Genomic DNA, 57,014 nt, shown 5'->3' with positions numbered 1-57,014 from the left:
CGCAAGGCCTGGTAGCGCAGCCCGATGTGCTGTTGCTCGACGAGCCGACCAACCACCTTGATGTGGCGTCGATCCGCTGGCTGGAGGATCTACTGATCGGTTTTCGCGGCAGCCTGCTGTTCATCACGCACGACCGGGCCTTCCTGGATCGCGTGGCGACGCGCATCATCGAGCTCGATCGCGGACGGCTGCTGAGCTTTCCGGGCAACTTCTCCGCCTATCAGGCTCGCAAGGCTGAGTTGCTGGCGAACGAGCAGGTCGAGCAGGCGAAGTTCGACAAGCTGCTGGCTCAGGAAGAAGTCTGGATCCGCAAGGGTGTGGAAGCCCGCCGCACGCGCAGCGTGGCCCGCATCCAGCGGCTCGAGTCGATGCGCCTGGAGCGCGCAGCACGCCGGGAAGTGCAGGGTAATGTGCGGCTGGAAGTGGCCGTGGCAGAACGCTCTGGCAAGATTGTCGCGGAACTGGAGAATGTCTCCAAGGCCTATGGCGAACGCGTGGTGGTACGCGACTTCTCCGCGACGCTGCTGCGCGGCGACAAGGTCGGGCTGATCGGTTCCAATGGCGTCGGCAAGACGACCCTGCTGCGGCTGATCCTCGGCGAGTTGCCGCCCGACAGCGGCACGGTACGCAACGGCAGCAACCTGCAGGTGGCGTACTTCGACCAGATGCGCGCCCAGCTCGATCTGGACCGCTCGCTGGCCGATACCATCAGTCCGGGCAGCGACTGGGTGGAGGTGAATGGGCAGCGCAAGCATGTGATGAGCTACCTTGGCGACTTCCTGTTCGCGCCCGAGCGCGCCCGCTCACCGGTCCGCTCGCTGTCCGGCGGCGAACGCAACCGCCTGTTGCTGGCGCGTCTGTTTGCGCGGCCAGCCAATGTCCTTGTGCTCGACGAACCGACCAACGATCTCGATATCGAAACCCTCGAACTGCTCGAAGAGCTGTTGCAGGATTTTGGCGGCACGGTCTTCCTGGTGTCGCACGACCGGGCATTCCTCGACAATGTCGTCACTTCGACGATTGCAGCGGAGGGGAACGGCGTGTGGCGGGAGTATGTCGGCGGCTACAGCGACTGGCAGCAGCAGTCGGCGCGCGCGGCGGAACTGGCGGCAGACCGCCAGGCGCGCAAGCCGGCTATGGTGTCGGCACCGGTTCAGCCCAAGGCCGAGGCCGTGGCACCGGCTGTAACACGCCCGGTTAAGCTGAGCTACAAGGAGCAGCGCGAGTTGGATGCGCTGCCCGCGCAGATGGAAGCACTCGAAGCGGAGCAGAAGAGCATTTCAGCCTTGCTCGAGGATGGCTCGCTGTATGTCAGCGAGCCAGAGCGTGCGGCCGGCCTGGCGAGCCGTTTCGAGCAGATCGAGGAAGAGTTGCTCGAGGCGCTGGAACGGCAGGACGCGCTCGAGCGCAAGATGCGCGGCGAGGCCTGAGTCCGTCCGTGCCGCAGTGATCCCGGCCGGGAGCCAGTAACTCCACGCCGCCCGGGTCAGCCGCACCAGACCAGGATCTGGTTGGTCACGTCGAACAGGAACGACGGCCGCAGGTAGAGGGCGAACGTTAGCGCCAGCGCCACCGCGACGGCGCTCCACACGAGGATGCGAGGCCAGCGGCGCGCCTGTGTCATGCCTGACCGGACGGGCTTTGTACTGGCAGTGGCGCACGCCGCACCGCCGTCTCGCGGATCGGCAGGTTGGCCAGCGCGGCCACCACGCCGAGGGCGATGGCAATCAGCCATACCGTCGTATAGCCGCCGGTGCGGTCATACAGGTAGCCGCCCAGCCACGCGCCCAGGAAGCTGCCGAACTGGTGCATCAGAAACACAAAGCCCGACAGCATCGACAGGTACTGCACGCCGAACACATTGGCGATCACGCCGTTGGTCAGCGGAATCGTCGACAGCCACAGCAGGCCCATCAGCGACGCAAAGATCCACGTCGAAAGCGGCGTGAGCGGCAGCAGCAGGTAGAAAGCGATAACCACCGAACGGGCAAAGTAGATGAATGCCAGCAGGTGGGGTTTGCTCATGCGCTGGCCCAGCGCGCCGGCGGTATAGGTGCCGAAGACGTTGAACAGGCCGACCAGCGCCAGCGCCACGGTGGCCACGCTCGCATCGGTCAATCCGCTGTCCTTGAGATAGGGCGCGAGGTGCACGGCAATGAACACCACCTGGAAACCGCACACGAAATAACCGAGCGAAAGCAGCTGGAAGCCGCGATGGGAGAAAGCCTCGCGCACCGCCTGCCACATGGTCTGCTGGTGCGCGGTGGCATGCGGGACGAAATCGCGCTCGCGCAGGGCGACAGCCAGTGGGAACATGGCGGCGGCGCATACGGCCAGGAGCAATAGCGCGTCCTGCCAGCCCAGATGCGTAATCAGGCTCTGCTCCAGCGGAATCATCAGGAACTGGCCGAACGACCCGGCTGCCGCCGCGATGCCCATGGCCCAGACACGCTTGTCGGGCGAGGCGGTGCGGCCGATTACGCCATAGACCACGCTATAGGTCGTGCCGGCCTGGGCAATACCGATGATCACTCCGGCGCCCGAGGCAAACGCTGTGCCGGTCGTGGCCAGCGCCATGATTACGAGGCCGCCGACATACAGGGCTGCACCGAGCAACATCACGCGGTAAGCGCCAAAACGGTCCGACAGCGCGCCGGCCAGCGGCTGTGTAAAGCCCCAGACGAGATTCTGCAGCGCCAGCGCAAAGGCAAACGTCTCACGGCTCCAGCCGTGCGCCTGGGTGATGGGCAGGTTGAACAGGCCGAAGCCGTGCCGGATGCCCATGGACATGGTGACGAGCAGGCCACCGCAGATCAGGACGGTAGTGAGGGAGAGCGGGCGGCGTTGCATGATGGCTGGGCGAAAGGCAAGCGGTGGGCGCGGGCGGCCATCCGGAGCGGCGGGCCGCAAGTCGCGCGGGCGTGACGCAGTGTACTCCCGGCGGGCGAAATCTGCTGGCAGCGCCCGGCCTCGCGACTGTACCCTGCCGGACCTCGCTGGGGCACGCCACCGGGGGGTGAGGCATTGGCTGGCAAGCGATGTTTCGCCGACATGCGGCCGGACGACCGTTTTCCCCTGGCACGGGTAGGGCCGGGCGCCGGTCGAGCCATCCCGCACGGACCCGGGCCCCAATCCATTACAATGCGGTCTGTTTCCCGCTGGCAGACCGCCACGGGCCGACGACCATCCTTGCACATCCATGGCGAGCAAACCGAGTCAATACAGCGAATCCTCCATCCGTGTCCTGAAAGGGCTGGAACCTGTCAAGCAGCGTCCCGGCATGTACACACGGACCGACAATCCCCTGCACATCGTGCAGGAGGTCATCGACAATGCATCGGACGAGGCGCTGGGCGGGTTTGGCAACGAGATCGTCGTCACCCTCCATACCGATGGCAGCATCAGCGTCGAGGATGACGGACGGGGCATCCCGGTCGGCATGCATCCCGAGGAAGGCGTGCCGGTGGTCGAGATCGTTTTTACCCGCCTGCATGCCGGTGGCAAGTTCGACAAAGGCAAGGGCGGCGCCTACGCGTTTTCGGGCGGCCTGCATGGCGTGGGCGTGTCGGTCACCAATGCGCTTGCCAAGCGGCTCGAAGTTATGGTCTGGCGTGACGGGCAGGCATCTTCCATCGTCTTTTCGGGCGGCGACGTTATTGAGCCGCTGACCACGCGCAAGCCCGAGCGAGGCGAGAAAAAGCGCGGGACACGGGTGCGCGTCTGGCCTGACGCCAAGTATTTCGATTCCGCCGCCATTCCGCTGGCCGAGCTGCAGCGCCTGTTGCGCAGCAAGGCTGTGCTGCTGCCGGGCGTGAAGGTCACGCTGGTGACGGAAAAGACCGGCGATAGCCTGGTCTGGCAATACGACCAGGGCCTGCGCGGCTACCTGGTCGAATCGCTGGCGCAGACGAGTGGCGCCGAACCTGTCATTCCGATGTTCGAAGGCGAGCATTTCGCCGACCCCGATGCCAATCCGGCCGAAGAGGGTTTTGCCGAAGGCGAGGGCGCGTCCTGGGTCGTAGCCTGGACCGAAGAAGGCGCGCCGGTCCGCGAATCCTACGTCAACCTGATTCCCACGCCGGCCGGCGGCACGCATGAGTCAGGGTTGCGTGAAGGATTGTTTCAGGCTGTTAAGAGTTTTATCGAATTGCATGCGCTTCAGCCCAAGGGCGTGAAGCTGATGCCCGAGGATGTGTTCGCCCGCGTGTCCTTCGTGCTCTCCGCCAAGGTGCTCGATCCGCAGTTCCAGGGCCAGATCAAGGAGCGCCTGAACAGCCGCGATGCCGTCAAGCTGGTGGGCAGCTTCAGCCGGCCGGCGCTGGAACTCTGGCTCAACCAGCATGTCGAGTATGGCAAGAAGCTGGCCGAGCTGGTGATCCGCCAGGCACAGGCGCGCACGCGCGCCGCGCAGAAGGTGGAAAAGCGCAAGGGCTCCGGCGTGGCGGTGCTGCCGGGCAAGCTGACCGATTGCGAATCGACCGATACCACACGCAACGAACTGTTCCTGGTGGAAGGGGATTCCGCCGGCGGCTCGGCCAAGATGGGCCGCGACAAGGAATACCAGGCGATCCTGCCGCTGCGCGGCAAGGTGCTCAATACCTGGGAAACCGAACGCGACCGGCTGTTTGCCAACAACGAGGTGCACGACATCGCGGTGGCCATTGGTGTCGATCCGCACGGGGTTGATGATGAGCCCGATCTGAGCAATCTGCGTTATGGCAAGATCTGTATCCTGTCGGACGCCGACGTGGACGGGGCGCACATCCAGGTATTGCTGCTGACGCTGTTCTTCCGGCACTTCCCGAAGCTGATCGACCTCGGGCATGTGTATGTGGCGCGGCCGCCGCTGTTCCGCGTGGATGCGCCGGCGCGTGGCAAGAAGCCGGCGCAGAAACTGTACGCCCTCGACGAAGGTGAGCTGACCGCGATCGAGGACAAGCTGCGCAAGGATGGCGTACGCGATGGCGCATGGCAGATCTCGCGCTTCAAGGGTCTTGGCGAGATGAGCGCCGAGCAGTTGTGGGAAACCACCATGAATCCCGATACGCGCCGCCTGTTGCCCGTGGCACTGGGCCACTTCGATCTGCCGCAGACCGTGGGCGTGATGAACATGCTGATGGGCAAGGGCGAAGCCGCATCGCGCAAAGCCTGGCTGGAAGAGCGTGGTAACGAGGTGGTGGCCGATATCTGATGACGGTCAAAATGGGATCCAAAACGGAATAATCCGGAGCAAGAGCGTGAGAACACACTGCCTGCGAACGATGGTGCTATGCCTTGGACTGGCCGGGGCAGGGCTCGCGCATGCCGATCTCTATGGCTACATCGACGAGCAGGGCGTGGCGCATTTTGCCAACGAGCAGATCGACGAACGGTATGTGCTCTTCATGAAGGACAGCGCCGCCGGTGAGAGCGCTGCGCCGGCCGCTACGGTCCAGAGACTGCGGCCGGTGGCCGAGACCGCCGACAGCAAGCGGCTCTACGGTTACCTGGTCAACCACCCGAACCTGCCGAAGATGCAGCCGCTCATTCATAGTGCGGCGAATCGTTATGGCGTGGATCCGGCGCTGGTCAAGGCGGTGATGGCAGTGGAATCCGGCTTCAATCCGCAGGCGGTGTCGCCCAAGGGTGCCATCGGCCTGATGCAGGTGATTCCCGACACCGGCGCGCGGTTCGGCGTGGTGGCGGATGCCAAGCGCACGGTGCAGCAGAAACTGCACGATCCGGCCGTTAATATTCCCACCGGCGTGCGTTACCTGAGCCAGCTCACCCGCATGTTCCCGGGCCGCGTCGATCTGGTGCTGGCTGCCTACAACGCGGGAGAGGGCGCGGTGCAGAAGTATCGCAACCAGATTCCGCCGTATCCGGAAACACAGAATTACGTGAAGACCGTGCTGCAGTTCTACCAGTTCTACAATCCCGCCGCTGCACTGCAAACCGCCCAGGCGGGTGCGCCCGCTGCACGCGGCGAACGCGTGAAGGTCGTGCTTGGCGCACGGCGCGCCATGCAGATCATCGAGTGATGCCGAGCGCCTGCAAACCGGTCCTTGCCGTATGGGCGCATGCCGTGCCCGTATCGCCTTTCGCATCCTCCCACTATTTCCTCCTCGTCTGAAACCCGATGGATCAACAAGACATTGCTTTCGCCCCGCAGGAATCGCCCGATTCTCTGACGTTGGCGGACTACGCCGAACGCGCCTATCTCGACTACGCCATCAGCGTGGTCAAGGGGCGCGCGTTGCCCGAGGTGGCGGACGGGCAGAAGCCCGTGCAGCGGCGCATTCTTTACGCCATGCACGAGATGGGGCTGCGTGCCGACAGCAAGCCGGTGAAGTCGGCACGCGTGGTCGGCGACGTGCTCGGCAAGTTCCACCCGCATGGTGACCAGTCGGCCTATGATGCGCTGGTGCGGCTGGCCCAGGATTTCTCGTTGCGCTATCCGCTGATCGATGGGCAGGGCAATTTCGGTTCGCGCGACGGCGATGGCGCGGCGGCGATGCGCTACACCGAGGCGCGCCTCACGCCGATCGCACGCCTGCTGCTCGAAGAACTTGACCAGGGCACCGCGGATTTCATTCCCAACTATGACGGGTCGATGGAAGAGCCGCAGTTGCTGCCGGCACGCTTGCCATTTGTGCTGCTCAATGGTGCGTCTGGTATCGCGGTCGGTATGGCTACGGAAATTCCGCCGCACAACCTCCGCGAAGTTGCTGCCGCGACCGTGGCGCTGATCCGCAATCCGCGTCTGTCCCTGGCCGAGTTGCTGGAAATCATGCCCGGCCCCGACTACCCGGGCGGCGGACAGATCATTTCGTCGGCAACGGATATCGCCCAGATCTACGAAAGTGGTCGCGGCAGCCTCAAGGTGCGCGCCCGCTGGACCATCGAGGAGATGGCGCGCGGCCAGTGGCAGCTGGTGGTCAATGAACTGCCGCCGGGCACCTCGGCGCAGAAGGTACTCGAGGAAATCGAGGAGTTGACCAATCCCAAGGTCAAGACCGGCAAGAAGGCACTCACCTCCGACCAGTTGCAACTCAAGCAAAGCCTGCTGGCGGTGCTCGACACGGTACGCGACGAGTCTGGCAAGGATGCGCCAGTGCGTCTGGTGTTCGAGCCGAAGAGCAAGAACATCGAGCAGCAGGAATTCATTAATACGCTGCTCGCGCATACCAGCCTCGAATCGGGCGCCGCCATCAACCTCGTGATGATCGGCATGGATGGCCGTCCGCGCCAGAAGGCGCTGCCCGAGATCCTGCAGGAATGGATCAGCTTCCGCTTTGCCACGGTCACACGCCGCACGCAGTACCGCCTCGGCAAGGTCGACGACCGCATCCATATCCTCGAAGGACGCATGCTCGTCCTGCTGAACATCGACGAGGTGATCCGCATCATCCGCGAGAGCGACGAGCCCAAGGCCGCACTGATCGAAGCCTTCAAGCTGTCCGACCGGCAGGCCGAGGACATCCTCGAGATCCGCCTGCGCCAGCTGGCGCGGCTGGAGGCGATCCGTATCGAGCAGGAACTGAAGAACCTGCGTGAAGAAAAGCAGGAGCTGGAAAACCTGCTCGGCTCCGAAAGCCTGATGAAGCGCCGCATCATCAAGGAAATCGAGACCGATGCCAAGCAGTACGGGGACGAACGCCGCACGCTGATCCAGGAAGAGCGCCGGGCTGCCGCTGAGATCCGCATCGTGGACGAGCCGCTGACCGTCGTGCTGTCCGAGAAGGGCTGGGTACGGACGCGCCAGGGCCATGGCCACGACGCGCAGCAATTTACCTTCAAGGCGGGCGACAGCCTGTACGGGACGTTCGAGTGCCGCTCCGTCGATACGCTGCTGGTCTTCGGCAGCAACGGCCGCGTGTACTCCGTGCCGGTAGCCGGATTGCCGGGTGGGCGCGGTGATGGCGTGCCGGTCAACTCGCTGATCGAACTGCAGCCCGGTTCGCGCATTGCCCAGTTCTTTGCCGGCGCGGCCAGCCAGCGGCTGGTACTATCGGTGGCATCGGGCAATGGTTTCATGGCTTCGATTGGCGATATGACGAGCCGGCAAAAGGGCGGCAAGTCGTTCATCACCATGGATGATGGCGATACCGTGAATAAGCCCGCACCAGTCCCCGAGGATGCTGCCCACATTGCCTGTATGTCTGCACAGGGCCGCCTGCTCGTGTTCCCGATAGGCGAGATGAAAACCCTGGCTAGCGGCGGACGTGGCGTGATCCTGATGGAAGTCGATGCCAAGGACACGCTGGCTGCCGTCGCCGCTGTCGGCGCGCAGGGCGTGATGGTCAGCGGCAACGGCCGTGGCAACCGAGAGGCCTCCTACCTGCTCGACGGCAAGGCACTGGCGTCATATATCGGCAAGCGGGCCCGCAAGGGGCACCTGTTCGAGCCCAAACTGAAGGCGGCGCAGTTGTCGTTGCCGCTCACCGATTCCGACGCGTGACCGACGACCGATGAACTCCCCCCGCGAGCCATTTCCGCCGCCGGCGGGGCGGCTCTTTACCGAGTTTTCCCGCATGGGCCTGTCTGGCTTTGGTGGGGTCATGCCATTCGTGCGGCGCGCCATCGTCGAGCGCAATCGCTGGATGGACGACCGCGAGTTCGCCGAGCTGTTCAGCATCGCCCAGGTCTTGCCAGGGCCGAATGTCGTCAATATTTCGCTGATGCTCGGTTACCGCTATGCCGGCCTGCGCGGAGCGGTTTGCGCATTCTCGGGGCTCGTGCTGGTGCCGATGGTGCTGATCCTCGTGATTGCCAGCATCTACGCCCATTACAGCAATCTCGCTTTCGTGCGGCACATGCTGCAAGGCATGATGGCAGTATCCGCCGGCCTGGTGCTCGCCACCGGCATCCGCATGGCGCTCGCGCAACCGCGGACGGTGCGGGCGGCCATCATGGGCGGTGGCGCATTGTTGGCCATCGGCATCCTGCGCCTGCCGCTCGTGTCGGTCATGGCCGTGATGATCCCGACCGGTATTGCCATGGAAGCATGGGCCATGCGCCGGGCAGCGCGTACCCCGCTGGGCGTGGCCGTGCCGCCATCAGCGGTCCGGCAAGATGCGGCGGCGGCAGAGCTCGAGCCGCAGACCGAAGATGGAACCGTGCCCGATGCCATGCGCTCGCCGAAGGATTCCGCATGACACCGCTGGACGTCCTGCTGAGCCTCGGTTGGTATTTCGCTTCTGTCTCGCTGCTGGCCATCGGTGGCGCCAGTTCGGTGCTGCCCGACATGCACCGCTTCCTCGTGGAAACCAACGCCTGGATGACGAACGAACAATTCGCCGCCCTGTACGCCATCTCCCAGGCTGCACCCGGTCCCAACGTGTTGTTCGTCGCGCTGTTCGGCTGGCACGTGGCCGGCGTACTGGGCGCCTGGGTCACGATGCTCGCCATCAGCGCCCCCTCGGCCATCGCCGCTGTCGCCTTCGAGATTTTCGCCGGCCGCAATCCGCAAGCGCGCTGGCCCGGCCTGCTGCGCCGCGGGCTGGCGCCGCTGACCATTGGCCTGCTGCTCTCCACTGGCGTGATCCTCGCGCGCGGTGTGGATCATTCGGTCGTTGCACTCTGTTTCACGGCGGTGGCCTTGCTGGTCACGCTGCTGACGCGGGTGTCGCCGCTGTGGCTGATCGTGGCAGGGGCGGTGCTGGGTGTCGCCTTGCAACTCTGATGCTTTCCCTGGAAGCGTCCTCATCGGGTGAGGGACCTTGGCTTACACATTTGTGCACAGCCCCATGCCGGATTACTGTTCCTTGTAGATAACAGGATGAAGTGCAATTGCCCTGCCATTGTCAATGCAGAAGGCCGGCCGATTCAGGCTGAATGTGTGCTCGACAAGCTCTTCCTTGAATAGGCCATGGATCGCAGCGTTGACCTTGTCTATCGATATTCCTTGTAAGTCTGCGTGAAAATAAACGAGCGACACAGGAAGAATTGCCTGCAACTTGACTCGAGGGGCTAGTTTTTTGTCCTGCCCAAGCTTGGAGATGATTCTGCAAATCGCCGTGAACTCCACTCTATCCAGCTCAGCCCCCGAAGTCGCCTCCAATCTTACACGTGCAACCTCATAAGCGGCGTCGAGGGCGGCTGGCAGTGCCTGCCAGGCCGATCGCATATAGGCTTTCTTATCGACGATTACTGCCTTTCCAGACGATTTGATACGGATGCCATCAAACGGCTTATCGTCGATATTGGCGTGCTCTTGCCGCGAAACATATTCGTGGCCCCCATTGCTGAATTTTTCCTGATGCTTTTCGCTCTTGTGCTTGGATTGGGATGCTGGCTCGCTGTGGAACAAGCGGCTCAAGCGTTGAACGAACGATGGTTGGGTATCACGACGCGACCGTGCCATGAGGGCAGATGACGGTGCTAGCGTACTGGTTGTGGTCGTCGTGGATGTGACGGAGGTTACCACTGTGGCGTTCTGTGCCGGAGCGATTGGTATCGCAGGAGGCTCTTGAATATGACCAAGAGGCAACGCTGCCAAAGGCAGTCTTGCATGGAGGGCATTGCCTGAAGCGAATGTGCTGGCTGTTTGGGAGGCGTATGTGTTCGCGTTGTTTGTTGCATGGCGCGAAGCCCGATCTTGTGGCGCGATGGTAGTCGTGGTCTGCGATGTACTCGCAGTAGTTGGCACCGGAACCGTGATAGGTGCGGGGGTGATGGCTCTTGCAGGGTACTGGCTGGTGATCGACGCAGACTCCATGAATACTCCTTGATGTGCTGGTTTGGGCTTGGCTCTGTTTCTCATGCAGCCGAGACAACGCTTGGCGCCAAGTCGTGGTGACAGGAAATCGAGCTGTATGCTCGCGTAGGTACCTGGTCGACGACGGGGTAGCACAGTGTTTTCTCGCGAGCATGCATGCACATTCTAGGAATGCAGAGACGCGATGCCAGACGTCGTTTTACAAAAATTCACGTGATCTGAAGATATGCCACCATCTCACCTCCTTTCCGTAGGATTGCCAGCCGCTGCAAGATGTCAGGGAACACTCTGCCCGATAGCTTCCTCGGGTATGACGGTCGGCCGTGTTAACCGATGGGCTTCCTGTTTCGCATTCTTTCCATATTGCAAATAATTCGTGAATTATTGTGAGGTCGCCTTGCCGGTGGGGACATATGTTGCAGTTGGATGCATGCGCGGCAATGGAGGAGAACGAGAATTTTTCTGAGCTGCCGCTACCCTCAACGATGCGCCATCCCCCTAATGTCGTACCTGCTCGATACATTGCCTGGCCTTAATCCCGTAGCGGTAGGCTTCATCTGTCAGCTTGAATCCGCATCGATTTCCACGCACGGTCTTTGCTGTCGATATGCGACTGCTTGTCGACGATAGTGCATCAGTTGCAATAGCTATAGCCAAAGCATCTCCTGTGTGCATCCGATGAAGCAGAGATGGTTCTGCTCGACCAATAAAAAACGGCTCCCGCAGGAGCCGTTCCGGATATCAGGTTGTGTCTCTGGCTGTTACTGGACGCCAGCCTCAGTGCACCACCAACCTCGTAAACGGATCCACATACGCCTGCAGCGTCACCAGCCCGCCCACCAGCAGCGCGAGCACCAGCGAGTGGAAGAACACATAGCGCAGGATCGTGCCTTCGTGCCCGTACCATTTGGTCGCCGTCGAAGCTACCACGATGGACTGCGCATCGATCATCTTGCCCATCACGCCGCCCGAGCTGTTGGCGGAGGCCATGAGAATCGGCGACAGGCCCAGCTGCTCGGCGGTGGTTTTCTGCAGACCGCCGAACAGCACGTTGGAGGCGGTGTCGGAACCTGTCAACGCCACACCCAGCCAGCCGAGCATGGTGCCGAACAGCGGGTAGAACACGCCGGTATGCGCAAAGGCCAGGCCGAGCGTCGCGTCGAGCCCGGAGTAGCGCGTGAGATAGCCGACGCCGAACATGGCGCAGATGGTCAGCAGCGAGTACTTCACCAGCTTGATGGTGTTCCAGTACTCCTTGAACAGACGCGGAATGGAGTAGCCCATCAGCAGGCCGCCCACGAGCGCGGAAACGAGAATGCCTGTGCCTGCCATCGAGAGCAGGTTGAAGTTGAACACTGCCGCCTCCGGGTGCGCAGCGGGCACCACCGGCGGCATCTTCACGACCATCTGGTCGAGCCCCGGGATAGCGAACTTGAACGCCCATAACGCGTCCACGAGTTTCTTGAATTGCGGAATGCCCCACAGGAAGACGAATACCGTGAGGATGATCCACGGCAGCCAGGCACGCGCCACCGAGATATTGGCGGCGCCGCTGCGCAGTTCGGCGGCGGCCGCTTCCGGATCTTCCGCCTTGGAGTCGTCATTGCGGCCGGCCAGCTTGGTCGTGCGCCAGATTTCCTTGGGTTGCCACACGCGCAGGAATAGCGTCAGGCATCCCATCGAAACCAGCGAGGCGATCACGTCGACGAGCCAGGGGCCATGGAAGTTGGAGACCAGGAACTGCGGCACCGCAAAACTGACGCCGGTGACGAGAATTGCCGGCCAGATGGCCAGCATGCCGCGAAAACCGGCGAAGGCCCAGATCAGCCAGAACGGCACGAGTACCGAGAAGAAGGGCAGTTGCCGGCCGATCATGGCCGACAGCTGGAGCAGGTCAAGACCGGTGACCGCAGCCAGGCCGATAACCGGTGCACCGAGCGCGCCGTAAGCCACCGGCGCGGTGTTGGCGATGAGCGCCAGCCCGGAGGCTGCCAGCGGCGAGAATCCCAGACCGATGAGGATGGCGCCGGTAACCGCGACCGGCGTGCCGAAACCGGCGGCGCCCTCGAAGAACGCGCCGAAGGCAAAGGCCACGAGCAGCAATTGCAGGCGCCGGTCCTCGGTGATGCCGGATATCGAGTTCTGCAGCACCTTGAAGGAGCCATTCAGCGTGGTGAGGCGATGCAGGAAGATGATGTTGAGCACGATCCAGCCAATGGGGAACAGGCCCGAGGCAATACCGAGTCCGGCTGCCTTGCTGGCCATTTCCACCGGCATGCCGAAGGCAAAGGCTGCGACGATAATGCCGGTGATGAGGGCGAGCGCCGCGGCAATGTGCGCCTGGATATGGAAAAACGCGATGCCCGCAAGCAGGACGACGATCGGGATGCCGGCGACGAGCGTGGATAACGCCATATTGCTGAACGGATCGTAAATCTGACTCCACATGATGGATATTCTCCCTGGCTATTGATGTGCGGCCGGACTGTGCGCCGCAGGACACATCGGTGCTCTGCGCATGACTCTCGGACAAGACGCCACGCCTTGCAAGAAAAAACTGTAGGGACTGTTGCTGCGGCGCAGCGGCCTCAGCCAGGGTTTGTCAGCAAGCGCGAAGCAGCCTGTTCAGTTTGCAATCGTTTACTTGGAGTCAACGTGCGTTATCCATAGCCTCGGGGACTTGCTGCGCTTTGAACGGCGCGGCGCGGTGTGTCGATTGTCAGATACGGGAGGAAGACTATGTTTTCGTCAAACTGCTCGTACCCGTGGTCCGCAACACGCGCCTCATCCCCGGATGGACATCCGATGCCGAAGGATTCGCCCGGGCAGGTACAGGCATGGCGTGCAGCCGAGCAGATGGTGGATATGCTGATCAGCCATGCCATGATCCATCCGCGTAACGTGACTGCATTTGTCCGGCTGTTCCTGGGCCAGGCGCCGCCGCCCTTGGCTTGTACGCGCCACGACTATGCCGCCAGTCCTCCTGCGGTGCTGGCGGCAGATTCTGCGCGCACGCCGCGCGAAGCGCTCGAAGTCGTGCGGCAGCATTTGCAAGCAGCTTGCGCTCATCCATCCCCCGCTCCGCATGGTCAGATCGCAGCGCATGCCGTCGCGTTGGTGATGCGTCTGTTCGTAGCGGAGCATGGCGCAAACGCATTCGATGCGCGAAGGATTTTCTGCACCACGCGTTTTCTGGCGTACCTCGCCAGTCATGGCATTGCATTCAGTGCAGGGCCGCCCGCGTCGTTGATGCACGCCATCGCCAGCCGGTGCTGGGCGTTCGATGCCGCCCGGTCAACCAGCGATGCTGTCGCGGTCGGCTGGCGCGCTGCAGGGGAACAAATTCCTCTCATGCCGGAGTGGCGGCAAGAAAAGAAGTTCATGCCATACCAGTCCATACGTGCGCACGGTGTGTTGCCGCCCGTGATGTCTCCTGCAATCGCTGCGCTGCCGCGAACGCAGCTTGCCATGTGGTGGGCGGCGCGGTTTCTCGGTGCGGATCCGGTTGCTTCGGGGAATGCCACGGTGCAGGATGTCGCCGATCGTGGCCATGCGCTGGAGGCTGGCTTCCGGAACTTGCTGCAGCAGGGGCGGCGTACCCTGTTGCCCCACGCCGAGTGGGGCAATTACCTGTGCGAGGCGTTTACGGAGACGGTGCGCAGTGGCAAGTCCCGTGCCGTGCGCGTCCTGCTGGCGGCGCGCCATCCGCTGGTGCTGGGGCTGCAGATCAAGACATCCGAAGCAGGCGATAGGCGTTTTGTCACGACGCTGTTCGATACCCGTCATCCGGCTCGGCATGTGCGCACTGTTAGCCGCGGCGACGCGGCCAAGTGTGCCGTGCTGATGGCAGATGACTTCCTGGGCGCACGTGAGCGCATGGCCTATTACACGGCGCCCGTCAGCCTCGTGCTGGATGACCGCCCACGGACATCCACGGATATCACGATCGTGCCGGGCAGCATGACGCTCGACATCCTCCATCATCTTTTCGATACCGGCAGTACCGACGCCTTGCAGGCTGCATGCGCGGAGTCCTTGCGCGCGTTGCCCGAGCAGGCGCGGCATGCGTTGCTGACGGCATGGTTCGACGTGCGTTGCGACCGACCTGACTGGCGTGGTCATAGCATCGGCGATGCGTTGCGGGAGGGTGACAGGCAGCGGATCGAAGCTGTGCAGCGGCTCCTCGAGGCTGCCGAACTATCGCCCGCCATGCAGTTCAACCTGTTCCAGAAGCGCTCCGACGACAGCCCGGGGCTGTTCTGGCGCAGCCTGGGGCACGCATGCGCCCGGCACAATATCGGCCGGCTCCTTGCGCCAGGCACCGGATGCAGCCTTGCGCCCGAGCAGGTGCTCGATCTGCTGACCGAATGCAGCCGGGATCGTGATAGCTGGCTTTGTATACTGCTGGCCCGTGGCGATGGAGTGGATGTCGCCGCGGCGGTTGCGCACATTGCCGACCGGTTCGGCCTGTCGTCGTCCTATCGCATGCTGCTCGCGCGCAAGGTGCTGCAACATGCTTGTCGCGCCCCGATACATGCACGGCGGGTGGACGCGGTATCGACGGCGTTGCGTCAGAACTGCATGGCGTTCCTGCAGCGGATTGGCCTGCAGCCCGCCCAGCAGGTTGTATTGCTCACCGAGCGGCACGATCTGCCATATCCGCTTTTCCATGCTGCATGGATGCCAGGCAGTGGCGAGCGGCATACCTGGTTGCCCAATGCCATGCGGCAGTTGCAGCTGCCAGCCGTGGAACTCACCCAAGTGCTCTGTACGCACGATGCCACCGGAAGGTCGCTACTCGCAGTTCTGCTGGACAAACGTCTGCCAGTCGAGCCGCTTTGCCGCTGGCTTGCTACGCTGCCGCTCTCCATGGCACAGCGGGAGGCGGTCTATAGAGCGGACGATCGCGATGGCATGCCGTGCATCGTTGCGCTCCTGCGGGCGCGCAGAGGGCTGAATGCCTACGCGTGTCTGCTAAGGATGTCGGGGCTGCCGGCCAGCCAGCAGTATCGTCTCTGGCGTGGGGGAGACGCGCGCGGACGCGCCGCGTGCGAGGATGCACTGCGGGCCAGCGATAGCTACGCGGAGCGTTATCGTCGCCGGCGCGCCGAATTTCGTGACGCGCGCAATGCCATGCAGGTGGTAGACGTACAGCGGGGTGCGCCCTGGTCTCTAGTGCTCGCCGCCATGTCGGAGGCGAAGTAGCGGGCCAGCCCCGTGGCCGGCCCGGCTGGATCACGCCATGGCGGCAGCCGGCTTGCGCGCGGCCAGGGCAGCCTGCACGACTTCGCCCAGGATCGCCACGCCGCGCTGGATCTGCTCCGGCGGCACCGTCACGAAAGCCAGGCGGAACGTGTTGGTACACGGGTTGTTTGCATAGAACGGCGCACCCGGTACGTATGCCACATTCCACGCAATGGCTGCCTCGAGAATGGTCAGGCTGTCCATGCCCTCGGGCAGCGTTACCCAGATGAACATGCCGCCTTCAGGACGGGTCCACGTCACGCCTTCCGGCATGTGCGCGGCCAGGGCGTCGAGCATGGTCTGGCACTGCGCACCGTACAGCGCGCGGATTGCCGGGATATGCTGGTCGAGCAAGCCCGTATGGACGGCTTCCCACGCCAGGCGCTGGGTAAAGCTCGGCGTATGCAGGTCGGCGGCCTGCTTGGCCTGCACCAGCTTGAACAGGATATCCTCAGGCGCGATGATGTAGCCCAGCCGCAAGCCCGGTGCGAGGATCTTGGAGAAAGACCCGAGATAGATCACGCCATCCGGATTCATCGACAGTAGCGACGGCAGCTGGTCGCCACCGTAGCTGAGTTCACCATACGGGTCATCTTCCACCAGCAGCAGGTTTTGCGCGCGGGCGCGCTCCACGAGCGCCTGGCGGCGTGCCAGCGGCAGGCGGCGGCCGGTAGGGTTCTGGAAATTCGGCAGCGCGTACAGGAAGCGGGCGCCTGCCGTGAGTTCAGGGGTGAGTGCTTCCGGTTGCAGGCCGGATTCGTCCGATGGCACGGAAACGAAATTCGGCTCGAACAGCGAGAAGGCTTGCAGGGCGCCGAGGTAGGTCGGCGTTTCCACCAGGACCGGGCTGCCAGCATCGATCATGATCTTGCCGATCAGGTCGAGCGCCTGCTGCGAGCCGGTGGTCAGCAGCACGCGGCTGGGTGCCACGCCATGACGCTTCCCGATCCACTCGCGCAGCGGCCCGTAACCTTCCGACGGACCATACTGCAACGCCGCGTGCGGATTGTCCGCAAAGATCCTGGCACAGGCCGCCTGCAGCGCCTCGACCGGAAAGGTCGCCGGCGAAGGCAGGCCACCGGCGAACGAGATGATCTCGGGGCGCTCGGTGATCTTGAGGATTTCACGGATGGCCGAGCTGGTCAGTGCAGCAGCACGGCGGGAGAAGGTCGGGCGTAGCGGAGCATCCATTGGAAGTCTCTTGTGGGGTCGGTCTAGGGTCGAACGTGGAGCAGGGTGGAAGCGGATCCGGGAGCGGACCCGCTTCGTCATACGTGTTCGGAATCAGGCCACTTCAGCGATCATGTCGATCTCGACGCAGGCGCCCAGCGGAATCTGCGGCACGCCGTAGGCGCAGCGTGCGTGCTTGCCGTTGTCGCCAAAAATCTCGCCGATGAGTTCCGAGGCGCCGTTGGTCACCAGATGATGTTCGGTGAACTCGGTGGTCGAATTGACCAGGCTGGTCAGCTTGAGAATGCGCGTCACGCGGTTCAGGTCGCCGGTATGGGCGTGCAGCGTAGCCAGCAGGTCGATGGCGATATTGCGCGCGGCTTCTTTGCCTTCTTCGGTCGTCATGGTCTGGCCGAGCTTGCCGACCAGCGGCTTGCCATCGCGGCGGGCGATATGGCCCGACAGGTAAACTGTATTTCCCGACTGCGTTGCCATCACGTAGGCGGCAGCGGGTGCCGATACGGCCGGCAGCGTGATGTTCAGGCGGGCCAGGGTATCGTAAACAGAAACGCTCATTCTAATCTCCACTTCTTTGGTCGGTGATTCTTGTTTTAAGGATTTGATGTGGCAACGTGCGGCGCCGGCACCACCGGCGCACGCCGGCCGGCTGCTACCACGGCGATGACGGCAAGGGCGAACAGGATGGTCGTGACATCCATCGATTCGCCCAGCAGCAGCCACCCGCCAGCCAGTGTCATAAATGGCTGCAGCAATTGTATCTGACTGACACGCGCGATGCCCCCGAGCGCCAGCCCACGGTACCAGAACTGGAACCCGACGAACGACGAAAACACCGTCACATACCCCAGGCCGAGCCAGGCATGCGACGACGCACGTGCGAGGCTGTCGGCTTGCGTCCACGCCAGTCCGCCGATGACCGGTAGCAGCACTGGCAGCGAAATCACGAGCGCCCAGCTGATGGTTTCCGGCCCGCCCAGTTCGCGGGACAATTTGCCGCCCTCCGCGTAGCCGAAGGCACCGAAGAACACCGCGACGAACAGCATCCAGTCGGCCGGTCGCAATGCTCCGCCGCCATTCCACATCGCAAATGCAAGCACCATGGCACTGCCGGTGACTGCGCTCATCCAGAACGCAAGCGAGGGACGCTCGCGCGCCAGCAGCGCCCCGAAGGCCGCGGTACCCAGCGGCAGGAGGCCGACGACAATGCCGCCGTAGGCCGCCGGGACATCCCGCAGGGCCCATGAAGATGCCAGCGGAAAGCCGGCAACGACGCCCAGCGCCGTACCGATCAGCCGGTACCACTGCGTCCCGCGCGGAAGCCGTGCCGGCCGCAGTGCGCCGCGTGCCGCAAGCAGGCAGATCGCCAGCGGCGCAGCGAGCACCGCCCGGCCAAGCGCGACGAAAGTCGCATCCAGTTCCGCCACCGCCAGGCGCGTGAACGGGAATGTCATGCTGAAGATCGCCACGCCGGCAAATCCCAGCCAGAGGCCACGGTACTCGAGGGTGCGGGGATGGTTCATGAAAGCCGGCTTGCAGGGTTGCAATGTCATTGATGGTATGCAATAACGGCGGTACAGTACCTGTACAGTTTGTCAAAACATTATCTGTACAGTTGCCGCCACGTTCCGCAGGGCGCCGGGTTCATGTCGCAATTATTTTCATGCGACCTACCCAGGTTGTTCGCCCGATGCGCCGTGCCTTGCACCCGAGCAAGGACATCAAGGACATGCAAATGACTGATCTTCAATCCGCAGCCCGGACCGCATCTGCCGTGGAGGCGACCGCCCATATGCCCGATCTGGTGCCATCGGAGCAAATGACCCTGGTCGAGCAGGTGACCCAGTGGGCACGTCTGCGTATCGATGAGCGGGTGTTCCGCGTCGGCATGCGTATGCCATCCATCCGGCAACTGGCTGCCGACAAGGGCATTTCGCGTTTCACCGTGGTCGAGGCCTACGAGCGTCTGGTGGCACAAGGGTACCTGGAATCCCGGCGCGGTTCCGGCTTCTATGTCCGCGCGCGCTCGGCATTGCCGGCCGAGCACGCGCCGGTGGCCATGCCCGCCAGTTCCATCGATGTTGCCTGGTTGCTGCGCAGCATGTTCCATTCGGCGGAAAGCGCCAAGGCTCCCGGCATGGGATTCCTGCCCAACGACTGGCTCGACGGCGGCCTGATCACGCAGGCGCTGCGTGCGCTGGGCCGGCAGAATGGCAACCAGTTCCTGGTCAGCGGCACCCCGCAAGGCTTTCTGCCGTTGCGCCAGCAACTGCAACTGCATCTGTCGGAGCTGGAGATTGGCGCCGCACCGGAGCAGCTGGTGATGACTACGGGCATCACCCAGGCCCTCGATCTGATTGCACGTCTATATGTACGGCCCGGCGATACCGTACTGGTGACGGATCCGGCATGGTTCCTGATGTTCGGGCGCTTTGCCTCGCAGGGGGCTCAGGTTGTCGGCATACCGTTCCTGCCGGATGGTCCCGACCTGGAGGCGCTGGAGCGCACGGTCCAGCTCACGCGTCCGCGGCTGCTGGTGCTCAACTCGGTGCTGCACAATCCGACCGGCGTGTGCGTATCTCCCGCCAAGGCTTTCCAGTTGCTGAAGCTGGCCGAGCAATACGACTTCCTGCTGGTGGAGGACGACATCTACTGCGACCTGTGCCCGCCAGCCATGCCAGCCACGCGCCTGGCGAGCCTCGACCAGTTGCGCCGCGTGATCTATCTCGGCAGTTTTTCCAAGACGCTGGCCGCCAACCTGCGCGTCGGCTTTATCGCGTGCCATCCGGAAGTGGCCAAGGCATTGACCGATACCAAGCTGCTGGTCGGGCTGGCCACGCCGGAAGTCAACGAGCGGGTGCTATACAAGGTCCTGACCGAAGGCCATTACCGCAAGCATGTGGAGCGGATGCGCGGCCAGCTTGACCGGGCGCGCGACGACACGCGCCGGCGGCTGGAGCGCCTCGGCCTGCGCATGTTCTCCAGCCAGTCGGCCGGCATGTATCTCTGGGCCGATACCGGCAGTGACACGAACACCATCGCCGCAGCTGGACATGAGCATGGCTACCTGTTTGCCCCAGGCAGCCTGTTTTCTCCTGCACAGATGCCATCCGGATGGATGCGCTTCAATGTTGCCACTAGCAGCGATCCCGGCATGCTGCGGTTTCTGGCGGGGCAGCTGGAGCGGCTGGCATGAGAAGCCATGGCATGGGGGACGGAGGTATATTCCAAACAGAGCCATTGAATGGAATGCCTCGTCTCCGTCCAATATCGCGTGAGGAAATGAGCGGTTGAAAGGAGTTGTGGAGTGTCTTGATATTCAGGTGCGGCAGTCGGCCAGAAATAATACGGGCGAAAGACTGAGGCCTCTGCTGCTCTGTTACTTCGCTATTTTTTGCAATTCTGATATTTCTATTGCAAAAAACTGTCCTTCCGATTGTATCCATGAATGAATAGGGCTGTGCCTTCATTTCCAGGATGCCACAAGTTTCAATTCAGCAGCGTCTGAATAAAAAACCGGCCGTGGTGCGGGCCACGAGCCGGTTTCTGCGTGTTGAATGAGCGGTGTGATGCCCGTCGATTTACCACTGATAGCCGCCCCCAACCGCCGCACCAAACTGCCCGCGCGAGGTCGAGGTCACCGCCCCCTTCATCACCCAGCGGTTATCGGCCGTGACCCGCGAGAGGCCCAGCGCGACTGCGCTCTGGCCCTGGAACACGCTGGCGCCCATCGACACCATGTTCTTGTCCGGCTGCGTCGGCTGGGGCAGGCCGGCCACGGCCATGGCGGCTGCCGAGCCAGCACGAGCTTCGCGCCGGTCGCGCGCGGCTTCGCTGCGTACGTTGGCGATCTGCTCGTCGGTATAGGCGCGGCCCTGCGATACCACGCTGTTGTTGAGCGCATTCAGCGCGCTGCCGACGTCGCGGTAGGTGGCATTGGCCACGTTATAAGTCGGTGCAGTGTATGCGCCGGTCGTGGGATCGTAGGAAGCGCCGCCACCCAGGCTGGTCGCCGTATTCTGCGCCACCTGGTTGAGCTGCGACACGTTCACCGCATCCGTTGCGGCCTGGCCAGCGGCAACATTGGTGAGCGTGCGGGCTGCGCCGGCCGAGCCGAAGGAAACTTCGCCGGCGGAGCTTTGCGGCGCTGCCAGGCCGTAAGCCGTGTAGTTTGCTTGCGCGCCCACGGAGGTTGCGGAATTCGCGCCGAGCGCCAGCGAATTGGCGTGGTTGGCGCGGGCATTGGTGCCGAGGGCGATGCCGCTGGTGGCGCCGTTGGCGACAATGGCGGTATCGCCGAGCGCCAGTGAGCTGTCCGCCGTGGCTTGCGACTGGATGCCCAGCGCCGTCGAACGGACGCCGGAAGCGACCGAGAGATTGCCCACCGCAGTGGCGCCTACCTGACTTGCGGTTGCAAAGCCGCCCACGGCGGTCGTATCGTTGGCGAGGGCGAGCGCCCGGCGGCCCATGGCAACGCCAGATTCGCCCGTGACGACGGCATTGGAACCGACGGCGACTGCCTTGGTGCCGCTGGCGAGCGCATTCCATCCCAGGGCGACTGCGGCCTGCCCGCCGCCAGCGGCGGCATCTCGCCCAATGGCGATCGAGTACTGGGTATTAGCCTGCGTGGCACTCTGGCCGATGACAATGGCATCGCTCGCATTCGCGGCTGGCAGATTAGGGCTGTTGGTCGAGCCGCGGTTGCCGATCACGATGGAGCCAGGACCGGCGACCGGGTTAACAGTGCCGCCTGCAAAGGCGCCGCCAATCGTTGTGGTGAATTGAGCCATGGCGAGCGATGAAAACAGGACGGAGCCGCTCAAAATGGTCAGTTTGAGAATGCGGTGAGAGTGTTTCTTCGACATTTTCAATCTCCTTGTCGTGTTGAGAAAAACATTTTCTGCGGATGAGAAAATGTAAAAAATATTAAATTTCCGTGGCATGAGGATTCGCGTATGGGCCTCTGTTTTAGGGCTTCTTAAGAAATTCTTTCTTCTGGCTGAAGACTAGATTTTTTTAGCGAAGTGAGAAATAAGATAATTCTTATAATTTTGTGATTTAGGTTATTTTTGCTTTTGTTTGCAATTTATTAAGAATCGACTTATTTTTTTACGAAAATGCGTGAGTGTTGTTTGAGATATTGTTGTTTTGGGGTGGATTAAATGGTTTTTGAAAAATAATGTGAAATTGGAGGCGTTCCGGCTAATCCGATTCGGCAGCTGGTGTCGGGCAATGTGCCGCGAATATCCCGGATGGCTTGGCGCCCTCGACCGGTAGTACTGGTTGGGTGCGTACATTGAGCGGTCGGGTGCCCTGTACGGTCTCGAGGTAACCGGACGACGGAAGGACGAACAGCCCTGTCAGCAGGGGCTTGAAATTGGTGTCGCCGCCCCTATCTGGCGAGCAGAATTCTGTGGGTGCTGAAGACGGCGCCCGTCATGTCATTGACAAGCACGTGAGAGGAATAACGATGGTCGCATCACCGGAAACGATGAGTTTTCAAGCCGAAGTCAAGCAGCTTCTGCAACTGATGATCCATTCGCTGTACAGCAACAAGGAAATCTTCGTTCGCGAACTGGTTTCGAATGCGTCGGACGCCACGGACAAGCTGCGCTTCGAAGCGATTGCCGATCCGATCCTGCTGGAGGGCGACGGCGAACTGGCGATCAAGATTGCCCTCGACCCGGTAGCCCGTACGATTTCGATTACCGACAACGGTATCGGCATGAGCCGCGACGAGGCGATCCAGCATCTCGGCACCATTGCCAAGTCGGGCACCAAGGAGTTCTTCCAGAAGCTCTCCGGTGACCAGCAGAAGGACGCGACGCTCATCGGCCAGTTCGGCGTAGGGTTCTATTCCGCCTTTATTGTGGCTGACAAGGTCACGGTCGAATCGCGCCGTGCCGGCTTGCCGGTGACCGAGGGCGTGCGCTGGGAAAGCGCCGGCGACGGCGAGTTCAGCGTGGAGGCCATCGAGCGCCCCGAGCGCGGCACCACCATCACGCTGCACCTGCGCGAAGGCGAGGACGAGTTCCTCTCCGCGTGGCGGCTCAAATCCATCATCCGCAAGTATTCGGATCACATCTCGCTGCCCATCCGCATGCTCAAAGAGGAGTGGGATAGCGAAAAGAACGAGATGCGCCAGACCGACGAATGGGAAAGCGTGAATCAGGCGAGCGCATTGTGGACGCGACCCAAGTCGGAGATCACCGATGAGCAGTACGCCTCGTTCTACCAGCACGTTTCGCACGACAACGACAAGCCGCTGGCGTGGACGCACAATCGGGTCGAAGGCCGCAGCGAGTACACGCAGTTGCTGTACATCCCGGCGCGCGCACCGTTCGACCTGTGGGATCGCAACCGCCGTGGCGGCCTCAAGCTGTATGTCAAGCGCGTGTTCATCATGGACGACGCCGAGCAACTGTTGCCAACGTACATGCGCTTCGTGCGCGGCGTGGTGGATTCTGCCGACCTGCCGCTGAACGTCTCGCGCGAACTGCTGCAGGAAAGCCGCGACGTCAGGGCGATTCGCGAAGGCTGCACCAAGCGTGTGCTCTCCATGCTGGAGGCGATGGCCGACAGCGAGGATGCTGCCGAGCGCGAAAAATACGCGACGTTCTGGCGCGAATTTGGCCAGGTGCTCAAGGAAGGCATGGGCGAAGACCACGCCAACCAGGAGCGTATCGGCAAGCTGCTGCGCTTTGCCTCGACGCATGGCGAGAGCGCCGACCAGACAGTCTCGCTTGCCGACTATATCGGCCGCATGAAAGAAGGTCAGGACAAGATCTACTACGTCACCGCCGACAGCTGGCAGGCCGCCAGTGCCAGCCCGCATCTCGAAGTCTTCCGCAAGAAGGGCATCGAAGTGCTGCTGCTGACGGACCGCGTGGATGAATGGATGCTGTCGTTCCTGAACGAGTTCGACGGCAAGGCGCTGGTGTCCGTCGCACGTGGCGACCTCGACCTCGGCCAGATGGAAGACGAGGCCGTAAAAGCCGAACACGAGAAGACCGCCGAGCAGTTCAAGCCGCTGGTTGAAAAGGCGACGGAGGTACTGAAGGACAAGGCCAAGGAGGTACGCATCACCTTCCGCCTGACCGAGTCGCCGTCGTGCGTCGTCTCTGATGAAGGCGACATGAGCGGCTATCTGCAGCGCATGCTAAAGCAGGCTGGGCAGAACGCTCCCGCCGCCAAGCCGATTCTCGAGCTCAACCCCGAGCATGTGCTGGTACAGAAGGTTGCCGCACTGGTAGATGGAGACGCCGATGCATTTGCCGACCGCATGCACGTTCTGTTCGACCAGGCATTGCTGGCAGAAGGCGGCACGCTGGACGATGCCGCCGCCTATGTAAAGCGCGTCAACCGGCTGCTGGGCTGAGTGAAGTCTGCCCAGTGACGCTGAAGCGCTGCTTCCCTCCTGTCGTGGACGAGCACACCCGCGTGCTCATCCTCGGCAGCCTGCCAGGCGAAGCGTCGCTCGTGCAGGGCCAGTACTACGCGCATCCGCAGAACCGTTTCTGGAAGCTGATGGGTGATCTGCTTGACGTCGACCTGGCCGGCATGGCCTATCGTGAGCGGCTCGATACCCTGCTAAGGCATCGTGTCGGCCTGTGGGACGTGGTGGCGGAGGCGCGGCGGGAAGGCAGCCTGGACAGCCGAATCCGTAATCATGCCGGCAACGATCTCGCCGGGTTCGCCGCATCGCTGCCCGTCCTTCGCGCGATCGCATTCAATGGCGGCACCGCGGCGCGGCTCGGGATGAAAGCGCTGGCACAGCATGGCATGCCGTACGCCACGCTGGCACTGCCGTCGAGCAGCCCGGCCTATACGCTGGCGTATGCTGAGAAACTCGCAGCATGGCAGGCGGTATTACCATGGCTGGATGCTCCCGTGCGCGACGGAAAGCCATAAAAAAGCCGTGCCTTGGGTCTCCCCAATGACACGGCGTCCATTCTGATCTTTTCAGCCGGGATGGTGATCGTGCCATCCCGCGCCTGCCATCTCAGAAAATCTCGAACAACCCCGCAGCGCCCATGCCGCCGCCGATACACATCGTCACCACCGCATACTTGGCCTTGCGGCGACGGCCTTCCAGCAGCACATGACCAGTCAGGCGTGCGCCCGTGACGCCGAACGGGTGGCCGATGGAGATCGCGCCACCATTGACGTTGAGGCGCTCATCGGGAATGCCGAGACGGCGCTGGCAGTAGAGGGCCTGCGAGGCGAACGCTTCATTCAGTTCCCACAAGTCAATGTCCTCGACCTTGAGGCCGTGGCGCTCGAGCAGGCGTGGCACGGCAAACACCGGGCCAATGCCCATCTCGTCCGGCTCGCAGCCGGCCACGGCAAAGCCGCGGAAGGCGCCGAGCGGTTCGAGGTTGGCGCGTTCGGCCGCCTTGGCTTCCATCATCACGCAGGCCGATGCCCCGTCAGAGAGTTGCGAGGCGTTGCCAGCGGTGACGAACTTGTCAGGACCTTTCACCGGCGCGAGCTTGGCGAGGCCTTCGAGCGTAGTGCCCGGGCGGTTGCAGTTGTCGGCCGTGGCCGTCACTTCGCGGTGCGTGGTTTCGCCGGTTTCCTTGTTGGTCACCGCCATGGTCGTGGTGACGGCGATGATCTCGTCCGCGTAGCGACCTTCCTTCTGGGCGGCTTCGGTGCGCTGCTGGCTGCGCAGGGCGAACAGGTCCTGGTCTTCGCGCGAGATGCCATAGCGGGCCGCGACGATGTCGGCAGTGTCGATCATCGGCAGGTACAGCTCGGGTTTGTTCTGCAGCAGCCATGGATCGATGCCCGTCTTGCCGTCGTCGCGGGTCTTGAGCATGGAGACGCTTTCCACGCCACCAGCCACCATCACGGGCACGCCTTCGACAATGATGCGGCCGGCCGCGCTGGCGATGGCCTGCAGGCCCGAGGCGCAGAAGCGGTTGATGGTGGTGCCGGACACGCTCACCGGCAGGCCTGCGCGCAGGGCGGCCTGGCGGGCAGTGTTGCGGCCGGTGGTGCCTTCCGGATAGCCGCAGCCGAGGATCATGTCCTCGATGCTGGCCGGGTCGATGCCGGCGCGCTCGACGGCGGCACGTACCGCGTACGAGGCCAGCGTCGGGCCTTCGGTCAGGTTGAACTCGCCACGGTGTGCCTTGGTGAGCGGCGTGCGGGCGGTGGAAACGATAACGGCTTCGCGCATGGCGATCCCCTTAGATCAGTTGGTTGAGGCTTGCAAAGCTGGCCTGGCGCTCCACCAGCTCGACGAGCAGCGGCGAGGGTTTCCAGAACAGCGGATCTTCTTTCTCGAAACTGCGGATGTCGGCCAGCACCTTATCCAGCCCGACAGTGTCGGCATAGTGCATCGGGCCGCCGCGCCAGCGCGGGAAGCCGTAGCCGTGCACCAGCGTTACGTCGATGTCGAGCGGGCGCAGGGCAATCTTGTCATGCAGGACGTTGGCGCTTTCGTTGATCACGGCAGCCATATAGCGGCGGAGGATATCTTCGCTGCTGAAGGTGCGCGGCTGGATGCCACGCTCGGCACGCTCGGCGTCGATCAGGGCAAGCACCTCGGGATCGTGCTGGCCGCTGCGCGAACCTTCCGGATAGCGGTACCACCCGCGGCCGGTCTTCTGCCCGAGCCAGTTGCGCTCGCACAGCTGGTCGGCGATACGCACATAGCGGGCGTTGGGGTCGCGCGTGGCAGCCTTGCGCTTGCGCGTGGCGTAGCCGATGTCGCCGCCGGTCAGGTCGTTGGTACGGAACGGGCCCATGGCATAGCCGAATTCTTCCAGTGCCTGGTCGATTTCATACGGCGATGCGCCGTCTTCCATCATGTGGCTGGCTACCTCGCGATATACATACAGGATGCGGTTGCCAATGAAGCCGTCGCAGATGCCGGCGCGTACCGGCACCTTGCGCAGCTTGTCGGCTAGCGCAAAGCCCGTGGCCACTACGTCTGCCGAGACCTTGGCGGGCACCACGATCTCCAGCAGCTTCATGATGTTGGCCGGCGAGAAGAAGTGCAGGCCGATCACGTCTTGCGGACGCGAGATGCTGGCGGCGATGGCGTCGATGTCCAGATAGGATGTATTGGTGGCAAGGATCGCGCCCGGCTTGCAGATGCGGTCGAGTTCGCCGAACACGGCTTTCTTCACATCCATGTCTTCGAACACGGCTTCGATCACGAGATCGGCCTGGGCGAAGGCGTCGTACGAGGTCGCACCGGTAAAGCGCTGCAGCACGGCTTCCTTGCGTGCCACCTCCATGCGCCCGTTGGCGATCAGGCGGTCATAGACCTTCTCGACACGCTGGCGCCCGGCCTGCAGGCTGGCATCGTCGCGTTCTACCATGATCACTTGCAGGCCCGCGTCGAGCAGGGCAACGGCGATGCCGGAACCCATCGTGCCGCCGCCAATCACGCCAACGGTAGCCACGGGACGCGGTTGCGACGATTCGGTTTCAGGCGCCTTGCGAACCCTGCGTTCCGCAAAAAAAGCGTGCACCAGGCCTGCGCGCTGCGGACTATCCACGCATTGCAGGAAGCGTGCACGTTCCGCCTGGATGCCGGCTTCGAACGGCTGCTCGATGGCATCCTTTACGGCGTCGAGAATCTGGAATGGGGCAAAGAGGCCTCGCGCCTTGCGGGCGTTGCCGGCACGCGCGGCCTCCACAGCGGCGAGGCTGGCGGCGCTGTCGCCGAGCGCCTGCGCGTCCCGCGTGCGACGTACGATGCCACCCTGGGCGAGAATCTCGCTCGCCCAGGCACAGGCTTCTTCGAGCGGATCGTCTTGTGTTGCGATGCGGTCGATCAGGCCTATGCGCTTTGCCTCGTCCACGCTGGCGTGGCGGCCGCTCAGCATCAGGTCGAGCGCCGCCGCGGCGCCGATCAGGCGCGGCAGGCGCTGCGTACCGCCACCGCCGGGGATCAGGCCGATCTGTACCTCCGGGAGGCCGAGCTTGGTCCCGCGCGCGGCGATGCGGTAATGCGCACCGAGCGCGAGCTCCAGGCCGCCGCCAAGCGCCATGCCGTGCAATGCGGCAATGACCGGCTTGTCGCAGTTCTCGATGATGGTGCAGACATCGCCCACCCACGGAAACTCGCGTGGCTGGCCGAATTCGGTGATGTCCGCGCCGGCGCTGAAGCCGCGTCCCGCGCCATGCAGCACGATGGCACGGACTTGCGGGTCGGCCTGCGCGGTTTCGACGGCCTGCACCAGTGCCTTGCGCAGGGTGTTGCCGAGCGCATTGACTGGCGGCTGGTTCAATGTGAGGACCAGTACGCCATCCTGCAGGCGCTGGCGGAGTGTTTCATTCATCATGTGTTTCCTTGCAACTTCAATCTGGGCCCAAGCAGGGATCGAGCGCTCCGAGCGGCTCAGGCAGCCTGCGCCTGCGGTGCGAGCTGGTGCGCCAGCAGTGCCAGGTGATCGTCCTGCGAGCCGAAGGCGGCATCGCAGCACAGCAGCTTGCGGTAGTAGTGGCCGATTGGGTATTCGTAGGCCATGCCCATGCCGCCGTGCAGCTGGATGGCGTTGCCGCCGATCATGCGGGCGGAGCGGCCTACGCCGAGTTTGGCGAGGCTCAGATCGCGCAGCGTTTCGGGATCATCAAGATCGCCGGTGCGCAGGCGGATCGCGGCCAGCATGGTGAGCGAGCGGGCGCGTTCCTCGGCAATCAGCATTTCGACATAGCGATGCTGCAAGGCCTGGAAGGCGGCAAGCGGCTTGCCGAACTGCTGGCGTTCGTGCAGGTAGCTCTTGCAGATATCGAGCGCGCGGCGCATGGCGCCCAGCGCTTCGGCACAGCTCGCAGCCAGGCCGCGATAGACGGCGGCCGTCAGCAGCTTGCCGCCCTGGCTGGGCTGCCCGATCAGATGCGTAGCTGGCACCTCGACCTGCTCCAGCGCGAGATCTGCCGAGCGCGAGCCATCGAGCATGCGTACCGGCGTGATGGCCAGGCCTGCCACATCGCGCGGCACGAGGAACAGCGAGATACCATCGGCCGCATTGTCGCTGCCGTTGGTCCGCGCGGGGATGACGATCCATTCAGCATCTGCGCCATTCTCGACGAGCACCTTGTGGCCATCGAGGCGATAACCGCCATCCGTCGTGGCCTGCGCAGTGGTGGCAATAGAGAGTGGGGCGAAGCCGTGTGCGGATTCAGTCCAGGCCACTGCCACGCTGGCTTGGCCCTCCATCACGCGGGCAAGGGCATCGGCAGCCGGGCTGCCTTTGGCGCCCTCTGCCAGCAACGGCACGCCAAGCGCCACGGTGGGCAAGAGGGGTTCGATGCACAGCGCGGCACCCGCGCCTTCCATCAGCACCATGGTCTCTTCCGGGCCGGCCCCGAGGCCGCCGGCGGCCTCGGGCGCGGTCAGGCCGAGCCAGCCGAGTTCGGCCATGGCCTGCCAACGCGCGCGGTCGATGCCATTGTCGTTGTCACGACCGGCGGCGACGCGCGCCAGATGGGCTTCGAAATCATAAGCGCCCGTGAAATAGTCATGGACGCTGTCGCGGATCATTTCCTGTTCGTCGGAGAGCGTAAGGTTCATGGGGTTCTCCTGGATTTATTGCAGACGGCTCTTGGCGATGACGTTCTTCTGGATCTCGCTGCTGCCGCCGTAGATTGTCACCACACGATTGAACAGGTGATCGCCCATTACGCCGTGGGCATCGGTGCCGCCAACCGGCGACTGTTCATAGCGGCCCTGGTAGACCTTGGAATAGTGGCCAGTCAGATCCACCAGCAGCTCGGTCAGCGCCTGGCAGATTTCCGAGCCTTCCACCTTGAGCATGGAGGACGTGGCGCCATCGAACCCCTTTTCCGGCTGGTAGCCGGCGAGGGCGCGCAATTCCGAGATCTCCAGCGCACGCACGCGGGCTTCGATCTCGCAGATGCGATACTGGAACAGCGGACGCTCGATCAGCGGGCGGCCACCGTCACGTTGCGAGGCGGCGATGCGCTTGGCACGCTCGAGCTGCATGCGCGAGCGGCCGACGCGCGCGATCATGGCGCGTTCGTGGCCGAGCAGGAACTTGGCGTAGTCCCAGCCACGGCCTTCGGTACCGACCAGATCGGATTTGGGCACGACCACATCGTTGAGGAACACCTCGCAGATGCTCGCACCTTCATCGATGGTCTGGATCGGGCGGCGTTCGACGCCCGGTGCGTTCATGTCCAGCAGCAGGAAGGAAATGCCGTTCTGCTGCTTGCCTTCGTCCGAGGTGCGGGCGAGGCAGAACATCTTGTCGGCATACATGCCGAAGGTGGTCCAGGTCTTCTGGCCGTTGATCACATAGTGGTCGCCGCGGTCCTGCGCGCGGGTGCGCAGCGACGACAGATCGGAACCTGCATTCGGCTCGGAGAAGCCCTGGCACCACCATGTCTCGGAGTTGAGAATGCTCGGCAGGTATCTGGCTTTCTGCTCGTCGGAGCCGAAGGTATAGATGACGGGGCCGACCATGGTCAGACCGAAAGAGATGGTTTCCGGCGCGCAGCACAGCGCCAGCTCGTGCAGGAACACGCGGCGCCGCGACAGATTCCAGCCCGTCCCGCCGTATTCGACGGGCCACGAAGGCGCAATCCAGCCCTTGCGGTACAGGCGCTGCTGCCAGTCGACATACTCAGCCTTGTCGAGCTTGGCGCCGAACAGCACCTTGTCGCGCACCGACTGCGGCAGGTTCGCCAGCGCAAACTCGCGCACTTCCTGGCGGAATGCCTGTTCGTCGGCAGTGATATCAATGTCCATGCCTTAACTCCTGGATCAGATAGGTTCGATCGGCCTGTGCGGATCGATGTCGATGCGCACATCCGGTAAGCATTCTTGTGTCACCGCATGCACCGCGGCGATGATGTCTGGCAGGCGATCCTGCACGGTGCGCCGTTTGCCGGCGATAGCGATGCTCAGCAGGCTCGATTCGCGGCTGCCTTCCGGTCGCTCGTCGTGCCAGGCAGTGCCGGCCATGCCGAGGTTGAACGAAAACGACGCCTTGTTGCGGTTCTGCAGCCGGGTCGAATACACGTACCCCGCGCGCCTGGCCTGCGCGACCATCGTCATGATCTGCTCGACGCTATGGATGAACGGCGGCTGTTCCTGCATCGCCAGGCTGGCGATGGCGAGGCGGCGGACTTCCTCGTCCGGCATGGCCGCCAGCAGCGAGTAGCCGAGACCGGTGCCGACCAGCGGACGCACCACACCGATGGGTACATCGTCATCGCGCTCATTGGAGGCGAATACGACGTGGGCATACTGCACATAGCGCCCGGTCCGCTGGCCCAGCACCACGCTGAGGCCCGTGCGTTTGGAAAGCTCTTGCATGGCGAGCCGCAGGTTGCTGCGGGGGAGGGTGATATCGTGAACCCAGCCGCCGAGCATGTGCAGGCGCAGGCTGGGCATATAGATGCGATCATCCGGGTTCCAGCAGAGATAGCCCATGCGCTCCAGCGTCTGCAGCAGCATGGACGTGCTTGACTGGGGAATGCCGGTGGCCTGGACGATGTCGGACACCGTCGCAGGCTCGTTCAACTGCTCGAAGAACTCGATGATCTCGAAGACGCGGCGGGCGGACTTGACCACCCCCGCGCCAAGATCACGTTCCCGGTCGCGTTGCGATGGGCGAGGTACGCTGATACTGTGTTTGGCGCGTGCCATGACATGATCTCCAGGGAATCAGCAGACCTCGCCGCGTTACCGTGACAGGCAATCGCGTCACTCTGCCTTGATGTTTGCGTCCTTGGCGATTTTGGCCCATTTGGCCATGTCGGCGTGGAAGAACGTGGCAAAGTCCTTGGAATTGCTGCCCACCGGATCCAGGTCCATCGACACCAGCTTGGCTTGCACCTCGCGGTCCTTCACGGCTGCCATGCTCTGCGCGGACAGCACGTCGACGATGGCTTGCGGCGTGCCCTTCGGTGCGAACAGGCCGAACCAGCCGCCGAAATCGAAGCCCTTGATGCCGAGTTCCGCCATGGTCGGCACGTCCGGCAGGCTGCTCAGGCGCTTGCCACTGGTGACGGCCAGGGCCTGTACGCGATCGGACTTGATGTGGGGCAGCGCCGAGCCGATGTCCGGAAAGGCAAACGACACCACGCCAGCCAGCAGGTCGGTCATCATCGGTGCGGCGCCCTTGTATGGTACGTGCGACGGTTCGGTCTTGGTCTGCTGGGCAAACAGGGCGCCCATGAAGTGGCCCGTCGAGCCATTGCCGTACGAACCGTAGCTGAACTGGCGCGGATTGGCTTTCATCGCGGCGACCAGCTCGGGTACCGTCTTGACGTTGGTCTTGCGGTTGACGAACAGCACGTTCCACGACTTGGCGATCAGCGACACCGGAATGAAATCCTTCTCCGGGTTGTACGACAGCGGGATCTGCGTGGTGGCGGGTACCTGTGCCATGGTGGTGAAGCCGAGCAGCAGGGTGTAACCATCGGCCGGTGCGCCCAGCACGGCATTGGCGGCGACCACGCCGCTGGCGCCCGGACGGTTCTCGACGACCACGGGCTGCTTGAGCGCATCGCCGATCTTCTTGGCCATCAGGCGCGCCACCGTGTCGGCGCCGCCGCCGGCCGCGCTGGAGACGATCAGGCGGATCGGCTTGTCAGGGTAATGGCCGGCGGGTTGGGCGAAGGCGGTGCCGGCAGCCATTGCAGCGGCAGCCACGAGGGCAGTGAGGCAAAAGCGGCGGGACGAGTCAGTCATGTTGGGTCTCCTTGGAGTTATGGGTGTCACTCGAATCAATGCGTGCGCGGCTTATAGCCGAGCAGCCATTTCCTGTACGGCTTTTTTCAGGATCTTGCCGCTTTGCGCCGCGGGCAGGCGCTCCACCGGCACGATCATCTGCGGGCGTTTGTACGGGGCGAGCCGCTCGGCGACGAAGGCCGACAATGCTGCGGCATCAAACTTCACCTGTGGATCGACCTCGACATAGGCGATCACCTGCTCGTCGCTATCGACCGGCCGGCCCACGACACATGACTGCACCACGCTGGGGTGGGCGTTGAGCGCCGCTTCGACTTCGCTCGGGTAGACATTGAAGCCAGAGCGGATGATCAGGTCCTTGAGGCGGCCCATCACATAGAACGCGCCATCGGGTGCCTGGCGCACCAGGTCGTTGGTGCTGAGCCAGCCATCCGGCGACAGTACGGCAGCAGTCTGCTCGGGCGCCTTGTAGTAGCCCTTCATCACGTTCGGCCCGCGGATCTGCAGCTCGCCAACTTCGCCTTGCGGCACGATCCGGCCCTGCTCATCGACCACGCGCGTTTCCATGCCGGGAATCGCATAGCCGACCGTCATGTCATCGCACCGCTGGTTGTAGGGGACAACGGTAATGGTAGGTGAAGCCTCGGTCATGCCGTAGCCGTTGTTGATCGGCAGGTTGAACATGGCTTCGACGCGGTTCTTGAGCGCCGCATCGAGCGGTGCGCCGCCACAATGTACAAAGCGCAGGCGCGGAGCGACCACCGTTTCGCCGGCTTCGTGCAGCGCTAGCAGGCGCAGGTACATGGCCGGCACGCCCATGAAAAAAGTCAGGCCGTCTGCCAGCGCGCGCAGCAGGTGGCGTGCGTCGAAGCGCGCTACCAGATGCAGCGTTGCACCGCCCCAGAGCGCCGACAGCACGACGGTGGTCAGCCCATAGACGTGCGACATCGGCAGCGCGGCATAGATGACGTCGTTCTCGCCAGTATTGCGGGATGCCCGCGAGGTGGCCGACGTGAATCCCAGGTTGCTGTGCGTGAGCATCACAGCCTTGGGGTTGCCGGTAGTCCCGGTGGTGTAGATCAGCGCAGCGACCTGCTCGCGGCTGTCTGCGCAGACGGGTTCGGCGATTGCCTCGGCACGTGCCAGCGTGCAGCTGAAATCGATACCGGCGATGTGGTATCCCGTGGCCCCGCGGGCTGTGCCATGTTCGCGGGCATCATCGGACACCGCATGCGTAAAGAACATCAAGCGGGGATCGCAGTGGTCCTGGATGGCGGCAATTTCGCTGGGCGAGAGGCGCGCGTTGACGATCACCGCCCAGGCGTCGAGCGTGCTCGCTGCCATGATGGCAGCCGTCTGCGCAACGCTGTTTTCGCCGACGATCATCAGGCGGTCGCCAGGCTGCAGGCCGGCTTCACGCAGGAACGCGGCCAGCGCCGTCAGCGTTGCCTGGAACTCGCCGTATGTCCAGGTCCGTGCTTCCTCGATAAAGATTGGATGATCTGCCAGGCGAGGCAGGTGCATGCTGATCAGATCGTGAATGCGAAACGCTGGAGCGGGCAGGTCGATGGTCATTGTCATTGGATTGCATTGGGCCGTGCGCCGACGGTAAGCAAAGGGCACTGGCGACCGGGCAATCATAGGAATTGCATCGTTCGATAGCCATCGCATATGTGATATGTTGCCGCATGTTCAAGGATGTGATGTGGATCTCAGCTGGAATGCAGGGGTTGGTTGCCCCACTGCATCGGTTTGCACATGCAGCGGTCGTCTCGAAACTGGCGGGGAAACACCAGATCCGCTGCCGGAAACCGGACGGGCGGGGCGCTCATCTGTCACAATCGCGGCCATGACTGCACTGATCAAACGAAAATCCATCGAGGCCGTCGCATCGCGCCGGCCCGCCCGCGCCGGGCGCGATGCCGACGCCCCGGTCCGCAAGCCGCGTTATGCGCCGGTTACTTTCTCCGAGCAGGGCGGGGTGCGCTACCTGCATTTCGGCACGGAGTGGGTGCAGGGCGCCATGCGCCTGCGCAAGCCGGACTGGATCGAACTCGAATATGCCCAGCAGATGATGGCTTGGCTGCTATTCCTCGAACCGGAGGGCGCAGCCGATTTCCATATTGCCCAGCTCGGACTCGGCGCAGCCTCCCTCACCAAGTTCTGCCATCGCACGTTTGCGGATGCCCGCGTGACGGCGGTCGAACTCAATCCTTCGGTGGTGGTGGCGGCGCGCAGCATGTTCGGCTTGCCGCCCGATGACGAGCGGCTGTCGGTCCTGGAAATGGACGCTTTTGATTTCGTCGCGTCGCCGGCCAACGCGGGCACGCTCGATGTGCTGCAGATCGATCTCTACGATGCCACGGCGCGCGGCCCCGTACTCGACACGCTCGGGTTCTACCGGGCCTGTCGCAAACTGCTCAAGGCGCCTGGCGTGATGAGCATCAATCTGTTTGGCGACCACAGCAGCTTTCCGCGCAATATCGAACGTATCTGCGAGGCCTTCGACGACCGCGTGCTGGTGTTTCCTGAGGTACACGACGGCAACGTGATCGCGCTGGCCTTCAACGGCCCGCCGCTGGCAGTAGGGTGGGACGCGATGGATGCGCGCGCCCGCGCCATCCAGAAATCGACCGGATTGCCGTCTTCCGGCTGGCCGGAGGGGCTGCGCCGCGCGAATGCACGGCAGGATGACGCACTGCGGATCTGACAGCCGTTATTTTGACAGCAGGCGCATCGCATCTTCCAGGCCCGCCAAGGTCACGGGATACATGCGCTGCTTCATGATCTGCCGGATCACTGTGATCGACTGGCGGTACTCCCACAGGCCTTCCGGTTCCGGATTGAGCCAGACGAACTTGGGAAACTGTTCGATCAGCCGCTGCAGCCACACCGCGCCGGCCTCCGGGTTGTTGTACTCCACCGAGCCGCCGGGCTGCAGGATCTCGTAAGGGCTCATGGTGGCGTCGCCGACGAAGATCAGCTTGTAGTCGGCGGAATACTTGCGGATGATGTCCCAGGTCGAGAACTTTTCCGCATGGCGGCGGCGGTTATTGCGCCACAGCGATTCATAGACGCAATTGTGAAAATAGAAGTACTCGAGGTGCTTGAACTCGGTTTTGGTGGCCGAGAACAGTTCTTCCACGCGCTTGATGTGATCGTCCATCGACCCGCCAACATCCATCAGCATCAGTACCTTGACGTTGTTGTGCCGCTCGGGCCGCATGCGGATATCGAGCAGGCCGGCATTGGCGGCGGTCGAATGGATGGTGTCGTCGAGATCGAGTTCGGTATCGGCGCCTTCGCGCGCGAACTTGCGTAGCCGCCGCAGGGCGACCTTGATGTTGCGCGTGCCGATTTCCACTTCGTCGTCATAGTCCTGGAAGCTGCGTGCTTCCCATACCTTGACGGCCGTGCGGTTGCCGTTCGAGGGGCCGCCGATGCGGATGCCTTCCGGGTTGTAGCCGCCGTGGCCAAAGGGCGAGGTGCCCCCGGTGCCGATCCACTTGCTGCCGCCCTGGTGGCGCTCCTTCTGCTCGTTGAGCAGCTGTTTCAGGCGTTCCATCAGCTTGTCGAGGCCACCCATGGCCTGGATCTTGGCTTTTTCTTCCGGGGACAACTCGCGCTGCAGTTTCTTTTCCAGCCAGTCGAGCGGGATATTGGCCGTCCAGTCCACGGCGCCTTCCACACCTTTGAAGTATGCGCCGAAAGCCTGGTCGAACTTGTCGAAGTGCTTTTCGTCCTTGACCAGCGTCATGCGGGCGAGATAGTAGAAATCGTCGATCGACGGCGCGATTACGTTCTGCTTCAGCGCTTCGAGCAGCGTGAGGTACTCCTTGACGGAAACCGGCAGCTTGGCTTGCCGCAAGGCAAAGAAAAAATCGATCAGCATCGCGGCTTGTCCAGCAGGAATTGCAGGTGTTGCCTCACCGCCGGCCACTCCGATGCGATGATCGAGAACACCACGGTGTCGCGCAGCGAGCCATCCGGCATGCGTGTATGGTTGCGCAGGATGCCGTCCTGCTTGGCACCAAGGCGGGCAATGGCCGTGCGGCTCTGGTGGTTCAGCCAGTGTGTGCGGAATTCGACGGCGATGCAGTCGAGCACTTCGAAGGCATGTGTCAGCAGCATGCGCTTGCATTCTGTATTGATGGCCGTACGCTGCACGCTCCTTGCATGCCAGGTATGGCCGATCTCCAGGCGCCGATTGGCCGGGTCGACATTGAACATGCGTGTGCAGCCGACCACCTCCGCCGGCTTGCCGTCGCGCATGGCGCGGATGACAAAGGGCATGGCATGCAGGCGGGCGCGCATGTCGAGGGCGGCTTCGATATAGGCGCCGATATTCTCAGGCCGTGGTGCGGAGGTGTACCACAGGTTCCACAGCTCGCCATCCGCGACGGCGGCCGCCAGTTCCTGCGCGTGGCCAGTGTGGAGCGGCTCCAGTTGCGCATGGCAGCCGGTCAGGGTCACCGGCGCGATGAATGGTTGCATGGCGACGGATTCAACGATTGGCGCGGTTCATGAACATCAGGCGCTCGAACAGGTGCACGTCCTGCTCGTTCTTCAGCAGCGCGCCATGCAGTGGCGGAATGGCGGCCTTGCGGTCGGCGCTGCGCAGTGCCTCGGGCGGAATATCCTCGGCCATCAGCAGCTTGAGCCAGTCGATCAGTTCCGAGGTCGATGGCTTCTTCTTCAGGCCCGGCAGGTTGCGCATGTCGTAGAACGCTTCCAGGGCGGCCGACACCAGCGTGCTCTTGATGCCCGGGTAGTGCACATCGACGATCTGTTTCATCGTCTCGGCATCGGGGAACTGGATGTAGTGGAAGAAGCAGCGGCGCAGGAAAGCATCCGGCAGTTCCTTCTCGTTGTTTGATGTGATGATCACCAGCGGGCGATGCTTGGCACGGATCAGTTCGCGCGTCTCGTAGACGTAGAACTCCATGCGGTCGATCTCGCGCAGCAAGTCATTGGGGAATTCGATGTCGGCCTTGTCGATCTCGTCGATCAGCAGGACTACCGGCTCATCAGCCGTAAAGGCTTGCCACAGCACGCCCTTGACGATGTAGTTGGCGATGTCGCGGACTTTCTCGTCACCCAGTTGGGAGTCGCGCAGGCGCGACACGGCATCGTATTCATACAGGCCCTGCTGGGCCTTGGTGGTCGATTTGATATGCCATTGCAACAGCGGCATGCTCAGCGCAGCGGCCACCTGTTCGGCCAGCATGGTCTTGCCCGTACCCGGCTCGCCCTTGATCAGCAGGGGGCGTTGCAGGGTGCGGGCTGCGTTGACGGCAAGTTTCAGGTCGTCGGTGGCGACATACTCCGATGTGCCCTCGAAGCGGGCCGACGGCGCGGCGGAAGTGGGGGAGTTCATGGGAAAAGGCCTGCGTGAGATGGATAGCGAACACCGAGTATAAAAGAGAATGGCAAAGCCGTTTGCCGGCGGCATGGCAGGGCGCGGATGTCCAGATCCGTCCCGGATGTCGGCGGGCTGCGCCAACCCGGCGACCGGCGGGGGCGGGGTGGCTGGACTGCGGTCCCCCGCCTGCGGTACAATGCGGCGATTTGACGCTCCTCACGCGTCCGGCCCCGGCTTAGTGCTGGCCGGGCTTGCGCTTTCCGGGGCGATGCAGGATTTCAACTTTCAATAGTCAAGATGATGAAAAAGCTCCTCACATTGGTGGCGCTGGCCGTCGCGGCGGGAGCCGCGCAAGCCCAGGAAGTCAAGGGCGACGTGGCAGCGGCACAGGGCAAGGTGGCAATGTGTATCGGTTGCCATGCACTGCCTGGCTATCGCGCATCGTTCCCCGAGATGTATACCGTTCCGCTGCTGGGCGGCCAGAGCGCGAAGTACATCGAGAACGCGCTGCATGCTTACAAGAAAGGGGATCGCAAGCACCCGACGATGCGCAGCATCGCCGCCTCGCTGAGCGACAAGGATATCGCGGACCTGTCGGCCTACTACGCCGGCATGACTCCGGAAACCAACAACAACCCCATGAAGTAAGCAGAGGAACGCAACATGAAAGTCATTTCGTTCGCATTGTGCGCACTCGTCCTGGGGGTGTCGGGCCTGGCCAACGCAGCCGACAAAGCCAACGGCAAGCTGCTCGTGGAAAAGGGCAACTGCATCGCCTGCCATGGCGCCAACATGAATGCCCCGGTCGCGCCTGACTATCCGAAGCTCGCAGGCCAGCACGCTGACTATCTGTACCACGCCATGCTGGCGTACCAGATCGAGAACAATCCGTACGTTGGCCGTGGCAACGCCATCATGGCTGGCCAGCTGAATGCCAATCCTGGCGTCACGGACAAGGACGGTAAGCCGCGCGCCTATACGCGCAAGGAACTGCAGGACATGGCTGCCTACATTGGCTCCCTGCCGGGTTCGCTGGTGCTCAAGCGCTAAGCTTCCTCACCACGCAAGAAAAAGCCGCTCGATGAGCGGTTTTTTATTGGTGCATGGGATCCCTGCAGACCGGGTTCAGATGCCGGCATCAACGGCTGGCGCGTCGTCGCACCGCTTCGACATACGCCCCGCCATCGGGCGGCAGGCCGGATTGCTGGGCTTTCCAGAGCATGTCGCCCAGGCACTCCATGATCTCGTGCTGGGCGGCGTGCGGCGAGTCCAGCCGCTGTGTCAACTGCTCATAGGCGGCACGGATTCCCGGCGGCTGGTCGACGGAAACCTGCTCGCTGATCGAGAGATGCATGGACAGGTGCAGGAACGGATTCGATTCGCCGCGCTCCGGCGTGTAGTCCTGCGCCAGGGCGGTTTCGGGCGCAGCCAGCACGGCGTGATATTCGGGATGTTGCTCCATCCAGTCCGCCGCGATGGCTTCGAGCGGGGTCAGGATCTGGCCGGTGGTGTGCTTGTGCCAGGCATTGCAGAAAAACTGGCGGACTTCGTCGCGTGTTGGATTGAACATGATGTCCAATTGTAGCGGACGAACCGGTAGAATGCCGAGGGCCCACTTTCCCCTGTCTGCCTTGCCATGTCTGCTGTGCTGTCCACCGGTTCGACCCGGGACGCGCTGTTCGGCGTCATTCTGATTGCTGTTTCCGCAACGTGTTTTGGCGCCATGGCTGTACTGGCGCGCTTTGCTTATGCGTCTGGCGCGGATGTGTTCGGCCTGCTGGTGGTGCGCTTCAGCGTGGCCACGCTCGCGCTGGCCGGCATCATGTGGTTGCGCGGTACGCCCTTGCCACCGCTGTCGCGCGTGCTTGCGCTGGCTGCAATGGGCGGCATCGGCTATGTCGGTCAGTCGTATACCTTCTTCACCGCGCTCAATCATGCGCAGGCCAGCCTGGTGGCGCTATTGCTCTATCTGTATCCGGTGTTCGTAACGCTGCTGGCAGCCCTGTTCCTGAAAGAGCCGCTGACCCGCACGACGCTGGCCGCGCTGGTGCTCTGTTCCCTGGGAGCGGGCCTGACCGTTGGCGGTGGCGAGGGCAGCGCCCTGGGCATCGCGCTGGGCGTGGCGTCGGCTGTGATCTATTCCATCTACATCGTCGTGGGCGCGCGGCTGACGCGCGGCGTGGACTCGCTGGCGAGCACTACGGTGATCTGCGCCGCGTCCGGACTGGTCTATATCGTCATGTCGACGATCCGCGTCAAGACCGGTACGCCGATCGCCTTTCCCGGCGATGCCATGGGCTGGGCGGCGACCATCGCGATTGCTCTGGTTTCCACGGTCGCGGCGATCCTGACTTTTTTTGCCGGTTTGCAGAAGCTCGGCGCAGCCCGCGCATCGATGCTGTCGACCATCGAGCCGGTCGTCACCGTGGTATTGGCGGCCGCTGTGCTGGGCGAGCATATTGCCATGTCGCAGGCCTTTGGCGGTGCATTGATCCTGGCGGGGGTGCTGTGGCTGGCCAAGCCTGGAACGCGTGCGCCGGCAGATCAGGAAAATTGAACGAGTCGCACAAAGCGCCTGCGGTCCGGCCCTGAGGGTCATGGCTACAATGGGTACCAACCCGTCCCCATCGTTCAAGGAACCCCATGTCGCACGCGCTCAGCCAGGATGCAATCCATCAACTGTTCGACAATGCCCGCACGCACAATGCATGGCTCGACAAGCCGGTCGATCCGGCGTTGCTGCACACGCTCTATGAACACGTCAAATTTGGCCCGACAGCGGCTAACTGCTGCCCGCTGCGTATCGTCTTCGTAACGTCGCCCGCTGCCAAGGAGCGCCTGCTGGCCTGCATGTCGCCCGGTAACGTGGAGAAGACGCGCAATGCGCCGGTCACGGCGATCCTCGCGCATGACACGGCGTTCCACGAGCAACTGCCCAAGCTGTTCCCGCACGCGGACGCCAAGTCCTGGTATGACGGCAACGATGCCAAGATCGCCCGCGACGGCCTGACCAATGCGTGGCTGCAGGCAGGTTATTTCATCATGGCAGCCCGTGCGCTCGGTCTCGATTGCGGCCCGATGGGCGGTTTCGATGCGGCCCAGGTGAACGCGGCATTTTTCCCGGACGGGAAATGGGCAGCCGATATCGTCTGCAATCTCGGCTATGGCGATGTGAGCAAGCTGTTCCCGCGCAATCCGCGCCTGTCGTTCGAGGAAGCCTGCCGGATCGCATAATCGCCGGGAGTATGCCACCCATGACGTGCTGGCGGCATCGGCAGGTGAATGCCGATGCCGCAGTGGGCTGTGGCAGGGCACCGGTGATTGTTTTTTCTTGCCGGATGCCCGGATGGGCTGTTGAGATCAGCGGGCTGGTGGCGTGAGGATCTTGTCGCGATACTCGCACAGCGGTTCGATGGCGCAATGCCAGCATTCCGGTCGTCGTGCCTTGCATACATAGCGCCCATGCAGGATCAGCCAGTGATGCGCGTCGTGCTGGAATTCTGCCGGCACGAACTTCAGCAATCCCAGTTCCACCTCCAGTACGTTCTTGCCGGGCGCGAGCCGTGTCCGGTTGGCGACGCGGAAGATGTGTGTGTCGACGGCAATAGTGGGCTCGCCGAATGCCGTGTTCATGACCACGTTGGCCGTCTTGCGGCCGACGCCCGGTAGCGCTTCCAGCGCGGCCCGGTCGCGCGGCACTTCTCCGCCGTGCTGCTCGAGCAGGATGCGGCACGTCTGGATGACGTGCTTGGCCTTGGAGCGGTACAGGCCGATCGTGCGGATATAGTCAGCCAGGCCTTCCTCGCCGAGCGCCAGCATCGCGGCCGGCGTATTCGCGACGGGAAACAGCTTGCGCGTGGCCTTGTTGACCGAGACATCGGTCGCTTGCGCCGACAGCAGCACGGCAATCAGCAACTCGAACGGCGAGGTGTACTCGAGTTCCGTGGTCGGCGTCGGATTGACTTCTTTCAGCGTTTCAAAGATTGCCTGACGTTTGGCCTGGTTCATGGCGCGTCCGGTTCGTTGGAGGAGGTGTCGTGGCGTGCGTGGTTGCGTGTACCGTCGCTTGCACTGTCGGGTGAGTCGTGCGCATTGCCGTCGCTCAGGCCAAGCCGCGCACGGCGCGCTTCTGCGGCGTCGATCTGTGCCTGTACGGCGGCGCTGACATTCTCGGTATTGCGCGGTGTGGGAGCCTGCCGCGCGCGTGCGCGGGCAATCGCGGCTTCGATGATGGCACGCTTGCGCGCCTGCGCAGCCTGTTCTTCGGTGCTCACAGGGGTTTCCGCATTGACGGCAGCGAGCTTGGCGGCGGCTTTGGCTGCCAGCCGTGCTTCGTTCTCGCGCGCCTCGCGTACCAGCCGCTGCTGACGGAACTGATAGCGGCGACGTGCCTCGTCAGCTTGCGCCTGGGTCCACGCCGCCCAGCCAGTGCGGTCGCCGGTAATGTCTTCCATGCGGATGCAATCGACCGGGCAGGGCGCCACGCACAGGTCGCAGCCGGTACACCAGTCCGGCAGGATGGTGTGCATCTGCTTCGCCGCGCCGACGATGGCATCGACCGGGCAGGCCTGGATGCACAGCGTGCAGCCGATGCAGTGCGCTTCGTCAATGATCGCGATGGCACGGGGTTTTTCTACGCCATTGGCGGGATTGAGCGGCTTGATGGGGCGCTGCAGCAGATGTGCAAGACGCGCGACACCCTCGGCGCCGCCCGGCGGACACTGGTTGCAGTCGGCTTCGCCGCGTACCATGGCTTCGGCGTAGGGGCGGCAGCCATTGAACCCGCACTTGGTGCACTGGGTTTGCGGCAGGGCTTGCTCGAGCGCATCGGCAAGCGTGGAATCGAAATTTTCTGGGGACATGCGCGACAATCTGGAACGGTCCCTTTGACAGGGTCCGGCGCGGATTATCGCTCATTTTCGAGGAGGCGAGCCATTCCAGGCCGCGCGGCGTGCCTGCCAGCAGTCCGGACCGGACAACTGGCGGCCGTGTTCAGTCGTACTTGCGGATGAAGTCGCGGATGCGCGGATAGACGGTTTCGCGCCAGCGCCGACCGGAGAAAATGCCGTAGTGCCCGGCCTTGGGTACGGTGAAATGCGAGCGCCGGGTCTTGGGGATGCCGGTGCACAGGTCATGCGCGGCTTCCGTCTGGCCGCTGCCCGAGATGTCGTCGAGTTCGCCTTCGATCGTCAATAGCGCGGTGCCCTTGATGTCCTGCGGGCGTACGGCTTCGTTGTCGACGACCCAGGTGCCATTCGGCAGGTGGAATTCCTGGAACACATCGCGGATGGTTTCCAGGTAGTACTCGGCTGCCATGTCGAGGACGGCATTGTATTCATCGTAGAAGCGCACGTGGGCTTCGGCGTCCTCGGTCTCGCCCTGGATCAGGTTGAGGTAATAGTCGTAGTGCGAGGACAGGTGCCGGTCCGGGTTCATTGCCACGAAACCGGCGTGCTGCAGGAAGCCGGGATAGACGCGGCGGCCGTGGCCCGGGTAGTTGGCCGGCACGGTGAAGATCACATTGTTCTCGAACCACTCGAACGACTTGTTGCTGGCCAGCGAGTTGACGGCTGTCGGGCTGCGTCGCGCATCGATCGGGCCACCCATCATGGTCATGGTGCGTGGCGTGGATTCGCCCGCGCTCGCCATCATCGACACGGCTGCCAGCACCGGCACGGTCGGCTGACAGACCGAAATCACGTGCAGTTTCTCGGCGCCGATATGACGGATGAATTCCTGGATGTAGCGGATGTAGTCGGCGAGGTGGAACGGACCGGCTTCCAGCGGTACGGTGCGGGCGTCGGCCCAGTCCGTGACGTAGACCTTGTGGTCGGTCAGCAGCGTGCTGACGGTATCGCGCAGCAGGGTAGCGTGGTGGCCAGACAAGGGGGCGCAGACCAGCACCACCGGTTCATCCTTGAGCAACTTGATAGTGGCCGCATCGTCGGCGTAGCGCTTGAAGCGGACCAGGTTGCAGAACGGCTTCTCGATGATGGTCTGCTCGACGATCGGGATCTGCCGGCCGTTGGACAGGACGCTCTTGATGCCGAATTCCGGCTTTTCGTATTCCTTGCCCAGGCGGTACAGCAGTTCGTAGCCGGCGGCAAAACGCTGCGCGCCCGGAATCAGCGAGAGTGGATTCAGCGGGTTGACGAAGTTCTTGGAGGTGGCTTGCGCCCATGCTGTCATCGGGTTCAGCAGGGTGCGCTGGAATTCGTACACTTGATAAAGCATGGCCCTGTCCTGTCGGCGGCGCGGTGTGTGAGTGCACTGATTATGCACCCGATCCGCATATTTTGCGATGCAGCATTACCCTAGCATGGCACAGCGGTATTTTTTTTGTCAAAACAAATGAAAATGGCAGCCAGAGGCTGCCATTCCATCAACAAGGCAGCCGAAGCCGCCTTGCGCCGGGATGCCGGATGCGTCAGAGCACCGCAGCAATCGCGTTGACCACGGCGTCGATATTGCGCGTGTTCAGCGCAGCAACGCAGATGCGACCGGTGGAGACGGCGTAAATGCCGTGCTCTTCACGCAGGCGCTCGACCTGCTGGGCGTTCAGGCCCGAGTAGGAGAACATGCCGCGCTGCGCCTTGACGAAGGAGAAGTCCTGCTTGACGCCCTTGGCGGCCAGCTTGTCGACCAGCGCGTGGCGCATTTCCTTGATGCGGTCGCGCATGCCGGCCAGTTCTTCTTCCCACATGGCGCGCAGTTCCGGGCTGTTGAGCACCGAGGCAACCACGCTGCCGCCGTGGGTCGGCGGGTTGGAGTAGTTGGTGCGGATCACGCGCTTGATCTGCGACAGCACGCGGGCCGATTCGTCCTTGGCGCCGGTGACGATCGACAGGGCGCCGACGCGCTCGCCATACAGCGAGAACGACTTCGAGAACGAGCTGGCGATGAAGAACGACTGGCCCGATTCGACGAACACGCGCACCGCGGCGCCGTCCGGCTCGATGCCGTCGGCGAAGCCCTGGTAGGCCAGGTCGAGGAACGGCACGAGCTTGCGCTCGCCACATACGGCGGCGACCTGTTTCCACTGGTCTACTGTCAGGTCCACGCCGGTCGGGTTGTGGCAGCAGGCGTGCAGCACGATGATGGTGTTCGGTGCGTAGCCGCGCAGCGCCTCGAGCATGGCGTCGAACTTTACGCCGTGCGTCGGAGCGTCATAGTACGGATAGGTGATGACTTCGAAATTCGCGGATTCGAACAGGGCGCGATGGTTTTCCCAGCTCGGATCGCTGATGGCCACCTTGGCATCCGGATACAGGCGCTTGAGGAAGTCGGCGCCGATCTTCAGGGCGCCCGTGCCACCAAGTGATTGAGCCGTCACAACGCGGCCTTCGGCCAGCAGGGACGAATCCTTGCCGAACAGCAGGCCCTGTACGGCCTGGTCGTAGGCGGCAATGCCTTCCATCGGCAGGTAGCCGCGCGGGGTGGCGGCGGCCAGACGCGCCTTTTCTGCCTCCTGGACTGCGCGCAGCAGCGGGATCTTGCCTTCATCGGTGAAGTACACGCCCACGCCGAGGTTGACTTTGGTAGGGCGGGGATCGGCGTTGTACGCTTCGTTCAGACCAAGGATCGGATCGCGGGGCGCCATCTCGACGGCGGAAAACAGGCTCATCTGGTATCTCGTGTGTCGGAAATGAAAGGGAAAACGTGAAGCGGCTTAGAATGCTTGAAATCGAACGGTTTACCCTGAGATTCTATCGTAGTTAATCCTTTACCGGAACTTGCATGTCCGACTTTGCCGAAGCCTCGCATCCGCTGGATGCGTCCAGGTTTGTCACCTTTCCCGATTCGCCTTTCAGCCTGTACTGTCCCTATGAGCCCGCTGGCGACCAGCCGGAGGCCATCCGCCAGCTGGTCGAGGGCGTGCAGGACGGGCTCAGCTACCAGACCTTGCTGGGCGTGACGGGCTCCGGCAAGACCTTCACCATGGCGAACGTGATCGCCCGGCTGGGCCGCCCGGCAATCGTCTTTGCGCCCAACAAGACCCTGGCGGCGCAGCTGTATTCCGAGTTCCGCGAGTTCTTCCCAAAGAACGCGGTGGAGTATTTCGTCAGCTACTACGATTACTACCAGCCGGAAGCCTATGTGCCGCAGCGCGACCTGTTCATCGAAAAGGACTCGTCGATCAACGAGCATATCGAGCAGATGCGCCTGTCGGCCACCAAGAGCCTGCTGGAGCGGCGCGATGTCATTATCGTGGCGACGGTCTCTGCGATCTACGGTATCGGTAATCCGAACGAGTACCACAAGATGATCCTGACGGCGCGCGTGGGCGACAAGATCGGTCAGCGCGAAGTTATCGCGCGACTGATCGCCATGCAGTACACGCGCAACGAAACCGATTTCCAGCGTGGCACCTTCCGCGTGCGCGGCGATACGCTCGATATCTTCCCAGCCGAGCATGCCGAGCTCGCGGTGCGCATCGACACCTTCGACGACGAGATCGAATCGATGCAACTGTTCGATCCGCTGACCGGCAAGATCCGGCAGAAGATTCCCCGCTTCACCATCTATCCGTCGAGCCACTACGTCACGCCGCGCGAGACCGTGCTGCGCGCCGTGGAGCAGATCAAGGACGAACTGCGCGAGCGGCTCGACTTCTTCACCAAGGAAAACAAGCTGGTGGAAGCGCAGCGCATCGAGCAGCGCACGCGCTTCGACCTGGAAATGCTCACCGAACTGGGCTTCTGCAAGGGCATTGAAAACTACTCGCGCCATCTGTCTGGCGCCAAGCCGGGCGAGGCGCCGCCGACGCTGGTGGACTACCTGCCGCCCGATGCACTGATGTTCCTCGACGAGTCGCACGTGCTGATCGGCCAGCTCAATGGCATGTACAACGGGGACCGGGCGCGTAAGACCACGCTGGTCGAATTCGGCTTCCGCTTGCCGTCGGCGCTCGACAACCGACCGCTGCGCTTCGAAGAATTCGAAGCCAAGATGCGCCAGGTGATGTTCGTTACGGCAACGCCTGCGGATTACGAGAAAACGCACTCCGGGCAGGTGGTTGAACAGGTGGTCCGGCCGACCGGGCTGGTCGATCCTGTCATCGAGGTGCGGCCAGCGACCTCACAGGTGGATGATCTGCTCGGCGAGATCAACGAGCGCATCAAGGCCGGCGAGCGCGTGCTCGTGACTACGCTGACCAAGCGCATGGCCGAACAGTTGACCGAGTTCCTGGCCGAACACGCCATCAAGGTACGCTATCTGCACTCGGATATCGACACCGTGGAACGCGTGGAAATCATTCGCGATCTGCGGCTAGGGACCTTTGACGTGCTGGTCGGGATCAACCTGCTGCGCGAGGGGCTCGATATTCCAGAGGTTTCGCTGGTAGCGATTCTCGACGCCGACAAGGAAGGTTTCCTGCGTGCCGAGCGTTCACTCATCCAGACCATTGGCCGCGCCGCCCGCAACGTCAATGGCAAGGCTATCCTGTATGCGGACCGCATCACCGATTCGATGTCCCGGGCCATCGGCGAGACCGAGCGCCGTCGCGCCAAGCAGATTGCCTATAACGAGGCCCATGGCATTACGCCGCGCGGCGTGGTCAAGCGTATCAAGGACATCATCGACGGCGTGTACAACGTCGACGATGCGCGCGCCACGCTGAAGGCAGCGCAGGAACGGGCGCGCTATGAAGAGATGAGTGAGAAGCAGGTTTCCAAGGAAATCAAGCGCCTCGAAAAACTCATGCTCGAGCATGCCAAGAACCTGGAATTCGAAAAGGCCGCGGAGGTGCGCGACCAATTGACGCATCTCAAGGGGCAGCTGTTCGGTGCAGAGGGGGGCGACACATTGCCGGCGGCGGGCGCTGCCTGAAAGGTCACCCGCGACTGGCGCGAACGATCAGGTGGATGCCGGGCGGAAAAGGTACGCCGAATGCTGCCAGCGCCACTCGGGAGGCTTCTTCGGCCGAGTCGTGCAGCGAAGCCAGTTTGGCGTTGAATGGCCGCCGCGCCCGCATGGCGCGCCATTCCGAGTACGCCAGTAGCGGGCTCACCGATTCTATCGTGAAGACCCGCTTGGCGGCGTTGAGCGCGGCGTGCCGGGCCCGTTCGGGGATCGGCAGGGCGTCGTCGGCGATCAGGTCGAGAGAGATATGCATGGGCCGATTATCGCCCACACCCCATCCGGCACAATTCGCCCAGAGGGGGTATGATGCGCACTGGCACGCAGGTGCGCACAATGAAGCGCATTTTCATGTGATGCCTACGCCTTGAGGGGTGCAACGCCCCTATCGCTGACAGGGGCTCCCGGGCGATTCGGGCGGTAGTTGACTGAAATGCTCGGGATCTTTATACTTGACGAAAATGATCAGGTATTCAGAGCTATGAGACTGACCACAAAAGGCCGTTTCGCTGTGACCGCAATGATTGATCTGGCCATGCGCCAGGATCATGGTCCGGTGACGTTGGCGGGCATCAGCCAGCGCCAGAAGATTTCCCTTTCCTATCTCGAGCAGCTGTTCGGCAAGTTGCGCCGCCACGAAATCGTGGAGAGCGTACGCGGTCCGGGCGGCGGCTACAGCCTTGCGCGACGCGCCGAGGCGGTCACCGTGGCCGACATCATCATTGCCGTGGACGAACCGCTCGACGCCACCCAGTGCGGCGGCAAGGGCAACTGCCATGGCGAAAACGATTCCGGCCACTGCATGACCCATGAGTTGTGGGCCACGCTGAACCGCAAGATGGTCGAGTACCTCGATTCGGTTTCGCTGAAGGATCTGGTGGATGAACAGCGCCAGCGGAATCCGGACGAAGTGATCCACGACATGCGCACCGGCAAGGCCCCGCGCGCAACCGGCAAGCCTGCCGGGCGGGGCGAGAAGGGCAAGGACGAAGCGCCTCGGCCCCATGTAGTGAATTCGGTATTTACGCTGGCCCAGCCATAAGGCGCCGCCGGCAACAGCGGAATGACGCAGTACAGATTCGACACAGCACAGATTCGATAAAGGACGCCCCAGGATGAGCACCCCGCACCTCCCCATCTACATGGACTACTCCGCGACCACGCCGGTCGATCCGCGTGTGGCCGACAAGATGATTCCGTATCTGCGCGAGCTGTTCGGCAATCCCGCCTCGCGTAGCCATTCCTTTGGCTGGGATGCGGAAAAGGCTGTGGAAGAGGCCCGCGAGCAGGTCGCGGCACTGGTCAATGCCGACCCGCGCGAAATCGTCTGGACGTCCGGCGCGACCGAGTCGAACAACCTGGCCATCAAGGGCGCAGCGCACTTCTACCAGGGCAAGGGCAAGCACCTGATCACCGTCAAGACCGAACACAAGGCCGTGCTCGACACCATGCGTGAACTCGAGCGCGAAGGTTTCGAGGTCACTTACCTCGATGTGAAGGACAACGGCCTGCTCGACATGGACGTGTTCCGCCAGGCCCTGCGCCCGGACACGATCCTCGTGTCGGTGATGCTGGTCAACAACGAGATCGGCGTGATCCAGGACGTGGCGCAGATCGGCGAGATCTGCCGCGAGAAGGGGATCGTCTTCCATTGCGATGCCGCACAGGCCACGGGCAAGGTCGAGATCGACCTGAACAAGCTCAAGGTCGACCTGATGTCGTTCAGCGCCCACAAGACCTATGGTCCGAAGGGTATTGGCGCGCTGTACGTGCGTCGCAAGCCGCGCGTGCGCATCGAAGCGCAGATGCACGGTGGCGGCCATGAGCGCGGCATGCGCTCGGGTACGCTGGCGCCGCACCAGATCGTCGGCATGGGCGAGGCCTTCCGCATCGCTCGTGAGGAAATGGCGACCGAGAACGAACGCATCCGCATGCTGCGCGACCGTCTGCTGCGCGGACTGTCGGAAATGGAAGAGATCTATGTCAACGGCGACATGGAACACCGTATTCCACATAACCTGAACGTCAGCTTCAACTTCGTCGAAGGCGAATCGCTGATCATGGCGATCAAGGACGTGGCGGTCTCGTCTGGTTCCGCCTGTACCTCGGCTTCGCTCGAACCGTCATACGTGCTGCGCGCCCTGGGCCGCAACGACGAACTGGCGCACAGCTCGATCCGCTTCACCATCGGTCGCTTTACCACCGAGGAAGAGGTCGACTACACGATTGCGCTGCTCAAGTCGAAGATCTCCAAGCTGCGGGACCTGAGTCCGCTGTGGGAGATGTACAAGGACGGCATCGACCTGAACAGCATCCAGTGGGCGGCGCACTGAGCCGGCCACATCACAAGAACGACACCCTCACAGAATCAGGAGTCCATCATGGCTTACAGTGACAAACTGCTCGACCATTATGAAAATCCCCGCAACGTCGGCACGCTCGACAAGAGCGACGATGCAGTCGGCACCGGCATGGTCGGCGCACCTGCCTGCGGCGACGTGATGAAGCTGCAGATCCGCGTGAACGAGCAGGGCATCATCGAAGACGCCAAGTTCAAGACGTATGGCTGCGGCTCGGCAATTGCCTCGTCGTCGCTGGTGACTGAATGGGTCAAGGGCAAGACGGTTGACCAGGCGCTCGAGATCAAGAACACGCACATCGCCGAAGAACTGGCCCTGCCGCCGGTGAAGATCCACTGCTCGATCCTCGCTGAAGACGCGATCAAGGCCGCGGTGGCCGACTATCGCCAGAAGCACGGCGCTCCGGCCGAAGACAAGGCGGCCTGAGGCCGAGCTGGTCCGGGTACGTCGAATACGTCGAAACAGGGAAGCAGGATGATTACATTGACTGAAAAGGCCGCGAAGCATGTTTCGCGCTACCTCGAGCGCCGCGGCAAGGGTGTGGGCTTGCGCCTGGGCGTCAAGACCACCGGCTGCTCCGGCCTGGCCTACAAGCTGGAGTATGCCGACGAAGTCGCGCCCGAGGACAATGTGTTCGAGTCGTTTGGCATCAAGGTGCTGGTCGATCCGAAGAGCCTGCCCTATATCGATGGTACGGAACTCGACTATGCGCGGGAAGGGTTGAATGAAGGCTTCCGCTTCAACAACCCCAACGTCAAGGACGAATGCGGCTGCGGCGAATCGTTTCGCATCTGAGGACAGCGCTGTGGCGGCCGTCACGATCACCGGCCTGCACCAGGATGAAGAGGGGCAGTGGATCGCCACTCTGAGCTGTGGCCATACGCGACACATGCGGCACACGCCGCCATGGCAGATTCGTGCGTGGACGCAAACGCCGCAGGGACGGGCAGCACAGCTGGGCGCGCCGTTGGTGTGCCGCCTGTGCGAGCGTGGTGAACCTGTACCGGGTGATGATGGAGAGGCGGCATAGCCGCCATTTTTTTGATGGTTTCTACCCCAGTCCCACCAATCAACCATTTCGCGCTGTTTGGCCTTCCGGAGCAGTACGCTGTCGACCTGGAAGCGCTCGACGCCGCCTACCGCACCGTGCAGGTTCAGGTGCATCCCGACCGCTTTGCCAGCGCCGGCGCCGCTGAGCGCCGCGCGGCCATGCAGTGGGCCACGCAGGCCAACGAGGCCTACCAGACCCTGCGCAGCCCGCTGCGCCGTCTTGTCTATCTCCTGCAGTTGCGTGATGTCGACGTCGAGGCAGAGAGCAATACCGCCATGCCGCCGGCATTCCTGATGCAGCAGATGGAATGGCGTGAAGCGCTCGACGATGCCCAGGCTGCCCGTGATTTCGGTGCGATCGATGCCTTGCTGGACGACGTGCGGACCCTGCGCGACACGCTGCTCGACCAGGCCAGCGTCGCGCTCGACTCGGCTGATCACGCACAGGCGGCACGGCTGGCCCGGCAACTGATGTTCATCGACAAGTTCGAGGCCGATATCGGCCACGCCTACGAGCGGCTCGAATCCTGATGGCAGGCTCCATGCCTGCTCCCCCCTAAAGAATAAGCAGATGGCACTTCTCCAGATTTCCGAACCGGGCATGGCGCCCGATCCCCATCAGCGGCGCCTGGCAATTGGCATCGACCTCGGTACCACCAACTCACTGGTGGCTGCGGTGCGCAATAGTGTGCCGGAGGTGCTACCCGACGAAGAAGGCCGAACCCTGTTGCCGTCCGCCGTGCGGTACCGGGCCGGACAGGGCGCACAGATCGGCTACGCGGCCATGGCCGAAGCCAACCGCGATCCGCGCAATACGATCACTTCGGTCAAGCGCTTCATGGGGCGCGGCCTCAAGGATGTGATCCACGCCGAGAACATGCCGTACGATTTCGTGGACGCGCCGGGCATGGTCCAGCTGCGCACGGTTGCCGGTGTGAAAAGCCCGGTGGAAGTGTCGGCCGAAATCCTGGCGACGCTGCGCCAGCGCGCCGAGGATACGCTGGGTGACGATCTGGCCGGCGCCGTGATTACCGTGCCCGCTTACTTCGACGATGCCCAGCGCCAGGCCACCAAGGATGCGGCCCGGCTGGCAGGACTCGAAGTCCTGCGCCTGCTGAATGAGCCGACTGCCGCTGCAGTGGCCTACGGCCTGGAGAATGCGGCCGAAGGCGTGTATGCGGTCTATGACCTCGGCGGCGGCACTTTTGATATTTCCATCCTGCGGCTGACGCGCGGCGTTTTCGAGGTGATGTCGACCGGGGGCGACTCCGCACTCGGTGGGGACGATTTCGACCAGCGTCTGCTGTGCTGGATCGTCGAGCAGGCCGCGCTGCAACCGTTGTCGCCCGAAGACACGCGCATGCTGCTGAGCAAGGCGCGCGCGGCCAAGGAACAATTGTCGGCCAACGACAGCACGCTGATCGATGCCTTGCTTGATAGCGGCGAAACCGTGCATCTCACGCTCACTAGCGAAACCTTTGCGCAACTCACGGCGCATCTGGTCCAGAAAACGCTGACGCCGACCCGCAAGGCGCTGCGCGACGCCGGTATCTCCGCTCAGGACGTCAAGGGCGTGGTGCTGGTCGGTGGCGCTACGCGCATGCCGGCCATCCGCAAGGCGGTGGCCGACTTCTTTGGCCGTCCGCCGCTCACCAATCTCGATCCCGACAAGGTCGTGGCGCTCGGCGCCGCCATGCAGGCCAACCTGCTTGCCGGCAATCGCGCCCCAGGCGAAGACTGGCTGCTGCTCGACGTGATTCCGCTGTCGCTCGGTGTGGAAACCATGGGTGGACTGGTGGAAAAGATCATCCCGCGCAACAGCACCATTCCCGTCGCGCGTGCGCAGGAGTTCACCACCTTCAAGGATGGCCAGACCGCCATGGCCCTGCATGTGGTACAGGGCGAGCGCGAACTGGCGGACGATTGCCGGTCGCTCGCGCGCTTCGAACTGCGCGGTATTCCGCCGATGGTGGCTGGCGCCGCGCGCATCCGCGTCACCTATCAGGTCGATGCGGATGGACTGCTGTCCGTCTCGGCACAGGAGACAGGCTCGGGCGTGGAGGCCTCCATCGTCGTCAAGCCATCCTATGGCCTTGGTGATGACGAGATCGCCCGTATGCTGCAGGATGGCTTCCAGTCGGCCGAGGTCGACATGAAGAAGCGCGCACTCGCAGAAGAGCGTGTCGAAGCGCAGCGCCTGATCGAAGCGATCGAAGCCGCCATGGTCACCGACGGCCATCTGCTCGATGCGGATGAGCGTGGGCGCATTGATGCCGCCATCGGCGGATTGCGCACGCTGACGCAGGGCGAGGACCATCTGGCCATCAAGGCGGCCGTGGATGCGCTGTCGCGCGAGACCGATGCCTTCGCCGCCCGCCGCATGGATCAGAGCATCCGCACTGCGCTGGCCGGTAAATCGATCAACGAACTGGACTGAGCCGCGCCCGCCGCGGCTGCCCGAAACAATGCCAATGGAAGGAACATCATGGTTCAACTAGTCGTTCTGCCTCACGTGGAACTGTGCCCGGATGGCGCAGTGCTGGAGGTGGAGAAAGGCACCACGATCTGCGATGCACTGTTGCAGAACGGGATCGAGATCGAGCATGCCTGCGAAAAGTCGTGTGCCTGCACTACCTGCCACGTGGTCGTGCGTGAAGGATTCAACTCGCTGGAAGACGCCGAGGAAAAAGAAGAAGATCTGCTCGACAAGGCCTGGGGCCTGGAGCCGACCTCGCGCCTGTCGTGCCAGGCGCGCGTGGCCGACGAGGAACTGGTCATCGAGATTCCCAAGTACACCATCAACCACGCCAGCGAGAACCACTGAGGACATTGCCATGAAATGGACCGATACCTTTGACATCGCAATTGCGCTCAACGACAAGTTTCCCGATATCGACCCGCTGACCGTGCGTTTCACCGACCTGCACCGTTGGGTGTGCGAACTGGAAGGCTTTGACGATAATCCGGAGCGCTCCAACGAGAAGATTCTCGAGGGCATTCAGATGGCGTGGCTCGACGAGGCGAGTTGAGCAGAGCATCATGTTGCTGACAGGTGTTCGCTGCCTGCGTGTGAGGAGAATCTCCACGGACACGGAAAACGACGAAACCCGGCGTAACCGGAACTGACTGATCGGACTGGTATCGCTAACATGAGGGCCGGAACCTGCATGACACAGGTCCGGCTCTTTTTTCTTGCCGACGCGTATCGCGCCGACCGAGGCACGACCGGTAACCGCATCAACCCAACTGGCAACAACCACTTTGACGGTCATGCCGCATTGCCGATGGCAACTCGCTTGCGCGACCCAGGTCTTCATATCCTTCCCGCATTTCTTCGTGTTCTCCTGTTTCCGGGTCTGAATAAGACTTGGCTTAATCTGTGTTTGACCACTTGAATATTGTTTTGATAGCTCTTAGATTTTTTAACAATGAGAAACAAATTGATCGTGTTTCAGTAGATCACCACCTGCATCCACGCGAGCCAACAGTATGGAGCGGGACAGTTGTGCACGACGGTCGCAAGACGGGGAGAAAAACGTGGCCGGAACTATCAAACTCATGCACGCCAAGTTACATCGGGTAACGGTCACGGAAGCAAAACGGAACTATGTGGGAAGCATCAGCATCGACGCGAATCTGCTGGATGCGGTTCATCTCCTGCCACTCGAAGAAGTGGAGATCGTCAATGTGGATAACGGTCACCGCTGGCGTACCTACGTCTTGCCAGCGCCGGCCGGACAGGGCGGTATTTGCCCGAATGGCGGTGGTGCACTGCTCTGCAAGCCGGGCGACACACTGATCATCTGGGCGAACATCGAGAAAGACGTCCAGGATGTCATGCTCAATGGCCATACCGCCCACATTGCTCTGGTCGACGAGCGCAATGCGGTCACCAAGCACTTCCGGCAGCAGCTACGTCCAACTCCCGATGGTCTCGAGTTCGATAGCGAGCTCCCGGTGGGCCGCACCTATGGCGACGTGACCATTGCCTGACCACATCCATGGCGGTTCCGTTCGGGGGATAGGATCATGCTGTCCGAAGGCAAGCTCCACCATTTGCCGTTGCCGCCACTGGCTTCCACGTGCAGGCGTTATCTGGAAGCGGTGACACCGTTTCTGGATGGCGCCGGGTACACAGCCGCCTGCAGGCTGACGGAAGAGTTCATGTCGGGGCCAGGCCTGTTTTTGCAAGCGCAACTTGAAAAAATCGACCAGTATGAAGTGACCAGCTTTGTGCACCGTTTCTGGATCGACTCGTATCTCGAGAGCCGCTCGCCGTTGGCGACCTTGCAGAATCCGGCATGCAAATGCGACCCTCCGCGCGCTTTTGCAAAGGCTTCCACGCTTGCCGGCAAGGTGGCCCATCTGGTCGACCGGGCACTGGAAGTCCATACGTTGATCGAGCAGGAGACACTGGCTCCGGACCGGTCTGGCACGCGATTGTGGTCGATGGACCAGTATCCCTATCTGTTCTCGACCAGCCGCGTGCCCGGCCTCAAGCGTGACCGGATCGTCCGGCATGCCGGAGCCCGGCATGTGCTGCTGCTCGTACAAGGCAAGATGTTTACGCTCACCGTACGCGACGACAATGGCGCACGGATCACGCTGGAAAACCTGATCCGCGCGGTGCAGATGGTCATCGAGGATGATACGCAGGACGTGCCTCCGGTCGGCCTGCTGACCACGCTGCCCCGTGCGCTCTGGGCCATCGAGCGGGAACGCCTGATCGCTGCGCATCCTGTGCATGCAGCCAACCTCCAGGCCATCGAGAGCGCGCTGCTGACCATCTGTATCGATCCGCCAGTCGGCCCATCCGATACCGCTGCGTCCCTGCGCGCCCTGATGGGCGAGGCGAGCAATCGCTGGTATGACCACTCCCTGCAGTTCATCGTGAGTGAGGACGGCATGCTGATGGCGAACATGGAACACAGCATGCTGGACGGCTATACCTTCCTGCGTCTGCTGGGCGAAATGGATCGCATCGGACAGACAGACACGCCGCAAACCGACGTCGCCTACCGCCCACATCTCCTGACGTGGCAAACGGATGCGGGTCTGCTGCAGGCACTCGAGGCGGCGCGCGAACGTCATGCATGCACTGCGAGTCCCATGCGCAACGCGGTACTCGATATGAGGCTGCCGGATGCCGCACATCTGAAGCAGCGTGGCTTGAGCAGCGATTTTCTCGCGCAGTTCCTGTTTCATCTCGCGTACTTCCGTTTGCGCGGTAGCTTGCCCAGTACATATGAAACGGTATCGATGCGGCACTTCCAGTTTGGCAGAACCGAAACGTTACGTCCGGCGACAGCGGCAATGCGCGAAGCCATCCTGGCGCTGGACGATCGCACCGTGGAAGCTCCGGGCGTGCTGGATGCGCTCAGGACGGCAAGCCAGCAGCATGACCGGAACATGTTTGCCTGTGCCCGCGGTGCAGGCATCGACCGTCATCTGTTTGCCATGCAGGTTATTGCCGCCCAGTTGAACGATCCGATGCCGCAGTTGTTTGAGGATGCCTGCTTTCAACGTTTCATGGGGCACTACGACCTGTCGACGGGAGCGATTCCCGTG

At 62.8% G+C, this 57,014-nt stretch carries 51 protein-coding genes (2 of these 51 cut by a window edge); 27 read left to right on the top strand and 24 right to left on the bottom strand.

Annotated elements, in window-relative coordinates; all coding sequences use genetic code 11:
• Window positions 1-1,430 carry the 3' portion of an ATP-binding cassette domain-containing protein gene (locus tag ACQ3C8_RS08820; protein ID WP_009521225.1) on the top strand. 502 nt of this gene lie to the left of the window's left edge, so 1,430 of the gene's 1,932 nt are visible here — the last part of the coding sequence; the start codon falls outside the window, past its left edge; the stop codon is at window positions 1,428-1,430.
• 56 nt (window positions 1,431-1,486) lie between these two features.
• Here the strand turns inward: ACQ3C8_RS08820 and ACQ3C8_RS08815 are convergent, their stop codons facing one another.
• A complete protein-coding gene (locus ACQ3C8_RS08815) occupies window positions 1,487-1,624 on the bottom strand; it encodes a hypothetical protein (RefSeq protein WP_428851317.1) in 138 nt (45 codons plus the stop codon).
• On the bottom strand, window positions 1,621-2,850 hold the full coding sequence (locus tag ACQ3C8_RS08810) for an MFS transporter (protein WP_428851316.1): 1,230 nt from the start codon (window positions 2,848-2,850) through the stop codon (window positions 1,621-1,623). Before ACQ3C8_RS08810 ends, ACQ3C8_RS08815 begins: the two co-directional genes overlap by 4 nt.
• 349 nt (window positions 2,851-3,199) lie before the next feature.
• On the opposite strand from ACQ3C8_RS08810, the gene ACQ3C8_RS08805 reads away from it, so the two are divergent.
• The 5 genes from ACQ3C8_RS08805 (at window position 3,200) to ACQ3C8_RS08785 (ending at window position 9,664) form a co-directional block, all read left to right on the top strand.
• On the top strand, window positions 3,200-5,191 hold the full coding sequence (locus ACQ3C8_RS08805; protein WP_009521222.1) for a DNA topoisomerase IV subunit B: 1,992 nt from the start codon (window positions 3,200-3,202) through the stop codon (window positions 5,189-5,191).
• Between the two features lie 70 nt (window positions 5,192-5,261).
• Complete coding sequence (locus ACQ3C8_RS08800) at window positions 5,262-6,020, top strand: lytic transglycosylase domain-containing protein (RefSeq protein ID WP_009521221.1); 759 nt, start codon at window positions 5,262-5,264, stop codon at window positions 6,018-6,020.
• Window positions 6,021-6,118: 98 nt separating this feature from the next.
• Window positions 6,119-8,440: a DNA topoisomerase IV subunit A gene (gene parC / locus ACQ3C8_RS08795; RefSeq protein ID WP_428851315.1), complete on the top strand. Its 2,322-nt coding sequence runs from the start codon at window positions 6,119-6,121 to the stop codon at window positions 8,438-8,440.
• 10 nt (window positions 8,441-8,450) lie between these two features.
• Entirely contained in the window at window positions 8,451-9,137 is a 687-nt protein-coding gene (locus tag ACQ3C8_RS08790; RefSeq protein WP_428851314.1) for a chromate transporter, read from the top strand.
• Window positions 9,134-9,664, top strand: a complete 531-nt coding sequence (locus ACQ3C8_RS08785) for a chromate transporter (protein ID WP_009521218.1) — start codon at window positions 9,134-9,136, stop codon at window positions 9,662-9,664. Before ACQ3C8_RS08790 ends, ACQ3C8_RS08785 begins: the two co-directional genes overlap by 4 nt.
• 72 nt (window positions 9,665-9,736) lie before the next feature.
• Here the strand turns inward: ACQ3C8_RS08785 and ACQ3C8_RS08780 are convergent, their stop codons facing one another.
• Window positions 9,737-10,699, bottom strand: coding sequence for a hypothetical protein (locus tag ACQ3C8_RS08780; RefSeq protein ID WP_428851313.1), 963 nt, complete (start codon window positions 10,697-10,699; stop codon window positions 9,737-9,739).
• Window positions 10,700-11,476: 777 nt separating this feature from the next.
• Window positions 11,477-13,147, bottom strand: a complete 1,671-nt coding sequence (locus ACQ3C8_RS08775) for an L-lactate permease (RefSeq protein WP_009521216.1) — start codon at window positions 13,145-13,147, stop codon at window positions 11,477-11,479.
• A gap of 357 nt (window positions 13,148-13,504) precedes the next feature.
• On the opposite strand from ACQ3C8_RS08775, the gene ACQ3C8_RS08770 reads away from it, so the two are divergent.
• Window positions 13,505-15,904: a ShET2/EspL2 family type III secretion system effector toxin gene (locus ACQ3C8_RS08770; RefSeq protein WP_428851312.1), complete on the top strand. Its 2,400-nt coding sequence runs from the start codon at window positions 13,505-13,507 to the stop codon at window positions 15,902-15,904.
• A 30-nt stretch (window positions 15,905-15,934) separates the two neighbouring features.
• On the opposite strand, the gene ACQ3C8_RS08765 is transcribed toward ACQ3C8_RS08770, so the two are convergent.
• The 3 genes from ACQ3C8_RS08765 to ACQ3C8_RS08755 form a co-directional block, all read right to left on the bottom strand.
• Window positions 15,935-17,134, bottom strand: a complete 1,200-nt coding sequence (locus tag ACQ3C8_RS08765; RefSeq protein WP_428851311.1) for a PLP-dependent aminotransferase family protein — start codon at window positions 17,132-17,134, stop codon at window positions 15,935-15,937.
• Between the two features lie 93 nt (window positions 17,135-17,227).
• Window positions 17,228-17,689, bottom strand: coding sequence for a RidA family protein (locus ACQ3C8_RS08760; protein ID WP_009521213.1), 462 nt, complete (start codon window positions 17,687-17,689; stop codon window positions 17,228-17,230).
• A 35-nt stretch (window positions 17,690-17,724) separates the two neighbouring features.
• On the bottom strand, window positions 17,725-18,654 hold the full coding sequence (locus ACQ3C8_RS08755) for a DMT family transporter (protein ID WP_428851310.1): 930 nt from the start codon (window positions 18,652-18,654) through the stop codon (window positions 17,725-17,727).
• A gap of 212 nt (window positions 18,655-18,866) precedes the next feature.
• Between ACQ3C8_RS08755 and ACQ3C8_RS08750 the strand changes: the two genes are divergently transcribed.
• On the top strand, window positions 18,867-20,327 hold the full coding sequence (locus tag ACQ3C8_RS08750; protein ID WP_428851309.1) for a PLP-dependent aminotransferase family protein: 1,461 nt from the start codon (window positions 18,867-18,869) through the stop codon (window positions 20,325-20,327).
• Between the two features lie 385 nt (window positions 20,328-20,712).
• Here ACQ3C8_RS08750 and ACQ3C8_RS08745 read toward each other — a convergent pair whose 3' ends face one another.
• Complete coding sequence (locus tag ACQ3C8_RS08745) at window positions 20,713-21,996, bottom strand: YadA-like family protein (protein WP_428851308.1); 1,284 nt, start codon at window positions 21,994-21,996, stop codon at window positions 20,713-20,715.
• Between the two features lie 605 nt (window positions 21,997-22,601).
• Between ACQ3C8_RS08745 and htpG the strand changes: the two genes are divergently transcribed.
• A complete protein-coding gene (gene htpG, locus ACQ3C8_RS08740) occupies window positions 22,602-24,509 on the top strand; it encodes a molecular chaperone HtpG (RefSeq protein ID WP_428851307.1) in 1,908 nt (635 codons plus the stop codon).
• Window positions 24,510-24,523: 14 nt separating this feature from the next.
• The gene (locus tag ACQ3C8_RS08735) at window positions 24,524-25,042 is read left to right on the top strand and encodes a DNA-deoxyinosine glycosylase (RefSeq protein ID WP_428851306.1); all 519 of its coding nucleotides are present in this window, start codon (window positions 24,524-24,526) and stop codon (window positions 25,040-25,042) included.
• 91 nt (window positions 25,043-25,133) lie between these two features.
• Here ACQ3C8_RS08735 and ACQ3C8_RS08730 read toward each other — a convergent pair whose 3' ends face one another.
• From ACQ3C8_RS08730 to ACQ3C8_RS08700, 7 genes are read right to left on the bottom strand one after another with little or no spacing between them, the layout of a single operon-like run.
• Window positions 25,134-26,315, bottom strand: a complete 1,182-nt coding sequence (locus ACQ3C8_RS08730; protein WP_428851305.1) for an acetyl-CoA C-acyltransferase — start codon at window positions 26,313-26,315, stop codon at window positions 25,134-25,136.
• Between the two features lie 10 nt (window positions 26,316-26,325).
• Entirely contained in the window at window positions 26,326-28,434 is a 2,109-nt protein-coding gene (locus ACQ3C8_RS08725; protein ID WP_428851304.1) for a 3-hydroxyacyl-CoA dehydrogenase NAD-binding domain-containing protein, read from the bottom strand.
• 56 nt (window positions 28,435-28,490) lie between these two features.
• Complete coding sequence (locus tag ACQ3C8_RS08720) at window positions 28,491-29,666, bottom strand: acyl-CoA dehydrogenase family protein (protein WP_428851303.1); 1,176 nt, start codon at window positions 29,664-29,666, stop codon at window positions 28,491-28,493.
• 15 nt (window positions 29,667-29,681) lie between these two features.
• On the bottom strand, window positions 29,682-30,863 hold the full coding sequence (locus ACQ3C8_RS08715; protein ID WP_428851302.1) for an acyl-CoA dehydrogenase family protein: 1,182 nt from the start codon (window positions 30,861-30,863) through the stop codon (window positions 29,682-29,684).
• 15 nt (window positions 30,864-30,878) lie between these two features.
• Window positions 30,879-31,766, bottom strand: a complete 888-nt coding sequence (locus ACQ3C8_RS08710; RefSeq protein WP_428851301.1) for an IclR family transcriptional regulator — start codon at window positions 31,764-31,766, stop codon at window positions 30,879-30,881.
• A gap of 57 nt (window positions 31,767-31,823) precedes the next feature.
• A complete protein-coding gene (locus tag ACQ3C8_RS08705; protein ID WP_428851300.1) occupies window positions 31,824-32,813 on the bottom strand; it encodes a Bug family tripartite tricarboxylate transporter substrate binding protein in 990 nt (329 codons plus the stop codon).
• Between the two features lie 51 nt (window positions 32,814-32,864).
• Entirely contained in the window at window positions 32,865-34,394 is a 1,530-nt protein-coding gene (locus tag ACQ3C8_RS08700) for a class I adenylate-forming enzyme family protein (RefSeq protein WP_428851299.1), read from the bottom strand.
• Between the two features lie 268 nt (window positions 34,395-34,662).
• Here ACQ3C8_RS08700 and ACQ3C8_RS08695 point away from each other — a divergent pair, with 268 nt between their 5' ends.
• Entirely contained in the window at window positions 34,663-35,523 is an 861-nt protein-coding gene (locus ACQ3C8_RS08695) for a spermidine synthase (RefSeq protein ID WP_428851298.1), read from the top strand.
• Between the two features lie 6 nt (window positions 35,524-35,529).
• Here the strand turns inward: ACQ3C8_RS08695 and ACQ3C8_RS08690 are convergent, their stop codons facing one another.
• The 3 genes from ACQ3C8_RS08690 to ACQ3C8_RS08680 are packed head-to-tail and all read right to left on the bottom strand — an operon-like array spanning window position 35,530 to window position 38,190.
• Entirely contained in the window at window positions 35,530-36,705 is a 1,176-nt protein-coding gene (locus ACQ3C8_RS08690; protein ID WP_428851297.1) for a vWA domain-containing protein, read from the bottom strand.
• Window positions 36,699-37,307, bottom strand: a complete 609-nt coding sequence (locus tag ACQ3C8_RS08685) for a GNAT family N-acetyltransferase (RefSeq protein ID WP_428851296.1) — start codon at window positions 37,305-37,307, stop codon at window positions 36,699-36,701. The genes ACQ3C8_RS08690 and ACQ3C8_RS08685 overlap by 7 nt, the downstream gene beginning before the upstream one ends.
• Before the next feature lie 10 nt (window positions 37,308-37,317).
• Window positions 37,318-38,190 (bottom strand): AAA family ATPase, encoded by an 873-nt coding sequence (locus ACQ3C8_RS08680; protein WP_428851295.1) that lies wholly within the window; start codon window positions 38,188-38,190, stop codon window positions 37,318-37,320.
• Between the two features lie 285 nt (window positions 38,191-38,475).
• Between ACQ3C8_RS08680 and ACQ3C8_RS08675 the strand changes: the two genes are divergently transcribed.
• Together ACQ3C8_RS08675 and ACQ3C8_RS08670 are read left to right on the top strand one after the other, a co-directional pair.
• Window positions 38,476-38,823 carry a c-type cytochrome gene (locus tag ACQ3C8_RS08675; RefSeq protein ID WP_037029224.1) on the top strand — a complete coding sequence of 116 codons (348 nt, stop codon included), beginning with the start codon at window positions 38,476-38,478 and terminating at the stop codon, window positions 38,821-38,823.
• 15 nt (window positions 38,824-38,838) lie between these two features.
• On the top strand, window positions 38,839-39,225 hold the full coding sequence (locus tag ACQ3C8_RS08670) for a c-type cytochrome (protein ID WP_009521195.1): 387 nt from the start codon (window positions 38,839-38,841) through the stop codon (window positions 39,223-39,225).
• A gap of 88 nt (window positions 39,226-39,313) precedes the next feature.
• Here the strand turns inward: ACQ3C8_RS08670 and ACQ3C8_RS08665 are convergent, their stop codons facing one another.
• Window positions 39,314-39,745, bottom strand: a complete 432-nt coding sequence (locus ACQ3C8_RS08665) for a DUF1841 family protein (RefSeq protein WP_428851294.1) — start codon at window positions 39,743-39,745, stop codon at window positions 39,314-39,316.
• A 66-nt stretch (window positions 39,746-39,811) separates the two neighbouring features.
• On the opposite strand from ACQ3C8_RS08665, the gene ACQ3C8_RS08660 reads away from it, so the two are divergent.
• The gene (locus ACQ3C8_RS08660) at window positions 39,812-40,732 is read left to right on the top strand and encodes a DMT family transporter (protein WP_428851293.1); all 921 of its coding nucleotides are present in this window, start codon (window positions 39,812-39,814) and stop codon (window positions 40,730-40,732) included.
• 86 nt (window positions 40,733-40,818) lie between these two features.
• Window positions 40,819-41,409, top strand: coding sequence for a malonic semialdehyde reductase (locus ACQ3C8_RS08655; protein WP_009521192.1), 591 nt, complete (start codon window positions 40,819-40,821; stop codon window positions 41,407-41,409).
• A 126-nt stretch (window positions 41,410-41,535) separates the two neighbouring features.
• Here the strand turns inward: ACQ3C8_RS08655 and nth are convergent, their stop codons facing one another.
• The 4 genes from nth to ACQ3C8_RS08635 form a co-directional block, all read right to left on the bottom strand.
• Window positions 41,536-42,183, bottom strand: a complete 648-nt coding sequence (gene nth / locus ACQ3C8_RS08650; RefSeq protein ID WP_428851292.1) for an endonuclease III — start codon at window positions 42,181-42,183, stop codon at window positions 41,536-41,538.
• Window positions 42,180-43,037: an electron transport complex subunit RsxB gene (rsxB, locus tag ACQ3C8_RS08645; protein ID WP_428851291.1), complete on the bottom strand. Its 858-nt coding sequence runs from the start codon at window positions 43,035-43,037 to the stop codon at window positions 42,180-42,182. The genes nth and rsxB overlap by 4 nt, the downstream gene beginning before the upstream one ends.
• 130 nt (window positions 43,038-43,167) lie before the next feature.
• Window positions 43,168-44,409, bottom strand: a complete 1,242-nt coding sequence (locus tag ACQ3C8_RS08640) for a polyhydroxyalkanoate depolymerase (protein WP_428851290.1) — start codon at window positions 44,407-44,409, stop codon at window positions 43,168-43,170.
• 193 nt (window positions 44,410-44,602) lie between these two features.
• Complete coding sequence (locus tag ACQ3C8_RS08635; RefSeq protein ID WP_428851289.1) at window positions 44,603-45,799, bottom strand: amino acid aminotransferase; 1,197 nt, start codon at window positions 45,797-45,799, stop codon at window positions 44,603-44,605.
• A 113-nt stretch (window positions 45,800-45,912) separates the two neighbouring features.
• Between ACQ3C8_RS08635 and uvrB the strand changes: the two genes are divergently transcribed.
• Window positions 45,913-48,006, top strand: coding sequence for an excinuclease ABC subunit UvrB (gene uvrB, locus ACQ3C8_RS08630; RefSeq protein WP_428851288.1), 2,094 nt, complete (start codon window positions 45,913-45,915; stop codon window positions 48,004-48,006).
• A 4-nt stretch (window positions 48,007-48,010) separates the two neighbouring features.
• Here the strand turns inward: uvrB and ACQ3C8_RS08625 are convergent, their stop codons facing one another.
• Window positions 48,011-48,292: a hypothetical protein gene (locus tag ACQ3C8_RS08625; protein WP_428851287.1), complete on the bottom strand. Its 282-nt coding sequence runs from the start codon at window positions 48,290-48,292 to the stop codon at window positions 48,011-48,013.
• Between the two features lie 225 nt (window positions 48,293-48,517).
• Here ACQ3C8_RS08625 and iscR point away from each other — a divergent pair, with 225 nt between their 5' ends.
• From iscR to ACQ3C8_RS08570, 11 genes are all read left to right on the top strand, one after another.
• Window positions 48,518-49,078 (top strand): Fe-S cluster assembly transcriptional regulator IscR, encoded by a 561-nt coding sequence (gene iscR, locus ACQ3C8_RS08620; protein WP_428851286.1) that lies wholly within the window; start codon window positions 48,518-48,520, stop codon window positions 49,076-49,078.
• Between the two features lie 73 nt (window positions 49,079-49,151).
• On the top strand, window positions 49,152-50,369 hold the full coding sequence (locus ACQ3C8_RS08615; protein WP_009521184.1) for an IscS subfamily cysteine desulfurase: 1,218 nt from the start codon (window positions 49,152-49,154) through the stop codon (window positions 50,367-50,369).
• A gap of 48 nt (window positions 50,370-50,417) precedes the next feature.
• Window positions 50,418-50,822, top strand: coding sequence for a Fe-S cluster assembly scaffold IscU (gene iscU, locus ACQ3C8_RS08610; protein ID WP_428851285.1), 405 nt, complete (start codon window positions 50,418-50,420; stop codon window positions 50,820-50,822).
• Between the two features lie 48 nt (window positions 50,823-50,870).
• Complete coding sequence (gene iscA, locus ACQ3C8_RS08605; protein WP_009521182.1) at window positions 50,871-51,191, top strand: iron-sulfur cluster assembly protein IscA; 321 nt, start codon at window positions 50,871-50,873, stop codon at window positions 51,189-51,191.
• Window positions 51,121-51,426, top strand: coding sequence for a DUF3565 domain-containing protein (locus tag ACQ3C8_RS08600; RefSeq protein ID WP_428851284.1), 306 nt, complete (start codon window positions 51,121-51,123; stop codon window positions 51,424-51,426). The genes iscA and ACQ3C8_RS08600 overlap by 71 nt, the downstream gene beginning before the upstream one ends.
• 14 nt (window positions 51,427-51,440) lie before the next feature.
• Entirely contained in the window at window positions 51,441-51,977 is a 537-nt protein-coding gene (gene hscB / locus ACQ3C8_RS08595) for a Fe-S protein assembly co-chaperone HscB (RefSeq protein ID WP_009521181.1), read from the top strand.
• A gap of 40 nt (window positions 51,978-52,017) precedes the next feature.
• Complete coding sequence (hscA, locus tag ACQ3C8_RS08590; protein WP_428851283.1) at window positions 52,018-53,883, top strand: Fe-S protein assembly chaperone HscA; 1,866 nt, start codon at window positions 52,018-52,020, stop codon at window positions 53,881-53,883.
• A 48-nt stretch (window positions 53,884-53,931) separates the two neighbouring features.
• A complete protein-coding gene (gene fdx, locus ACQ3C8_RS08585) occupies window positions 53,932-54,270 on the top strand; it encodes an ISC system 2Fe-2S type ferredoxin (protein ID WP_009521179.1) in 339 nt (112 codons plus the stop codon).
• A 10-nt stretch (window positions 54,271-54,280) separates the two neighbouring features.
• Window positions 54,281-54,475 carry a Fe-S cluster assembly protein IscX gene (gene iscX, locus ACQ3C8_RS08580; protein ID WP_009521178.1) on the top strand — a complete coding sequence of 65 codons (195 nt, stop codon included), beginning with the start codon at window positions 54,281-54,283 and terminating at the stop codon, window positions 54,473-54,475.
• A 508-nt stretch (window positions 54,476-54,983) separates the two neighbouring features.
• On the top strand, window positions 54,984-55,439 hold the full coding sequence (locus ACQ3C8_RS08575; RefSeq protein ID WP_428851282.1) for an aspartate 1-decarboxylase: 456 nt from the start codon (window positions 54,984-54,986) through the stop codon (window positions 55,437-55,439).
• A gap of 36 nt (window positions 55,440-55,475) precedes the next feature.
• A protein-coding gene (locus tag ACQ3C8_RS08570; protein ID WP_428851281.1) for a choline/carnitine O-acyltransferase crosses the window boundary here: on the top strand, window positions 55,476-57,014 show its 5' portion. 213 nt of this gene lie beyond the right edge of the window; 1,539 of the gene's 1,752 nt are visible here — the first part of the coding sequence; the start codon lies at window positions 55,476-55,478; its stop codon lies off the right edge, out of view.

Origin of the sequence: Imbroritus primus, assembly GCF_964332355.1 — a bacterium.
In the GTDB taxonomy this organism is placed as follows: Bacteria; Pseudomonadota; Gammaproteobacteria; order Burkholderiales; family Burkholderiaceae; genus Imbroritus; species Imbroritus primus.
This window is presented reverse-complemented; position numbering and strand designations above follow the sequence as displayed.

Coding starts and splice junctions, on each gene's coding strand:
- ACQ3C8_RS08615 (WP_009521184.1), top strand. CDS start 49,152: ATGAGCACCCCGCACCTCCCCATCTACATGGACTACTCCGCGACCACG.
- ACQ3C8_RS08700 (WP_428851299.1), bottom strand. CDS start 34,394: ATGACAATGACCATCGACCTGCCCGCTCCAGCGTTTCGCATTCACGAT.
- ACQ3C8_RS08775 (WP_009521216.1), bottom strand. CDS start 13,147: ATGTGGAGTCAGATTTACGATCCGTTCAGCAATATGGCGTTATCCACG.
- ACQ3C8_RS08755 (WP_428851310.1), bottom strand. CDS start 18,654: ATGAACCATCCCCGCACCCTCGAGTACCGTGGCCTCTGGCTGGGATTT.
- ACQ3C8_RS08685 (WP_428851296.1), bottom strand. CDS start 37,307: ATGCAACCATTCATCGCGCCGGTGACCCTGACCGGCTGCCATGCGCAA.
- iscA (WP_009521182.1), top strand. CDS start 50,871: ATGATTACATTGACTGAAAAGGCCGCGAAGCATGTTTCGCGCTACCTC.
- hscB (WP_009521181.1), top strand. CDS start 51,441: ATGGTTTCTACCCCAGTCCCACCAATCAACCATTTCGCGCTGTTTGGC.
- uvrB (WP_428851288.1), top strand. CDS start 45,913: ATGTCCGACTTTGCCGAAGCCTCGCATCCGCTGGATGCGTCCAGGTTT.
- ACQ3C8_RS08810 (WP_428851316.1), bottom strand. CDS start 2,850: ATGCAACGCCGCCCGCTCTCCCTCACTACCGTCCTGATCTGCGGTGGC.
- ACQ3C8_RS08695 (WP_428851298.1), top strand. CDS start 34,663: ATGACTGCACTGATCAAACGAAAATCCATCGAGGCCGTCGCATCGCGC.
- fdx (WP_009521179.1), top strand. CDS start 53,932: ATGGTTCAACTAGTCGTTCTGCCTCACGTGGAACTGTGCCCGGATGGC.
- ACQ3C8_RS08670 (WP_009521195.1), top strand. CDS start 38,839: ATGAAAGTCATTTCGTTCGCATTGTGCGCACTCGTCCTGGGGGTGTCG.
- ACQ3C8_RS08765 (WP_428851311.1), bottom strand. CDS start 17,134: ATGGATGCTCCGCTACGCCCGACCTTCTCCCGCCGTGCTGCTGCACTG.
- ACQ3C8_RS08690 (WP_428851297.1), bottom strand. CDS start 36,705: ATGCTGATCGATTTTTTCTTTGCCTTGCGGCAAGCCAAGCTGCCGGTT.
- ACQ3C8_RS08625 (WP_428851287.1), bottom strand. CDS start 48,292: ATGCATATCTCTCTCGACCTGATCGCCGACGACGCCCTGCCGATCCCC.
- ACQ3C8_RS08665 (WP_428851294.1), bottom strand. CDS start 39,745: ATGTTCAATCCAACACGCGACGAAGTCCGCCAGTTTTTCTGCAATGCC.
- ACQ3C8_RS08780 (WP_428851313.1), bottom strand. CDS start 10,699: ATGGAGTCTGCGTCGATCACCAGCCAGTACCCTGCAAGAGCCATCACC.
- ACQ3C8_RS08805 (WP_009521222.1), top strand. CDS start 3,200: ATGGCGAGCAAACCGAGTCAATACAGCGAATCCTCCATCCGTGTCCTG.
- ACQ3C8_RS08770 (WP_428851312.1), top strand. CDS start 13,505: ATGCCGAAGGATTCGCCCGGGCAGGTACAGGCATGGCGTGCAGCCGAG.
- iscU (WP_428851285.1), top strand. CDS start 50,418: ATGGCTTACAGTGACAAACTGCTCGACCATTATGAAAATCCCCGCAAC.
- nth (WP_428851292.1), bottom strand. CDS start 42,183: ATGAACCAGGCCAAACGTCAGGCAATCTTTGAAACGCTGAAAGAAGTC.
- ACQ3C8_RS08640 (WP_428851290.1), bottom strand. CDS start 44,409: ATGCTTTATCAAGTGTACGAATTCCAGCGCACCCTGCTGAACCCGATG.
- ACQ3C8_RS08800 (WP_009521221.1), top strand. CDS start 5,262: ATGGTGCTATGCCTTGGACTGGCCGGGGCAGGGCTCGCGCATGCCGAT.
- ACQ3C8_RS08790 (WP_428851314.1), top strand. CDS start 8,451: ATGAACTCCCCCCGCGAGCCATTTCCGCCGCCGGCGGGGCGGCTCTTT.
- ACQ3C8_RS08710 (WP_428851301.1), bottom strand. CDS start 31,766: ATGGCACGCGCCAAACACAGTATCAGCGTACCTCGCCCATCGCAACGC.
- ACQ3C8_RS08660 (WP_428851293.1), top strand. CDS start 39,812: ATGTCTGCTGTGCTGTCCACCGGTTCGACCCGGGACGCGCTGTTCGGC.
- ACQ3C8_RS08680 (WP_428851295.1), bottom strand. CDS start 38,190: ATGAACTCCCCCACTTCCGCCGCGCCGTCGGCCCGCTTCGAGGGCACA.
- ACQ3C8_RS08745 (WP_428851308.1), bottom strand. CDS start 21,996: ATGTCGAAGAAACACTCTCACCGCATTCTCAAACTGACCATTTTGAGC.
- ACQ3C8_RS08725 (WP_428851304.1), bottom strand. CDS start 28,434: ATGATGAATGAAACACTCCGCCAGCGCCTGCAGGATGGCGTACTGGTC.
- iscR (WP_428851286.1), top strand. CDS start 48,518: ATGAGACTGACCACAAAAGGCCGTTTCGCTGTGACCGCAATGATTGAT.
- ACQ3C8_RS08760 (WP_009521213.1), bottom strand. CDS start 17,689: ATGAGCGTTTCTGTTTACGATACCCTGGCCCGCCTGAACATCACGCTG.
- parC (WP_428851315.1), top strand. CDS start 6,119: ATGGATCAACAAGACATTGCTTTCGCCCCGCAGGAATCGCCCGATTCT.
- htpG (WP_428851307.1), top strand. CDS start 22,602: ATGGTCGCATCACCGGAAACGATGAGTTTTCAAGCCGAAGTCAAGCAG.
- ACQ3C8_RS08750 (WP_428851309.1), top strand. CDS start 18,867: ATGACTGATCTTCAATCCGCAGCCCGGACCGCATCTGCCGTGGAGGCG.
- ACQ3C8_RS08600 (WP_428851284.1), top strand. CDS start 51,121: ATGAAGGCTTCCGCTTCAACAACCCCAACGTCAAGGACGAATGCGGCT.
- ACQ3C8_RS08785 (WP_009521218.1), top strand. CDS start 9,134: ATGACACCGCTGGACGTCCTGCTGAGCCTCGGTTGGTATTTCGCTTCT.
- hscA (WP_428851283.1), top strand. CDS start 52,018: ATGGCACTTCTCCAGATTTCCGAACCGGGCATGGCGCCCGATCCCCAT.
- ACQ3C8_RS08815 (WP_428851317.1), bottom strand. CDS start 1,624: ATGACACAGGCGCGCCGCTGGCCTCGCATCCTCGTGTGGAGCGCCGTC.
- ACQ3C8_RS08675 (WP_037029224.1), top strand. CDS start 38,476: ATGAAAAAGCTCCTCACATTGGTGGCGCTGGCCGTCGCGGCGGGAGCC.
- ACQ3C8_RS08715 (WP_428851302.1), bottom strand. CDS start 30,863: ATGGACATTGATATCACTGCCGACGAACAGGCATTCCGCCAGGAAGTG.
- iscX (WP_009521178.1), top strand. CDS start 54,281: ATGAAATGGACCGATACCTTTGACATCGCAATTGCGCTCAACGACAAG.
- ACQ3C8_RS08655 (WP_009521192.1), top strand. CDS start 40,819: ATGTCGCACGCGCTCAGCCAGGATGCAATCCATCAACTGTTCGACAAT.
- ACQ3C8_RS08720 (WP_428851303.1), bottom strand. CDS start 29,666: ATGAACCTTACGCTCTCCGACGAACAGGAAATGATCCGCGACAGCGTC.
- ACQ3C8_RS08705 (WP_428851300.1), bottom strand. CDS start 32,813: ATGACTGACTCGTCCCGCCGCTTTTGCCTCACTGCCCTCGTGGCTGCC.
- ACQ3C8_RS08730 (WP_428851305.1), bottom strand. CDS start 26,315: ATGCGCGAAGCCGTTATCGTTTCCACCGCCCGCACGCCGCTCACCAAG.
- rsxB (WP_428851291.1), bottom strand. CDS start 43,037: ATGTCCCCAGAAAATTTCGATTCCACGCTTGCCGATGCGCTCGAGCAA.
- ACQ3C8_RS08635 (WP_428851289.1), bottom strand. CDS start 45,799: ATGAGCCTGTTTTCCGCCGTCGAGATGGCGCCCCGCGATCCGATCCTT.